The following is a 54,120-nucleotide window of genomic DNA, read 5'->3' on the forward strand; positions in this document are numbered from 1 at the left end:
GCCTGGCCCGGCGCGGCTGGCCCCTGGTGCTGCGCCAGACCGGGGGCGATCTCACGGTGCAGAGCCCGCACCTGCTCAACGTGGCCATGGTGTTCACCCTCACCCCGGCCCCCGGGGCCATCGGCCAGGCCTACCGGCGCTTCTGCCGGCCGCTGCTCGCGGCCCTGGCGGAGATGGGCATCGACGCCTACTGTGGCGCCGTGCCCGGGGCCTTCTGCGATGGCGATTACAACCTGGTGGTGGACGGCCGCAAGCTCGCCGGCACCGCCCAGCGGTGGCGCAAGGCGCAGGGGCGGGAGACCCAGGCGGTGCTGGCCCATGCCGCCATCCTCTGCGACGAGGACGAGGGCGAGCTGTGCCGGCTGACCAACGACTTTTACCGCTACTGCCGGCAACCCCAGCGGGTGCGGGAAGACCGGCACGTGACCGTCTCCCGCCTGCTGGGGCTGGGGCCCGGTCACAGCGCCATGGCGCTGCTGGGGCGCACCCTGCAGCAGCATCTTTCACGGAGGAATGAAGATGAAGGACAAGCATGAACGGATACCGGTAGCCGAGGTGGAGGCCACCCCTGGCTTAAGCCGGCGGCGCTTTCTGGCCGCGGGCAGCATGGTGGCCCTGGGGGTGGGCGCCCTGTCGGCCACCGGCCTCGAGGCCTCGGCCCGGGAAGCCCTGACCCGGGAGTTCACCCTGCTGGGCGCCGAGGCCGGCAACACCCTGCTGGTGCTGGCTCGGGACATCTTTCCCCACGACCACATCGAGGACCGCTACTACCGGCAGGCCCTGGCGCCGCTCGAGGCCCAGGCCGCCGACGACGCCGAGCTCAGGCAACTGCTGGCCGAGGGCACGGCCGCCCTGGACGAGCTGGCCAGGGCGCGCTTCCTGCGGCCCTACGCCGCCATCGAGCGGGAGAGCGATCGCCTGGTACTGCTCTACCTGATCGAGCACGGCGCCTTCTTCCTGCGGCTGAAGGGCCACCTGGTCACCGGTTTTTACGACAACAAGGAAGTCTGGCCCCTGTTCGGCTACGAGGGCTCGTCCTGGGAGCAGGGCGGCTACCTCAACCGGGGCTTCAACGACATCGACTGGCTGGAGCAGGACGCCTGAGCGGCGGCCCCGGCCAACAACCATCCCAAGGAGAGCATTATGAGCGCGACCTTCTCACTGGACGACGACAGCGTCGTGGTGATCATCGGCTCCGGCGCCGGTGGCGGCACCCTGGCCGACGAACTGACCCAAAAAGGCGTCAAGGTGGTGATCCTCGAAGCGGGCAGGCACTACACCCAGGCCGACTTCGAGAACGACGAATGGGCCATGTTCCACAAGATTTCCTGGCTGGACAAGCGCATTTCCGCCGGCGGCTGGCACCACGCCGAAACCTACCCCAACCTGCCGGCCTGGATAGTGAAGGGGGTGGGGGGCTCGACCATGCACTTCTCCGGCCTGGCCCTGCGCTTTTTGCCCCACGACTTCGAGACCCGCAGCGTCTACGGCGAGGTCAAGGGCGCCAATGTGCTGGACTGGCCCATCGGCTATGACGAGCTGGCTCCCTACTACGACATCGCCGAGCGCAAGATGGGGGTGGCGGGCACCAAGGCCAGCGGCCTGCCCGAGATGCCGCCCAACAACCACTACCAGGTGATCGCCGCCGGCGCCCGCAAGGTGGGCTACAAGGACATCAGCCGGCCGGTGGCCTCCAACACCCGGCCCAACGACGGTCGTCCCGCCTGCCAGCAGATCGGCTTTTGCATGCAGGGCTGCAAGATAGGCGCCAAGTGGTCGACCCTGTATGCGGAGATCCCCCGTGCACTGAAGACCGGGCTCGCCGAGCTGCGGCCCCAGAGCATGGTGCTGCGCATCGAGCACGACGCCCAGGGCAAGGCCAGCGGCGTGCTCTACGCCGACAAGGACGGCAAGCTGCAGCTGCAGAAGGCGCGGGTGGTGTGCGTGGCGGGCAATTCCATCGAATCGCCCCGGCTGCTGCTCAACTCCGCCTCCAGCCTGTTCCCCGACGGCCTGGCCAACTCCTCCGGCCAGGTGGGCCGCAACTACATGACCCACACCACGGCGGCGGCGGTGGCCATCCACAAGGGGCCGGTGCGCATGTACCGGGGCTTCGACATCGCCGCGGTGATCTCGGACGAGGCCGAGCTCAAGCCGGAGCGGGGCTTCCTCGGCGGCTACCACCTGGAAGGCCTGGCCCTGCACCTGCCCTTTACCGCCGCCTTTATGAAGCCGGGCGGCTGGGGCCGGGAAGTGACCTCGGCCCTGGAGCAGTACGACCACATGAGCTGCGTCTGGGTCTGTGGCGAGGACATGCCCCAGGAAGAAAACGGCATCAGCCTGCATGCCAGCGAGAAGGATCAGTACGGCCTGCCGGTGCCCGTGGTCACCAAGACCGATCACACCAACGACGCCATCATGCGCCGCCACGGCCTGGCCCAGTGGCGCAAGGTGTCGGAGGCGGTGGGGGCCACCCGGGTTGTCGACATGCCGCCCTATCCGGCCAGCCACAACATGGGCACCAACCGCATGAGCGCCAAGGCGCGGGACGGGGTGGTCAACAAGTGGGGCCAGAGCCACGACGTGGGCAACCTCTTTATCTCCGACGGCAGCCAGTTCACCTCCAGCTCCGCCGCCAACCCGACCCTGACCATAGTCGCGCTGGCGGTACGCCAGGCCGAATACATCGCCAACGCCATGAGCCGGCGGGAACTCTGATCCCGCCCTTGACCAAAAAGGAAGCAACAATGATCAAACAAGGACTGACCGGCAGCCTGATCGGGGCCGCCCTGGCCACCCACCTCCCGGCCGCCGCCGATCCCATGCCGGGCATGAAGGGCCTGCAGCACATCGGCATTACCGTGCCCCGACTGGAGGAGGCGGTCGACTTCTTCGAACGGGTGCTCGGCTGCGAGCCCTTCTTCACCTTCGGCGAGTTCAGCTTCGAGGACGACTGGATGGAACGCCACCTGAACGTGCACCCACGGGCCCGCATCCGCGACTTCCAGATGGTGCGCTGCGGCAACGGCACCAACCTGGAGGTGTTCGAGTACAGCGCCCCGGATCAGAACCGGCGCGGGCCGCGCAACAGCGATATCGGCGGCCATCACCTGGCCTTCTACGTGGATGACATGGCCGCCGCCGTGGCCTACCTGACAGAGCGGGGGATACGGGTGCTGGGTGAACCCAGCACCTTCACCGAGGGGCCGGCGGCGGGGCTGACCTGGGTCTACTTCCTGGCGCCCTGGGGCCTGCAGCTGGAGCTGGTGAGCGCCCCCGGCGGCATGGCCTATGAGCAGGGCCTGGAGCGCGGGCTCTGGGATCCGCGCACGCCGGAGAAATAGCACCGTAAGCACGCCATATAGTTAAAAACTTAGGCAGCAGGAGCAGCGCTGTCTCGGCGTAGCCGCTGTAGATGCCGCTTTAGCCGGCATGATCCGGCATGATCCGGCATGACCCGGCACAAAGCGGCGGCAAAGGGTGCCCCATTTCCGTCCGCGCTCCCCAGTGGCTGCGGGTTTGCGCCACGTAAACGGGCGCCTACAGGTGAGATATCGCGCTGCTCACGTTTTATGGTGAACCCTTATTCCAGGCTTTCATGCAAAAACGCCTGCAACTGCAGCCAGGAGTCCTTGTCGGCCTGGGCGTCGTAGCCGAGCGGCATATTGAACTCGGCGGCCACGCTGTCCGCCCTGGGGTTGGTGAAGGCGTGCAGGGCGCCCGGGTAGTCCACCAGCAGGTAGTCGGCGCCGGCGGCGTCCATTTCCTGGCGGAAGGCGGCCACCTGCTCCGCCGGTACCAGGGGATCGGCGGCGCCGTTGAACACGGCAATGCGCACCGGGCTGCCGGCGGGCAGGGGATCTGCCAGCGGCGCGAGCGAGCCGTGGAAGCTGGCCACCGCCTTCAGCTCGGCGCCAGCGCGGGCCATGTGCAGCACCACGCCGCCGCCGTAGCAGTAGCCGATGGCGGCGATCCGGCCGTCATCGACCCGCGGGTGGGCGGCCAGCCAGTCCCGGGCGGCGTTGAAGCGCCGCTCCGCCAGGGGCAGGGAAGCCAGGGACGCCTTGGCAAACTCGCCCGCCTCGGACGGGTGTTCGGTGTTCCGGCCGTCGCCGTACATGTCCAGGGCCAGGGCGGCATAGCCCAGCTCGGCCAGCATGTCGGCCCGTTGGCGCACATAGTCGTTGTGGCCCCACCACTCGTGCACCACCAGCACCCCGGGCAGGGGCGCGGGCAGGCTGTCGTCGTAGGCGAGGTAGCCCAGGTAGGACTGGCCGTCGAGCTGGTAGCGCACCTCTTCGGTAACCACGGCGGCCTGGGCGGAGGCGCCCAGCAGCAGCAGGGGAATGGCCATTGCCTTCATGATGTTGTCTCCCTTTGATGTCGCGTCACTCCCAGTGTAGACCCGCCGACTTGGGGGTATGGGCCAGAGGGTTAATACTTTAGAAGAGAGGTACAGCGGAGGAGGTAACCATCATGGAACTGTCAAGGCTGCACAGCGGCATGCTCTGTGCCACCCGAAAAGGCCCGGGTTGGATCATGTCGATCGATGCCGAACACCATAGCCTGCATATGAAGGCCCAGGGGGAAGAGCGGGAGTTCGACGTGGATCTGGATGATATTCTGGACGACCCCCAGGTGCACAACCCGGAAGATATCTACTACTGACCATCCGACCCGCTCCGGCGGGTCGTTTTTTATTCCCTTATTCCTCCTCCTGCTCTGTCGTTGCCAGCTGCTGGGCGATCCAGGCGCGGGCCGCCTGCCGGAGCCGCACCGCCGCCGCGAACACGTCCTCGTCCTCTTGCCGGGGCGGCAGGGGGGCGCCCACTTCCACCTCCAGGGCGCCGTGCCGGGGCCACCAGTGTTCGGCGGGCAGCACCCATCGGCTGCCGCGGATCACCACCGGCACTACCGGCACGGCCGCGCCGGCGGCAGCGAGAAAACCGCCCAGGTGGAAGGGCAGGAGCCCCGGGCGGGCGACGAAGGTCCCCTCCGGGAACACCAGCAGCGAGCCCCCGCCCCTGACCAGCCCGGCCAGGCGGTTGGCGTCCTCCACGCTGCGCCGCAGTTCGAAGCGCTCGACGAAGGCCACCCCCAGCTTCTTCAGGTAGCTACCCGCGACGAGCTGGTCGCGCAGTTCCTGTTTGGCGACGAAGGCGTAGGGCCGGGGCAGGGCCGCCACCAGCAAGAGGCCATCCAGGTAGCTGGCGTGGTTGCACACCAGCACGCAGGGGCCCGCCGGCAGCCGATCCACGCCTTCCACCCTGAAGGGGATGCCGGTCAGGCGCAGCAGCCAGCGGGCCGCCCGTCCGCCCAGGCGCCAGGCCGAGGCGGGCTCCCTGGTGGCGAGGGTCGCCAGCCAGACAGGGGGAGCCAGCAGTCCGAGCATCAGCATGGCATGCAGGGCGAAGGCGGCACGAACCAGTTTCCCGCCCAAGCGGCGCAACCAGAGCGCGGCGCTGCCTACCCCTAAGCGCAGCAGTTGTACCCGGGCCGTGGGCGCGACCTGGCCGACGTCTCCCTGCAGATAGCGGCTGCGGCAGGCGGCACGGCGCACCTTGCCGCTGGAGGTCTTGAGCACGGTGCGGGGCGGGGCCAGCACCACCTCGTCGGGCGGCTCGCCCAGCACCTTCAGCACGGCATCCACCACGGCCCCATGCAGGGCGGCGAGGGCGCTACCGGCCAGTCGGGTTTCGGCCAGCACCACCAGGCGCTCGGTGCCGGTGGCCGGATCCGGGCTGCCGAACACCGCCACCCCGCCCTTGCGCACCCCCTCCACGGCGACGACCGCCTCCTCGATTTCCTGGGGATAGAGGTTGCGGCCGCCGCGGATGATCATGTCCTTCACCCGCCCGGTGAGGTAGACCTCGCCGGCGGCGACATAGGCGCGATCGCCGGTGTCGAGCCAGCCATCGTGGAACAGCCCGGCGGTGGCCGCGGGATTGCGGAAGTAGCCCCGGGTGGCCGAAGGGCCCCTGAACTCCAGCCGGCCCTCGATGCGCTCGCCCACCTCCCGGCCGGCCTCGTCGACGATGCGGATGGCATGGCCGGGCAGGGGCGCCCCGCAGGACACGAAGCGCTGGGCGCTCTCGTCCCCCTCGGCGGCGGGCAGGGCACGGTGTTCCCGTGCCAGGGGTTCGCGCCGGACATTGTCGATCAGCGGGCCGCGCCCGAGCGGGGGGAACAGCAGGCCGACCGACGCCTCGGCCAGGCCGTACACGGGGGTGATGGCTTCTGGTTTAAGGCCATAGGGGGCGAACCGCTCGGCAAAGTGGCGCAGGGTGTCGGGGCTGACCGCCTCGGCGCCGTTGCAGGCCAGCCGCCAGCTGCCGAGATCCAGTCCCTCCAGCGCCGCCGGCTCGATGCGCTTGAGACAGAGTTCATAGGCGAAGTTGGGGGCCGCCGAGAGGGTGCCGCGATAGCGGTGGATGGCCCACAGCCAGCGCTCCGGCCTGGCCAGAAAGGTGAGGGGCGACATCACCACCAGCGGCAGACCCACATAGAGGCTGCCGAGAAAGGCGCCGATCAGCCCCATGTCGTGGTAGAGCGGCAGCCAGCTGACGAAGACGTCGCGCGGGCTGGCCGCCAGCACCCCCTGCATGGCGCGGATGTTGGCGAGCAGGTTGGCGTGGCTCAGCACCACCCCCTTGGGGTTGCCGGTGCTGCCCGAGGTGTACTGGATAAAGGCGGTGTCCTCGTCGCGAATGTCGACCGGGCGCAGGCCGTCCGCCGGCGCGACCAACTGCTCGGGGGTGGCCAGCCGGCGCAGGCTGCTCACCCGGGCCTGCAGCAGGCGGCCCACCACCATGGCCTCGGACACGGTGATCATCAGCACCACGGCGGCGTTGGCGAGGATGCCGGCATGGCGCAACACATGGTCTTCGAGCTGGGAGGCCCGCGCCGGCGGATAGATGGGCACCGGGATGGCGCCCATCCTCAGGATGCCGAAGTAGCAGTGGAAGTAGGCGAGGGAGGTGGGCAGCATGATGGCCACCCGCTGGCCCGGCTCGACCCCGGCCTGCTGCAGGGCGGCCGCCACCCCCCGGCTGCCGGCCGCCAGCTCGCCGTAACTGAGCCGTTGCTCGGATTCGTCGGTGACCAGGATGCTCTGTACCTGCTGCGGGTGGGCCCGCTCATGCCAGTCGAGCACCTCCGGCAGGGTGGTGGCGGACGAGCGGGAGAGGTCGCCCAGGGGGCGGCGCCGGCTGACCCGGGCCGCGTCTGCGCTTGGCGCCTGCTCGATGGCGAGCAGCAGATCCCGCACCGTGTCTGCCCGCTGCAGGGTGTCTTCCGGCAGGTCGACCGCGAAAGCCTGCTCGATACGCAGCAGCAGCTCCATCCGCGCCAGGCTGTCGAGGGCCAGATCCCGGTCCAGGGAACTGTCGAGCCGGGCGGGCGGCATCGCCGGGGCTTCCGGCTGCAGATCGCGCAGGGTCTGGTCGACCAGCGCGAGCAGTTGTTGCGCGCGGGCGCCGTCGGGTTGGGGGCTGTCGTCTTCGTCTTGCACCGGGTCGCCCTGGTTGCGGTGGATCACGCCGCCGGGCCGGATGCGGCGGCATCCGGGTCCAGCCTGTCTCTACCAACTATAGCCGCTGGCGGCCGCGGTGGTCTTTATCGGCCCCGGCGGCGGTCGCCACGCCGACGGCCGGATTTATGGGTATGTGGTAACCTTTTGTTTTGGTAAACTATTTCACTGTTGTTACACCACCCCAAGCCATCATGCCCGAGCTTCCTCCCGTTATTCCGCTGTTCGACGCCCCCCAGCACCTGGAAGAGGGCAACAGCCTGGTCAACCAGCATATCGCCGAGATCACCCTGAACCGGGTGGCGGACGCCGCCTTTCTTTACGAACACGCCATGGACTGGCTGCTGGAAAGCCGTTACAGCGAGAACAACTACAAGACCTACCGCAGCGAACTGACCACCTTTCTGCACTGGTGCTTCGACGTGGAGCAGCTGTCGCCGGTGGCCCTGAGCCGGCGCGGCATCCAGCGCTATGTGGACTACTGCCTGGCGCCGCCGCCGGCCCTGATCGCCTACCGCAACGTGGCCCAGTTCGTGCTGGACAAGGACTGGGGCGAACGCCGGCCCAATCCCCTGTGGCGGCCCTTTCTCGGCAAGAAGACGGATGGCGTGCCACAGCCGTACCGGCTGAGCGACAAGGCGCTCAGGACCAAGCTGGCGGTGCTGTCGTCCTTTTACGCCTACCTCATCAACGAGGAGGTGACCGAGCGCAACCCGGCGGTGATGTGGATGCGCCACAGCCGGTTCGGCACCGGCCCGACACCGGCCGGCCCCGTGGGCGAAGAAGAGGAGATCCGGGTATTCAGCGATCTGCAGTGGTCCTACGTGATGGGCACCGCCGAGCGCCTGGCCGGGGAACAGCCGGAGCGGCACGAACGCACCCTGTTCCTGGTGTCGCTGATGTACGGCTGCTACCTGCGCATTTCGGAAGTGGCGGCCAGGCCCGGCTTTTCGCCGGTGATGAGCCAGTTCCGCCGCGACGGCAAAACCGGGATCTGGAGCTTCCACATCCCGGTGAGCAAGGGCGGCAAGCGGCGCACGGTGGCGGTGTCCCGGGAACTGCTGGCGGCGCTGCAACGCTACCGGACTTATCTCAAGCTGCCGCCCTTGCCGGCGCCCAACGACAACAAGCCGCTGTTCGTGCGCCACCGGGCCGCGGGGCGGGGGCGGGAGCAGGGCCTGCTCAACGCCAACCTCGGCATCCGCCAGCTGCGCGAGCTGCTCGACGAACTGATGGCCGCCGCCGCCGAGGCCGCCGGGGCGGACGGCTTCGACCAGGACGCCGCCGAGATGCGCAGCCTGACGGTGCACAGCATCCGCCACACCGGCATCACCCACGACATCAACGACAACGGCCGGCCGCTGTCCCATGTGCAGGCCGACGCCGGCCACGACAGCATCGACACCACCTCCCAGTACCTGCACACCGGCAGGGTAGAGCGCCATGAAAGCGCCGCTAACAAGCGGCTGGATCGGCTGAAGCCCTGAACAACGGAGCCCGGCAGGGCAAGAAAAAGGCAGGGGAGACGGCGCCTGCTGGCGGTGGCACACCATCTGACATTTGACGGATGCTTCGCCGATATGCGGGATCTGTGTGACTTCTGACGCTGCCTGAGGGGGACTGTGATGACCGAGTGGGGTTGTGCCGATGCCGTGGCCACCAGGGCGGCAGGGCCTTGGGTTTGATAAGGCGCCGGGATAACAGCGGCGTGCGGTTTGATATCTCGATATCCGGCTCATCGTTGCAACTGTAAATCACCCCGGAGGCGGTGTTTCCCGGCCAACGTAGTGACGGAGGCGAAAGCCCGCCATACCGCACTGGATAATACGCAGCTCTTATTGCCGATAATGCAGTTTATCGGCATTTTCTTTTGCGGGGCTGAGCGCCCCCCCCAAGTGTCAATAAACAGGGGATATTGATGACCGTTCGCCGCGTGGCCGACCAGGAGATAGCCGAACTGCGCGAGGAAATGCGGGCAGCCAGCTTCTGGGCCAAGGCGCAACTTCGCCAACGGCGTGGCCAATCGTCGACGCCCGCCGTATCTGAACACCTGGAACCGCCAAGCAGGATCAGGTGTGATAATACCGGGTGATGCCATCCGCACCAGGGCGGTTATTGACACTTGAGGGGCGGCTTGCCGAGATGCTTTTCCTTTGGCGTTCCATCGAGACGCGGAGCGCCTGACTAACGCCCGCAGCGGGAACCGCAAGGCGTTGCTCTGGTGAGCCGTGTCTACCAAGCGCATGCCGTTTTCACGCCGGGCCGGATGCGCGCGGTAGCAGGCACCGATTTCGGCCTAGAGTCCACTGTCTTTAATAGTGGACTCTTGTCTCATTTTGGGACGTGATATCGCTGTGCTAAAATGGTTTTTTTGTTTTCTGGGGATTCTATGGAATTGATCTTTGGTCTTCTGGTTATTGGTGTTCTGATTTGGCTGATAACGAGGAAAAGCAGCTCAGACAAGTTGACACTCCTTTCTTTTGAAAATTGGATGGAGATTTATGATAAAGCAAGTGATGCGGAAAAAAATAGGATGGCTACAGCCTTCATTGTGCAGTCTTTGAACATAGCTAAAGAGACACATGGCGTGAACATAAGACAATTCATGATGGAGAAAACTAAGAACAAATTTACTTCCCAACAGGTTTTCGACTACTGGATGCACTCTTGGTTTCAAAGTGAAGACCATGAGAGTTACGGTCGAGACCTTCTCAAGATGGAGGCTCGTCGGGCAGGTGCCGTTTTGTACCTAATAGCTAGTGCATGATGTTTAGGGAATAAATGCTATGTTTTCCTACAAAGTTAAAGCAATCCTTCGTACCGCAGGAAACGTAGAAGAGCTTGAATTTTCTATGATTTTACATCATGAGATCAGCTTGGCTGATGTCTACGAGCACTGTAAGCAACTGCTACCGACCGATCCTAGGCTGACTGTATCTGGTTTCCAAGTACTTGAGATGAAGGCTGAAGGCGCTTAATTCTCAACTACTCGCCACTTCGCATAATGTATATTATGTTAAATAAGAAATTATAAGGTTCAGGACACCCTGGTTCTGCCGCCCGGTTTTAAAGATTTATCGGTACCGTTACTTGGCCCGCTGTGTCCAGTACCCAGCTCGGTTTCGTCATTTCCGGCGATCCTCAGCAAGGCATTTCGCCAGTGTTCGATGGCATCGATGCCCTGATCATCGCCGTCAGCACACGGAAGCTGTAGTCATAGATCCCCGGCTGACCACTTTCCCTCGGGCCCGCCACGTTCAGTACCGCAATCCGCTGGGCCCGGATAAACGCCAGCACTGCCGTGCAGGCCTGCTCAACCGACACCAGCTCCATGTCGATAAGCCGGAACGGCTTTTACTCGCGGAGGCACAGCGCCAGGGTCAGCGCCGTGCCTCCGGTTGGCATGCCGTGGTAAAAAATAACGGTGCCATCGGCCTCCTGCAGGTTTCTGCGGGTCCGTTGCCGGTAGCCGCCGGCCAGTTCGATCAAGGGATAAACCGCGTCTATGGGCCCGTCTTCCGCCCGCCGTCCGGACGGACAATACCCCCCGGCCGGAAATCCCGCCGCCATCGCCGCGTCCAGGGCCGCCCGGTCGGCGCCGGTCTGACCGCCGCTGATGATTTTTTGCAGTATGCTCATTTACTGTTCCATTGCTTACGGCACCAATTTTGTATTTACCATAAATTTATTGGTCACCGTCTCTTGCCCCAAGGAAAAACCTTACCTTCATGTGCCGGGCTCTCACGGCTTTAAGCCCAGGCCTTCGATGTTTATCAGTTCCCTGCTTTTAGTTCAGCCACCGCCCTGCCCTGTTCAGATCAGTACTCCCATTCTTCATAGGACAAAGGCCCGCTGTTCAACAGCGTTCGCCGTTCCTGCCAGTTTGGCAGATAACGATCCATGTATTGCCGAAAACGCTCGTTATGGTGTCGCTCCAGCAGATGGATCAATTCGTGCACCAGTATGTATTCCAGGCATTCCGGGGGCTTTTTGGCCAGCTCCAGATTAAGCCAGATGCGTTTGCTCTGGACGTTGCAGCTGCCCCACTTCGTTTTCATCTTCTTCAGGCCCCAACCGGCGGCCTCCACGCCCAGTAACGGCTGCCAGTGGTCCAACAGCTCGCTGGTGCGTTCTTTCATCTCGGTTCGATAAAAGTCATCCAATACCCTGGCCTTGTTATCCCGGCTGGTGCCGGGGTTCACCTTGAGATGCAACTTGCTGTTGCCCTGCCGGGTTATTTCATGGCGACCGGCACGCTCGGTAAGCGCCAGCCGATAGCGTCTGCCCCATACATAGTGAGACTCGCCACTCACCATCTCCCGTTGTGACTGACGCGGTTGTTCGATAAAGCTCTGCTGTTGTTTTTTGATCCAGGGAATGCGGCTGACCACCGCCATGCGAATGGCCGTGTCGGTCATTTTCTCAGGCGCTGACACCCGTACCCGACCATCGGGCGGCAACACGCTGATATGCAGGTGCTTGATGGCCTTGCGATTCAGTTGCACCGAAAGACTGCCAATGTGCATCAGCGGCATCAGTGATAATCCTTTTGGGCTTTGGCCAGCTCCATCACCGCCTTGAGATCCAGCTCATAGCCCTGAGTCTCTTCCCGAATGGCATTGGCAACTTCCCGCTCCTTGAAGCGGTCGCCAACCCAATCCGCTTTTTTGGTATAGCGAATGGCGCTGTCAATTTTGGTGGTCAGCACTTCATCCCGGCCCAGGTTGTCGTAAAGAGCGCGTTTGGCTTGGGTGTCCATGGTGGCGGGATAACTGTTGCCACTTTGCTCAGGCTTGGTCACCTTGCTGGCCAGTGCCCGGATTTGCTCCAGGTATTCCTGATAAGACAGGGCCTGCTGGCGGCGCTGTTCGATCAGTTCGTCCAGCAGCACCGACATGCGCTCGTAATATTTGGGGTTGATCGGGTTCTCATCGACGATGGTCTTACGCACGTTGTTTTCAATGGCCTCGGCCATGGCCTCGGGATCTTTACTCAGCCCTTCCGGCAGTGCCTTGATCAGATCGTCGCCCTGTTTTTGCACCACCAGCTCGATCAGGCCCAGCTCTTCAAAGTCCATCAACACTTCGCTGTCGTCGGCGCGAATATACATATCCAGCAAATACCGCATGGCGGGCTCGAACCGCTTCATGTCCAGCGCATCGCCACTGCCCTGCTTGACCTCGTCGCGCACCTTTTCATAGTGAGCCACTTCGGCACGGATCTTGTCGATATCACCCGGCGCGTAACCGGCGGCGGGCATTTCGTTGGCGATGTTGGCAAAGGCACGCAGCAGCTTGGCCACGCTCTGGTAGAGGGTCAGACGCAGGGCTTCCTTCTCGGTCAGTTCGTCCTGATTCTGGCCCGACACGCCGCAAAAATAATGCAGATAATCGGCGGTGCCACGGGGTGAGCGCACCGGCTCGCACAGGGCGCGAACCATTTCCAGCGCGGCTTCCAGATCCTGGCTGGCCTGCACCAGTCGGTCTTTCAGCAGGCCGGCCACATCGTCCTTGTCGTAGCCGTCAAAGGCACCGGCGGTATAGTCGGTAATGGCTTTGTCCAGCGACTTGAACAAGTCCTTGTAGTCGATGATGTAGCCGTACTCCTTGTCGTCACCATCCAGGCGGTTGACCCGACAGATGGCCTGAAACAGGTTGTGATCGGCCATTTGCTTGTCGATATATAAATAAGTGGCCGACGGCGCATCAAAACCGGTGAGCAACTTGTCCACCACTATCAGCAGGCGCATCTGACCCGGCTCGTCGATAAAGCGCTTCTTCACCTGCTGTTCAAACAGCTCGGCCTTGCTCATCGCCTCCTGTTCGGTAGTGCCAAAGTGCTCTGCCAGCATTTTGCGGTAAATGTCGTACTTGAACAGCTTTTCGGTCAGCCCCTCGCCGCTCTCCTCCCCCTTGATGCTGGCGGCCACAGGCTGATAACTGGTGACAATGGCCACCTTGCCGGCCAGATCGGTCTGGCTGAACAGCTCATAGGCCTTGCAGGCCTGATACACGCTGTCACACACCAGCATGGCATTGCCCCGTCCGTCTGCCAGACGAGGCCGCTTTTTCATATCCAGCCAGATGTCCGCCACTATTTTTTCCAGCCGCGACTTGCTGGACAGCACCTTTTGCATGGTGCCCCACTTCTGCTTGAGCTGGGTTCTGGCCAGGTTGGACAGCCCCTGGGTATTGATGTCAAACCACTCATCCACCCGCTTGGGCGAGGTCAGCTGCTGATCGATATCCCGTGCCTCGTAGCGCAGATCCAGCACCACGCCATCACTCACGGCTTCGTCAAACTTGTAGGTATGAATAAAGGGGCCAAACACTTCCACCGACTTTTTCTTGTCCTTTTTCATCAGCGGCGTGCCGGTAAAACCGATAAACATGGCCTCGGGCAGTATGAACTTCATGGCTTCGTGCAGCTTGCCCGACTGGGTACGGTGGCACTCATCCACAAATACGAACAGCTCACCCCTGGCCCTAAAATCGCCGGCCATGGCCTGTTGCAGCTCCTTGATGAAATCCTCGGTGGCGGCTTCATCCCCTTCGTCATTTTGCTCTTCCTGCTGGCGGCCAAACTTGTGTACTAGCGAGCACAGCAGCCAGGGCGTGGCCTGGTTCAGGGTGGTCAGCAGATCGGCACCGCTTTTGGTGCGATAGATCTCTTCCTCCACACCGCTGAACACCTTTTCAATCTGTTCATCCAGCTCGGTACGGTCGGTTACGATCAGCACCCGGGCGTCTTTTACGTTTTCCCGAATCCACTTGGCCAGCCACACCATGGTCAGGCTTTTGCCCGACCCCTGAGTGTGCCAGATGATGCCGCCTTCCTTGCGGTCAATGTGCGCCTTGGCGGCCTGAATGCCAAAAAACTGATTGTGGCGGCAGGTCTTTTTTACCCCCGCATCAAACACCATGAAGTGATGAATGATCTCCAGAAAACGCGCCTTGTCACACAGCCGGGCCAGGTGCCAGTCCAGCGGATTGCTATAAGGGTTGGGCGCGTCTTCCTTCCATTCCAGGTAGTAGCGTTCCGGCGTTTCTATGGTGCCGTAGCGCAGGCCCTGGGTGTCGTTGCCGGCCATCACCAGCTGCATGGTGGTGAAGAAGTTGCGGATAAAGTCCTTTTTCTGGTTATCCAGGTTTTGGCGAATGCCTTCACTTACCGACACCGACGAGCGCTTGAGTTCCAGCACCCCCAGGGCGATGCCGTTGACATAGAGCACGATATCCGGGCGCTTCTTGTTCTCGCCCTTGATGGACACCTCTTCGGCAATGGCAAAGTGGTTGGCCTGCGGGTTCTGCCAGTCGATCAGCCACACCGTCTGCTTTTGCTCACCGGCGCTTTCCTTGTCTTTTACGCCGTAGCGCAGCAGCCGGTACACCTCCTTGTTGGCGTAATAGAGCTGCCTGCCCTCGCCCAGCGCCGCCGCCGCATCCAGTTGCCGCAGCGCCCGGTTAATCAACGCCGGGCTCACGCCCCGCTGTTGCAGCCAGGCCACCAGCACTTCGGCCTCGATATTGTGGTTGCCTTCCCTGTCCTGCCAGTTGCCCAGGTAGTGATAACCCAGCTCATTCTGAAAAAACCGGACTACCCGGTTTTGAGTCTCACGCTCGCGCTGGCCGACATTACTCATGACTCTATTTCCATAATAAAGCGAGATTTTCGCTGAAACTTTGTATCTCCCCAAGGCATCATTCTTTGTTTCGGATAGGAGACATAGAGCCATCGCTTGGCTCTTGTGACAGCGACAAAAGCGTTATTCCTCTCCTCATCAAGCTCCTTTACGGCATTTGCTCTATAGTCTGGAAAAACACCTTCACACATGCCAATTAAAAACACGATATCCTTTTCGAGCCCCTTCATAGTATGAACAGTGCTCAACGTTAAGCCATCATCAAGGACATTGTCAGAAAGTTGACCGAGGGCTAATGCATTACGAAATGCAACCAAAGAATCCCCCAGCCCCTTTCGCTTGAATCGCGTCCAAGTGCGATTGAATTCATCGAGTTCTTCTAAGCTCAGCTTTACGTCTTCTATTCTGCCGTCGGAAGCATCATTATGATTTTCAACCAATGAGGTAAGACGGGCATTAAAATCCCTAACTAACCTGGGAATTTTAGGGCTATCAAGATCCAAGTTATCAATCGCATAAAGTAGCTCTTGGAATATCTCGGAGTACTCATCAGCTGATGATGAGGTTTTCGCTGCTAAATCTTGCAATACATTTGCTGTCCAATTGTCTGGCTCAGAAATGCCCAGCACCTGACATAATTTCTTCCCATCCACCCAGTCTTTAGAGTTCAGCTTCACTCGTATGGCATAGTCCAAAATTTTCCCAAATCGAGTAGATGGCTCAAGCTGTCTTTCACCCTTTCTCAATGAGTAAGGTATTGAATTATCCTCAAGACATTTTTCAAGTTTGGAAAAAACGAATCGATTGCGGCCAATTACCACCATATTGCCAAGCGATATTTCGCCTTCAATCTCATCGTGAACTTTCAAATCCAAAAGATTTCTTATGGTAGCAACAACCGCCGCAGCTTCATCTTCTTCCGAATCAAACTCTGAAACCTTTACGCAACCTTCTAATGCGTAATCCATTTCTGCTTGTGAGCCTGGCCGCAACTTGTTTGCCACACGAATCACGGCCTTAGTGCTGCGATAGTTTTCCTTCAACTCAAATTTTTGAGGTGTAAAGTCATCAACAAAACGTGAACAAAGATAGTCTTTTGATGACCCATTAAACCCATAAATCATTTGATTAGGGTCTCCTACCATCAAAACACTTTTTATTACATCACCGCAAAGTACCTTGACAAATTCATACTGTGCTTTATTCAGGTCTTGGGCTTCGTCAACGCAGATATGCTTATAGTGTGAGCGGTATATTTTTGCGATCCAATCATGATCTAGCAGTATTTTATGCGCATACACTAAAATGTCGTCATAATCGATCCCACCACTATTAAGCAGTGCCGCCTGATAATCCTTATAAATTTTCCAGATATTGTTATTTGGATATAACTCAGAGACTTCGAGTTCTGTAAGTAGCTCCCTTTTAACCTTCGAGAAAAAATCCATATAGGATTGCAGGTTTCTTTCCCTGTTTTTTAATTCTTTTGAATCGGAAATGTTTAGATAGTCATCTATATCAATGCCATCTTCACGCAAAGACTGCATAAAGACTTCCATACGGTCTTTATCTCTATCATATATGTGCAACTCCGACGGTAAGCCAACGGTATGACCATATTTCTCTAAAATCCGCTGTGCGACCGAGTGAATCGTCGCAATCCAGGCCCTGTCCTCCACCTGCTCTAAGTCAGCTAAGCGCGCACTCATCTCTTCGGCCGCTTTATTGGTGAAGGTAAGAGCGATAACACCCTCTTTCTTGGTTTCCCCCAGAATATGCCGGACACGCTCTGTCAGTACTCGTGTCTTACCTGATCCAGCTGAAGCAAGAACTTGAATAGCCGTATCTAAAGGAGCTTCAACTATCTGGCGCTGGGCATTGGATAAATTCATATCAGACTCCGGACTCAATTTTTTTGAATAATTCAACAACCTTCACCGGAAGCTTTTCTTTTGGCAACTTAGTCAGATTATCGGTAATTGCCTTTGCATAAAGCGGCTTACTTGAATCCAGAATATCAAGGATAGCTCGAACTCGCCCATCATCACCGGAGTAATCTCTGTGCACATCTTCAAAAATAGGTTGCCTGCAAGTTTCACAGCTTGGCTTATCAGTTCTAATCCGTTTTAAGAACGTACCATCTCGTTTTTCAATCCACTTATTCAGTGCATCACTTCCAGCAACCTCCTGAATAGTTTCTTCAATAAGATCTTTATAACCCTCGCTTAACAGATAACCTTCAAAGTCAGTCCCTTCAAGTATGGTGATATTGGGTGCGTTCTCGATGTCAGTAGGCCCAAAAATTTTTTCATAATTTTTTCTGAGGTCTTCAACCGTTTTAACTTCACCATCACTAAATATGAACACGGGGATATTGAGGTCTTTCGCCAAAATAAGGAACGGACGATATTTCGCTCCTGAGCCATTAACACCCAAAAAATTTATACCGAGCGAAAAGGGGCTTTTTCCAGTGTAGGACTCAAACAGTTCAGGTAGGGCTTGCTCTTCAGTCTCCCCTTCTGATAAGACTATCGCTTTAGAGAACAAAATCTCACCACGGGAGTGAACGACCTCTCTTTTCAATTTCCTTAGATCATCATTTTCAAACTCGGCTCTAAGCTGATATACCTGAACTGAATTATCCTGCTTGCTTAGGTACTTAATTTCATGCAGCTCAGCCAAGCCCGCAATATATGGCGAGTGGGTGCTAATAATGACCTGCCCAGGCACATCGATGAGCTGCCTGTACAATGTCCTCTGTGCATTCGGGTGCAGGTGTGCTTCAGGCTCCTCGGCAGCCATAATTGGGAAAAACGGCTCAGCTTCCTCTTCGTGATTCTTGGCCAAGAGTTCAGTGAAGGCTTTAACGGTCAACATGGACGCCCAACTACGCGTACCCATACCGTGATATTCCATCGAGAATGAGCTCCTATCTGATTCGCCAAAATTCACACTAAATCGCTTTGAAAGATCACGAATCTTCTTGGGAAATGGGGTAAGCTCTGTTTGGCCAGCCCCTTCAAATGATTGAGTTAGATTGTCCAGATGGGTTTTCAATCGCTTGAGTGGTTCGCTCTTCTCGATAGCCTCTTTATTGACTTCAGCCACCATCCGCTCCAGCTCAGCAACGTCTTTATCGTCGTACTCAACGCTTGATAGCACACGCCCAACAAATGAAGATTTCTCTTTCAATTCATTATGTATATCTCGTTGAGCATCAATAGAAATGAAAGGCACAGACTCCAGCCGTTTTCCAAGCTTTTTTCTATAGCTAACTTCTTCCCATCCGGCATTCTCTGGCCACGATTCCATTTCGTAACGATCAATAATGTATCCACCTTTTACTCTATCCGGTTTCGCGGTCGTTCTAATTGCCACATACTGTTTTCCGCCAGCCTCTGCCTGAATTTTAGCGCCAAACTCCTGCTGCCAACTCTCTGAAAATTCGCTGGCTCTAGCACCACCTTCGACGGGTATCAATCTAATGTCTATTGTGATCGTATCTTGGCGCTTACCATCTTCACCGATGTGAAAATCTTCATCGGACAAATAGCGCGAGTAGTCTCCGATTGCTAATTGCAATGCTTTTATAACTGATGTTTTACCGGCATTGTTTTGCCCTAGCAATACAGTAACTCTCGGTAAGGTCATCTCGATATTGGATATACCCCGAAAGCCGCATATACGAATAATATCTATTTGGATACTCATATAGCTTCACTCCATTGACTCAAGCGCGTCTTACCCGTCAGCAAATCTTGCATCATGCCTTGTTTGATTTGACGGTTTTTACCAAGATATTGTTCCAGCGCCTGAGTTTCCTCGTCCATATCGGACAGTATGGTGGCGATGGCGCTTTGTTCTTCTAAACATGGAAAGGTAGCCATTACACCTTCAATCGTACTTGCGTTAAGGCTTGGCACACCTGAAGCTTCGTTATATTGCATCCAATCAATCATGCAAAATTTATAGAAAATAAACTTTGCACTGGCACTACTAGATATCTCCGAGTAAAAAAGAGTGTCTACCGTCCAGAACGGTTTCTCTATATATCTGGGTTTATTGATAGTGCCTTTGCGGCCAATTAAAACTGAAGGTTTATCATACAAAAAATCTGTTGCTGCACCCATTTGTCCGCCGGTGCCATAAATAGGATACTGACCACTAGATGATTCTACATTTGTTTGGTTTTTTCCATGGCGAATAGATAGTAAGCAGCCAAAGGGAACAACCTCCCAATCCTCCGGTATCTCCCCCAGCTCGCTGGTTTTATAGCCTTTGGGACTGCCATCGGGCCAAGTGGCGAACTGCGGCAGGCGAGTACGGCCGGTCAGCAGTTGCTGCATGGTGGCGGTTTTAATGGCCTGCTTCTTGGCGACCAGGGCTTCCAGGCTGCCGAGCAGCGCATCCATATCGGACAACGCATTGGCAATGGCGGTTTGTTCTTCTTTAGGTGGGAAAGGAATCTTAATGCTCTTAACAATCCCACCACTCAAATTTTCTTGTCCACCAGAATTACTGAGCTCTCTAATGCTCTCATACATAGAATTAAGCACATGCAAAACATACGTATTTGTGTTTAAATCCTTTAATTCAATTGAAGCACACGCTTGGTTTATTGTTGCATCAAAACCAAGCAATGCTACTTTCCCTCGAGTTTTACCTTGCCCATACATGGCCATTAATATGGAGCCAGCCTTGCACCGCTTAACAGAGGATCTTTCAACACCTTTTGGGGTTATGAACTCATTGGCATTATTGATCACTTGGCCATCTATGAGTGTCGTTGTAACCCATGGAATATCACCGCCCCAATACTCAGCCACTTTACGGTTTGGCGTTCCTCCAGAAAAAACTGTTGCTAACTCACCAATGGTTTTATATTCCCAATCCTCCGGAATCACACCTACTTCGGTCTGCTTATACCCTGCCGGCACCACCTGCTCCGCTGTTGCCAGTTCTTTTTCGCTCACTTGCGCCACCTGATTATTCATTGCTGTCTTCCTGCTCAAATGATTGCGACAATTGCGCCATGGCCCTGGCCCGCTCGCGCTCCAGCTCCCGCTTCAGCTCTTCTTCGCTGGGCAAATAGGGCAGGTATTTGGCGGCAAACAGCTGTTTTTTGTCTGCCAGCACGGAATATTTCACCACGGCTTCGCTCTTTTCGCTGCACAGCACCAGACCAATGGTGGGGTTGTCGTCGTCGCCCTTGCGCTGCTCGTCATACAGGCGTACATAGGTGTCCATCTGGCCAATGTCCTGATGCCTGAGTTTGCCCAGCTTCAGATCCACCAGCAGAAAGCACTTGAGCTTGAAGTTGTAAAACACCAAATCGATATAGAAGTCTTCGTCGTCAAAGCGAATGCGCTGCTGGCGCTCCACAAAGGCAAAGCCCTTGCCCAGCTCCAGCAAAAACTGCTGCAGGGCGGTTTCGGCCAGAGGCTGGGTCAGCTGGTCGGCCTCCTGCTGCACCAGTGCCTTGTTCTGGCTGGCCAGCAGACGCTCATAATAAAGCGTGCCAATCTGCCGCTCCAGGGCGCGGGCGCTCCAGCTCTGGTTAATGGCTTCCTGCGTATACCAGCTTCGCGCAGCGGGGTTTTCTAGCCGCAGCAGGGTGCGGTAGTGGGTCCAGCTCAATTCGGGACGCAGTGCGTCTCGAATTGGAAACGCCTGATAAAACCGGCGCATATGCCTTAAATTGGTGACATCAAAACCCTTGCCCAGCCGGCTGGTCAGCTGTTGCGACAGGCTTTGCAGCTGCTGCCGGCCATATTCCGCGCGGCTTTGCCCCTGCTGCTCGTGCTCCACAATCAGCCGCCCCACTTCCCAGTAGCCTTGCACCATGGCGCTGTTTACCGCCTGCTGCACCCGGCCACGAGCCTGCTCTATCTGCTCGGCAATGGCTTGCGCCAGCCCGTCCAGGGCTTGCTCCCGTGGCCGGCTCACAGGCTGAGCCCCATGGCTTTCAGGTGGCCGGCGACTTTCTCACTTAAATCTTGCACTGCCTGGGTCAGCTCGGGCAGCGGCTGGCTGTAGCGTTCTTCCAGCTGCTTGACCCGGTTGGCCAGCTGCTGGGTGACCCGTTCCACCTCGGCAGTAATGGCGCTCTTTAAATGGGCCAGCCATTTGTCCTGCACCATCAGGGTTTTAATGGCGTCGTCATCGAGCTTGCCGTATTGCCTGAATACCGCTTCGTCCAAGGCGTCCTGGGCATCCTTCAGTGCCTTTTTGGCACTGGCCTCGGCATCGAACAGCTTTTTGGCCTGCCTGAGGGCGGCTTTTTCTTCCGCATCACGAGCCTGCTTCAGGCGAGCGGTGACGCTTACCTTGGTGACCTTGTCCTTGTCGTTGAGGGCGTCGCTAAGCAGGCCGTCGTCACTGCTGTTTTCCTCGATAAAGCTTTCCAGCGCCTGGGTGGCGCCGTCCAGTTCCGCTTGCAGTTCATTTAGTGTGTTCTGTTCGTCCTTGAAATAACGGGCAACAATGAGCGCGGGCGAAATAAGCTCGGCCTTGTACTTCACCTTGTTGATGACGAGATCCGGGGTTTCCTTCAGCTTTTCACCCCTGGCGGCCACCAGCTTGCGCAGTACCTTGCCAGCCGGCCAGCCGTCCTGCACCAGCACATATACATCGTCCTGCATATCCTCGGCCCAGTAGTCCATCAGCAGCTGATATACATCGTATTTGCTGAGCAGGGGCATGTTGGCATAGCGGCTTAACAGGTCTTCCGACAGATCAAAAATCAGCTCCTTGGGGCTGTCGCCCTTGGCGATTTCATCAAGCTTTGCGTCCTCGGCCCATTGGGTAAAGGGCACCAGGCTGCGCCCGGCAAAACTCTTGAACTCGTCGTGGGCCAGAATGGTGCTTTTCACCTCGGCGGCACTCACCAGTGCCCGGCTGTACCCTTTCCGCGCCGACGCGAACAGGGTGGCACGCAGGCTGGGGAACACTTGCCAGTAATCGGCCAGGGCGTCGATATCCCGGTTGGGTATGCCCCCTTGCAGATGGGCGGACAGGTCGTGCAGGTCTTCCGGGTCGCTTGAGTCAATGTAACGGGGAATGTTGAGGTTATAGTCGTTGGCCACGATTTCTCTCAGGGGCACATGGCGGCTGAAGCGTGGCAGCTCAATGCCTTTGGTGAACACATCCACGATTTTATGAATGTCCTGGCTGCGCAGCCGGTTCTTGTTGCCGTCCTTTATAAAGCCCTTGCTGGCATCCACCATAAAGATGCCCTGCCCGGCCTCGCCTGCCCGGCTGCGGGCTCGGGATTTGTCCAGCACGATAATGCAGGCGGGAATGCCGGTGCCATAAAACAGGTTGGCGGGCAGGCCGATAATGCCCTTGATGTAGCCCTGCCTGATCAGGTTTTCACGAATGCGGGCCTCGGCGTTGCCGCGAAACAGCACACCGTGGGGCAAAATCACCGCCCCCTTGCCATTGCTGTTCAGGCTTTTGAGAATATGCAGCAAAAAGGCGTAGTCGCCGTTTTTCTCCGGCGGTATGCCCCATTCAAAGCGGCCAAATTCATCTTCTGCCGGGTTCAGGCCGCTGGTCCAGTTTTTGTTGGAAAACGGCGGGTTGGCCACGGCAAAGTCGAAGGTCTTGAGCTGGCCGTTGTCGTCCTTCCACTGGGGCGCACTCAGGGTGTTGCCCTTCCAGATCTTGGCGGTGGCGTTGTCGTGCAAAATCATGTTCATGCGGGCCAGGGCGCTGGTGGCGTTATCCATTTCCTGGCCATAGATGGACAGGCCCCTGGGCGCCTCGTCACTGGCCTTGAGCAGCAGGGAGCCGGAGCCACAGGTGGGGTCGTAAACGGTGGCTTCCTGGGAAGTGTCTTTGTTAATGCCCACCACCTTGGCCAGAATGCGCGACACTTCCGACGGGGTATAAAACTGGCCCTTGCTCTTGCCGGACTCGGTGGCGAAGTGGCGCATCAGGTATTCGTAGGCATCCCCCAGCAGGTCGTCGCCCTCGGCCCGGTTGGCCGAGAGATCAATGCCCTCAAAAATGCCGATAAGGTTCGACAGCCGGTCGATCATGTCCTTGCCACGGCCCAGCTTGTCTTCGTCGTTGAAGTCGGCCACATCGATCACGCCCTTGAGATCGTTCTCTTGTGCCAGGGCGCTGATGATCTTGTTGATCTTGTCACCAATTTCCTTGTCGCCCTTCAGCGCCACCATGTCGTCAAAGCTCGCCCCCGGCGGCACTTCAATCATGGAGTAAGGATTGTCCCTGGCCTTGTCGGACACGTATTTCATGAACAACAGGGTAAGCACATAGTCCTTGTACTGGGAGGCATCCATGCCGCCACGCAGCTGATCGCAGCTGGCCCAGAGGGAGGAATAAAGTGCGGTTTTTTTAATGGCCATGGAGATCCTTGAAAGCACGATAAGAAATGACGAAAAAGTCGCCAAATCAGGCAAATAAAGAGATAAGGCAAAGTATGCCTAAGCTGCTTCAGGCTGACCAGCCTTCGTTAAAGAGTCCATAGACCCGCCCGGTCAAGCGGTGGAAGCGGTAAAGCTGGTGCTCCTGCCCTCATTACTGACAGCACCCTGGCGCAGGAACAATGGCACTGGCCAACGCAAATTCCCCATCTGGCCCTTGCGGCCTGAGCGCGCTTTGGCTCGAATGGCGAAGTGTTTCACTCAGGATCCATTCTAACCAGGGAGCTGTTATGTACGTACTGATGGATATCATGGTCTCGCCCGGCGGCGTTGGCGTGTCGGTGTCGCCTTATGTGGCCATGTGCCAGCAAATTTTTGAGGATGCCGGCCTGGTGCACACCATGCACGGCTACGGCACCAATGTGGAAGGCGAATGGGATGAGGTGATGGCGGCGGTCAAGCGCTGCCACGAGGTGCTGCACGATGCCGGCGCCGTGCGCATTACCAGCCATATCAAGCTGGGCACCCGCAACGACCGGGCGCAGACCATGGCCGACAAGGTCGCCAGCGTGCAACAAAAGCTGGGCGGCTAGAGTGCCATATGGTTTAAAAATCAAGCGGTCAGGCGTGTGTTATCCCTGCCACTCTTCTCGTCGGCGGCAAACGATGTTTGCAGATTGGCACCTTGGCTGGTGGAGCGCAGGCGGGCCTACCACACCCAGCTTTAAAGAGGCTGAGGCAGAACAGGCATCGCGGGCTGGGCTGTGCCTTCGCCCACCTCGGCGCCACTCTCATGCGGGCGGGCCGCCCGCGCCCCAAGCATCATCTCAGCGTCAGGCTGCCGTCCGGCTGGAGGCGGAATGCCGTGCCGGTATGTGTTCCTTCCCGGTTCAATCGCTGCGCCAGCCAGGCCGCGTCTTCGGGCCGGGCCCGGCACAGCCGGAACCGGCTCAGCTGCAACGGCACCAGCCGCAGCGACTGCAAGCGGCCGCTGTCCCGCTCAAGCACCGGAAAGAACATCAGCACCAGATCGGGCCGGTATTGCTCGTAACCGTGGATGCCCTCGTAGTCGTTGATAAAATCGCCGCAGCCATAAAGGATCAGTCGCTCCCGGTACAGCTCCAGCCCCAGCACATGGTGGGATGAATGGCCGTGCACCAGGTCGACCCCGGCCTCGTCGATCAGGGCCCGGGCGAAATCGCGGTGAGCGGCCGGTATGGCGTAACCCCAGTTAGGGCCCCAGTGGATCGACACCAGCACCCGGTCCCCTGGCCGTTGCCAGCGCCGGATCAGGGCCTTGAGCTCGTCGAGTGCTGGCGCCGTCAGCGCCGGCAAAAAGAATACCCCAGGTCGGTTGACGCCGGCCGCCCAGCTTTCCGGCACGCCGCTGGAGGCCAGGGCCAGGGCGAAGATCAGCAGGCGCCCGCCCTCCCCGGGTCCGAGTTCGATCCTGGCCGGCGCCCTGGCCTCGGCGAGATCCCTGCCGGCACCGGCGGTGCGGATGCCCTGTCGTTCCAGCCCGGCCAGGGTGTCGAGCAGCCCCCGCCGGCCCCAGTCCAGCACATGGTTGTTGGCCAGGACACAGACATCGATGCCGGCGGCGCCGAGGACGGGCAGGTTGGCCGGATGCATGCGGTAGTTGATGCCCTTGGGCTGCCAGTCTTCGCTGGTGGTGATGCTGGTTTCCAGGTTGATCACCCGCACCGCAGGCCCGACCCGCGCCAGCTCGGCCAGGGCGTCGCCCCAGACATAGGCAAAGCCGACCCGTCGCGGGATCCGCCCTCGCCGCTGCTCGGCCAGCCTGACATAGCCGCTCGCCCGGGTCATATAGGCTTCGTGCAGCTCGTCCGGGCAGGAACGGGGCAGGATCTGGTCGATCCCCCTGCCCGTCATCACATCGCCGCACAGGAACAGGCTCAAGGTTCGCCGGGACATAGGGCTCCTTCCGGGAAAAGACGTGCCTTACATCTCCAGTCTGGCAAAAAATACGCAGAAGCCGCCAATTATTTAACATAACGCCGACGGCTACGCATTATGGCTGCCTTATCCGATAGCGGGGGCCGCGGCCTCCGCCCGGCAGTTTCTCCAGGCAGCCCTTAGCCGAGCAGATCGGTCAGGTGCCGGGTGGCGGTGGGTTTGCTGACCCTGGCCACCTTCTGATACTGGGCCGCGCTGATCCCCTGCTCGCGTTTCCTATTCGTCGGCTCACCCGTTTTGCCGCTGCCCTGGTGCCGCCGGTCCCGACCCGCTACCATGGCGGCATGATCGGCGGAATAACAAGGAAAACCCATGGAGATCCTCATCGCGGCCAGCAATGCCCTGGCCAAATGGCTGCGGCTGGAGCTGCCCCGCCTGCCCAGCCCGGACGGCAAGCGCATTGGCACCCAGCCGCTGACCACGGGTTTCGGCCGGGTGTCCTGGCAATGCCATCTGGTGGAGCATGGCCGCCCTGGCGGTCTGCGTCATTACACGGTGATCGCGGTCGAGGCCCACAGCCGCTACGCCCTGCTGCTGCCTTTTTTCGAGCCGCCCACGCAGGCGGAGCTGGAGTCGATGCTGCTGGAGCGCTGGGGCAACGAGGCGCTGCACCTGGCCCTGGAGAGCGGCGCCGTCAACGACGACGAGCTGCCGCTGATGGTGGCGCGTTTCTTCGCCGAAGACCGGCGGATCACCTGGGTCAACAACAGCGATCCCAGCATCAACGGTCATATCACCGATACCGGCGAGTGGCTGAAAAGCACCCTGGCCCATGAAGAGCTGGACTATCTGGACGACAACCACTGCTACGGCCTGGGCCTGCATATCAACCAGCAGTACAAACGGGTCGGTGGCAACCGCAGCCAGCCCTTCCGGCCGGTGATCCGCCTGCTGGACGATGCCCTGTTCCGCTTCGGCCAGGGGCTGGCGGTGGACTGCTATCCCGACACCCCGGTGGGGGATTTCCCCTGCCCCTACCCGGACCGGCCGGTGCGCGACAACGTGGTGCGGCTGGCCGACTTCCGCCGCCGCGGTTAATTCCCGGGCAGGGTGCAGTAAGAAGGAAAGCGCACCTGCCGCCAGAGACCCTCGCACAGGGAGGCGGGACCCCGCCGGTCGCCGGCCAGCAGCCAGTCCACCAGTTGCTCCGCCACCTCCGGATAGTGCACCGGCTCGGCGGGAGGCCGGGCCAGCCAGGCGGCCACGGCGCTGCTGTCCAGCCGCGCCATCACGCTGCCCAGGTTCAGCCGCGCCAGGGCCAGGGCATTGGACAGTTGCTCGAACTGGCCCCCGAGCGGCTTGACCAGCAGTTTCTTGCCCAGGCTCAACGCCTCCGAGGACAACTCGAAGCCGCTGTTGGCGATAACACCGGCGGACTCCGCCAGATCCCGCAGAAATCCCTGACGCGATGGCGTGCGCCAGTGCAGGTGTCCCTGCTCCCGCGGCGCGGCCCCGGGGTGATAGCAGTAGAACCGGACATGGGGAAAGCCCCCGAGCAGGGCCGCGATATCCCCCGGCGCCTCGAACGGCAGGTATACCAGTACCTTGTCGGGCACGGTGGCGGCGACGGCCGGCGCCGGCGCTATCAGCGGTGGCAGCAATGGTTGCCCGAAATGGTGCCAGTGCAGGCCCAACTGGCCGTCGGCCGGCGCAAAATGGCGGATAAGCCGGCGGTTCAGCCAGCCCTCCCCCTGCCGGGGAATATCGCTCAGAAAGGCGGCCTGGTGGCTGATACCGACACAGGGCACCCCCGCCCGCCGGGCGGCCCAGGCGGTGACCGGCTCGAAGTCGTTCAGCACCAGATCGTAGTCCCGCACCGGCAGGGCATGGATATCCTTCAGCAGTTGCCCCGGACGGCAGCGGCCCAGGGTGGCCAGGGTATCGACCCGCCCCCGCCGGGTGACGAAGGTGAGCCCGCTGCGGCTCTGGTAGTCGCCGAATTCCGCCATGTCGAAATAGTCTTCCGGCCGCCGGCCGCTGAACAGGAAATCCACCGCCAGCCCGCGCCGGCGCAGCGCCGCGGCCATGACCCTGGCCCGGGTGATGTGGCCGTTGCCGGTACCCTGTACTCCGTAAAGAATGCGCATCGGACTCCTCCCTTAAAAAACCAACAGGGCGACCATGCCGCCCAGCAGCAGCCCGGCGAGGATATCGGAGGGAAAATGCACCCCCAGCCAGACCCGGGACCAGCCCACCAGCAACGCCCAGGGCAGCACCGGCCAGGCGGCGGCGCCGAAATGCAGCAGGCTCAGGCTGGCCACCAGCATGGCGGCGGCGGTGTGACCCGACGGCAGGCTGAAGCGGTCGGAAGGGGCGATATAGGCCCGGGCGTCCGGCAGGGCCAGTGCCGGCCGGCGCCGCCGGCAACCATTTTTCAGGCTGAGGTAGAGCGGCAGCTCCAGGGCGAAGGCCAGCAACAGATCCAGCACATAGGCCTGCAGCGGCGCCTCCCGGCTCAGCCAGAAGAAGAGCCCCAGCAGCACATAGGGCGGGCCGTCGCCGGTGCGGGAAATCCAGCGGGCCAGCCAGGCCCGCTGCTGCCAGTGGCGGCTGGCCTGGGTTCGGCGAAACAGCCGGTGATCGAGGCGGGGCAATGCATCCAGTACCATGGGCTCTCCTCCCTGCTCGGCTCCCATGGTCGCGGGCCGGGATGACAGGGCGGTGACCGGCGCATGACGATTGCGCGACAAGCCGGCACAGATTTTTACACAGAGGCTCGACCTGCCGGCCGGCTCAAGTATACTGGCTGCAATTTACCTAAGTTGATGAGTTTTCGAGTGCAACCACTGAGTCCTGCCGAACTGAATCCTGCTTTTTCCCTGCCCGATCTCGCCAGCCTGAACGATGTCACTCCCCTGCCGTTCAGCGCGCTGCAGGCCCGGGCCGATTCCGCCTTCGCCACCCTGGCGGGGCTGAACGCCGCCAATCCGGTGCTGCTGCTGAACGGTTTCCCGGGGGTGGATTACGAGGAGCTGGTGCAGGATCTGGTGCAAAAGCACGCCAACCACGCGGATCTGTTCGATCTCTGCTACGCGGAAAACCTGCATCATCCGCAAAAGCCGATCTGGCTCAGGCTCAAGGCCGGTACCGGCATCGAGTTCTGCGAGCTGGTCGGCCAGTTGCTGGAGCTGTCCTCCCGCCACCTGGAGGCCGAGCACATCGTCCAGCGGATCCTGAAGAAACAGGGCAACGACGAGAAGATTGCCGACTACCTGTCGTTGCTGTCCCAGCACGTGGCCGCCGGCGGCGGCTTCAGCCACCCCATCCTTATCAACCTGATGGTGCACCGCCACGACAGCACCATTCCCATCGTCTACGCCCGCCAGTTCAGCGCCGAGCAGCTGTTCGGCGCCATCCACTTCCAGACCGAGCAGGGCTCGGTGTTCAGCCACCATCACCTGCTGGAGCCGGGGCTTATCCACCAGGCCAACGGCGGTTACCTGATAGTGCCGATCGAAGAGCTGCTGGATCAGCCCAATCTCTGGTTCCGGCTGAAAAACGCCCTGGTCACCCGCCGGGTGGAGTGGAGCCGGCCGGCGGAAATGGCGGCCTTCTACTTCCAGCCCGAGCCGCCGCCCCTGGATATCCACCTGATCCTGGTGGGCGATCGCATGTCGGTGGCCGAGCTCTATATCCTGGACCGGGAGCTGGATACCCTCGCCTTTTTGCGCGCCGACATCATCCCCGAGTGGGATGCCCAGGCGGATCTGCCGACCTACCTCGGCTTCCTGGCCCACCTGCGCCGCAAGCACGAACTGCTGGACATGGACAGGGGCGCCATGCTGCGCCTGTGCCGCTACGGCAGCCGGCTCACCGAGCACCAGCACCGGCTCTCCCTGGTGGAAGCCCAGCTGCTCGCCCTGATGCAGTTGGCCGACGTCATCGCCAAGCGCGAGCAGGGCGAACTCATCACCGAGGCCCAGGTGGTGCTGGCCCAGCAGGAGCAGGACTACCGGCTGAGCTTTTTGGTGGAGCACTCGGATCTGGGGGTGCGCGACGGCCAGATCCTGCTGCAGACCCGGGGCCGGGAAGTGGGCCAGATCAACGGCCTCTCGGTGATCCAGATCGTGGGCCACCCCTACGACTTCGGCGAGCCGGTGCGGCTCACCGCCACCGTGCACCTGGGCGACGGCGACATCGCCGACATCGAGCGCAAGGCGGAGCTGGCCGGCCATATCCATGCCAAGGCCATGATGATCATCCACGGCTACCTGGCCAACCTGTTCGGCGCCGAGCATCCCTCGCCGCTGTCCGCCAACCTGGTGTTCGAGCAGTCCTACCACGAGATCGACGGCGACAGCGCCTCCCTCGCCGGCCTGTGCGCCCTGCTCTCGGCCCTGGCCCGGGAGCCGATTTACCAGCACTTCGCCATTACCGGTGCCGTGGATCAGTTCGGCAAGGTGCAGCCGGTGGGCGGCGTCAACGAGAAGATAGAAGGCTTTTTCCGGCTGTGCCGGCTGCAGGGCCTGACCGGCGAGCAGGGGGTGCTGATCCCGGCCAGCAACCGGCTGCAGCTCAACCTGTCCGACGAGGTCTGTGCCGCCGTGGCCGAGGGTCGCTTCCATATCTACCCGGTGGCCCATGTGGAAGAGGCCATCGAGCTGCTCAGCGGCTGCCCGGCGGGCGACGTGGACAGGCCCGAGACCCTGTTCGGGCGCATCCGCGAGCGGCTGGACGACCTCAACGGCCACACCATGGAAAGCGGCTTTTTACGGCGTTTATTCCGCCGGAATTAGAGATCGGACTTGTCTGGCGCACAGCTGTTCGCTAAAGTGACGCCAATTTTGTCACCAGGCCATTGTGGTCTGCTCGAATCAGGAAGAGTGAAATGCCTTCACAGAAAGAACTGGGCAAACACGCCTTTACCAAAGACGAACTGCTGGCCTGTAGCCGTGGTGAACTGTTCGGCCCGGGCAACAGCCAGCTGCCCGCCCCCAACATGCTGATGATGGACCGCATCGTGCACATCAGCGACGAAGGCGGCGAGCACGGCAAGGGCGAGATCCTGGCCGAGCTGGATATCAACCCCGAGCTGTGGTTCTTCGACTGCCACTTCCCCGGCGATCCCGTCATGCCCGGCTGCCTGGGCCTGGACGCCATGTGGCAGCTGGTGGGCTTCTTCCTGGGCTGGAAGGGCGGCCCCGGCAAGGGTCGCGCCCTGGGCGTTGGCGAGGTGAAATTCACCGGCCAGATCCTGCCCACCGCCAAGAAAGTGACCTACAAAATCACCATGAAGCGGGTGATCTGGCGCAAGCTGATCATGGGCATCGCCGACGGCATCGTGGAAGTGGACGGCCGCGTGATCTACGAGGCCAAGGATCTGAAGGTCGGTCTCTTCACCGATACCTCCAGCTTCTGAGCAGGCAACGGATACGTTAAGGCCCCGATGTTCGGGGCCTTTTTTGTTGAAGGAGAAAAATGTTTACTTCATGAAGAGGCCAGAGCCTTTGTCTTCCATTGCGTCTCGCCAGCCCCCTAACCAATGGCCTTTGGCATCGAAATCGTTGTAGGGGCACTGCTCTTTAGAACGACCACTGACTCCAGCTTGGTAACCGCGGGTACGCGCTCTTTCCAAACGGTCACGTTTTTGTCTCTTCATAGGTATAACCCTCATTTAATCAACAAAAAGTGCACGGCCAATCCAACGGCCGCACCCTATGAATAGTTGAGTTGATGAGTGAGATCAAGGCCAATTTCTGAGCATAGCTCAGCTTCCCGGATTAGCGACTGATATTTATGAAGTTTTGATGAAAGAGCAAAAGCCGGAATTGTGAGCCGGCTCACTCAGCCGGCCGCCAGCTCCTCCAGCTCCTCCCAGCGGGCAAAGGCCTGCTCCAGCTCGGCTTCCACCGCCGCCAGGGCCTGCAACCGGGACTGGGTCACCGCCTCCGGCTGGGCGAAGAAGTCGGGCGCGTTGATCTCCTCCTGCAGGGCGGCGATCTGCTGCTCCAGCTGTTCCAGGCGGGCGGGCAAACCGTCCAGCTCCTGCTGCAGCTTGTACGACAGCTTCTTGCCGGACTTGGCCGCCGGCTTCTCCACCCGGGGCGCGGGCTTCTCTTCCTTCTCCCTGGTTGGCGTCGCCTCGGTCTGGTGCGCGCGCTGGAACAGCATGTCCTGATAGCCGCCCACGTACTCGCTCACCCTGCCCTCGCCTTCGAACAGCCAGCAGTGGGTCACGGTATTGTCGATAAAGTCCCGGTCGTGGCTGACCAGCAGCAGGGTGCCCTGGTAGTCGGCGAGCAACTCTTCGAGCAGCTCCAGGGTTTCCACGTCCAGATCGTTGGTGGGCTCGTCCAGCACCAGCAGGTTGCAGGGCTTGAGGAACAACCGGGCCAGCAGCAGCCGGTTCTTCTCGCCGCCGGACAGCGCCTTCACCGGGGTCCGGGCGCGCTTGGGCTCGAACAGGAAATCCTGCAGGTAGCCCAGCACGTGGCGGCTCTTGCCGCCCACCTCCACTTCCTGCTTGCCGTCGGCCAGGTTGTCCATCACGGTGCGTTCGGGATCGAGCTGCTCCCGGTACTGATCGAAATAGGCCACCTCCAGCTTGGTGCCGCCCTTGAGGGTGCCACTCTGGGCCTCGAGCTGGCCCAGCAGCAGCTTGATCAGGGTACTCTTGCCGCAGCCGTTGGGGCCGACCAGGGCAATCTTGTCACCCCGCTGCACCAGGGCGGAAAAGTCCTTGAGGATGGGCTTGCCTTCGTAGCTGAAACCCAGCTTTTCCGCCTCGAACACGATTTTGCCCGAGCGGCGCACTTCGTCCAGGGTGACGTTGACCTTGCCCAGGCTCTCCCGCCGCTGGCTGCGCTCATTGCGCAGCGCCTTCAGCGCCCGCACCCGGCCTTCGTTGCGGGTACGACGCGCCTTGATGCCCTGGCGGATCCAGGCTTCCTCCTGGGCCAGGCGCTTGTCGAACAGGGCGTTCTGCTCCGCCTCCACCCGCAGCGCCTCTTCCTTGTTGACCAGGTAGTCGTCGTAGTTGCCGGGCCAGCTGGAGAGCTTGCCCCGGTCCAGATCCAGGATGCGGGTGGCCATCTTGCGGATAAAGGCCCGATCGTGGCTGATAAAGACGATGGCGCCGCGAAAATCGACCAGGAAGCCCTCCAGCCAGGCGATGGCGTCGATGTCCAGGTGGTTGGTGGGTTCGTCCAGCAGCAGGATGTCGGGATCGTTGGCCAGGGCGCGGGCCAGGGCCACCTTGCGCAGCCAGCCGCCGGACAGATCCTGGAGCCGGGTGTCGCCGTTCAGGCCGAGCAGGGTCAGGCTCTGGTTGATGCGGGTGTCGAACTGCCAGCCGTCGGCGTGCTCCACCTGCTCCTGCAGCCGCATCAGCTCCTTCATCGCCTTGTCGGAGCTGTCGTGGCTCACTTTCTCCAGCTGGTGATGGTAGGCGGCCAGCAGCTCGCCCAGCTCCGCCAGGCCGCCGGCCACGTAGTCGAACACCGTCTGATCGTCGTCGACCTGGGGCGGGTCCTGCTCCAGCCGGGCGATTTTCACCCCCTGCTGCAGCTGGCGGCGGCCGTCGTCGAGCTGGATGTCGCCGGCGATCACCTTCATCAGGGTCGATTTGCCGGCGCCGTTGCGGCCGACGATGCACAGCCGTTCACCGGCCTGAATATTCAATTCCACCCCGTCCAGCAGCGGGGCATCTCCGAACGCCAGCTGGGCGTTCTGCAGGGTCAGCAAACTCATGATGTTACTCGGCTAAAGTCGATAAGGTCGGCGGCGGTAAAGGGCCAGTCCAGCTCGGCGCCGTCGGCGCGGCGCAGCACCGGGATGCGCACCGCGTAGGCGGCAAGCCAGCGCTCGTCGTCGATGATGTCCTTGATGTCGGTGTCGGCGGCCAGCCCGGTCTGCTCCAACAGCCGCCAGGCCTGCTCGCACAGGTGGCAGCCGTCGGTGGAAAACAGCGTCATCCGGTCACTCATGGGGTTGGCTCCAGCGGATTTCCCAGCAGTTGTGGATCTGCGGGTTGCGGGCGAAATCCTTGGGCAGGCTGGCCTTGGTGATGTCTTTCGCCGCCAGTCCCAGCTCGGCCAGGGCCCCGTGATCCAGCTTGAAGTGGCGCTTGTTGTTGGAAAAGATCAACAGCCCGTCCGGGCGCAGCCGCTTGCTCAGCAGGTGCAGCAGCTCCACATGATCCCGCTGTACATCGAAGCTGTCCTCCATCCGCTTGGAATTGGAGAAGGTCGGCGGATCGACGAAGATAAGATCGTAATCGGCGCCGGACTGGCTCAGCCAGCCCAGGCAGTCCGCCTGGATAAACTGGTGGCGCCGGCCGGTCAGGCCGTTGAGCTGCATGTTGCGCTCGGCCCAGGCCAGGTAGGTGCGGGACATGTCCACCGTGGTGGTGGATTTGGCGCCGCCCAGGCCGGCGTGCACGGTGGCGGTGCCGGTGTAGGCAAACAGGTTGAGGAAGTCCTTGCCCCGGGCCAGCTCCCCCAGCCGCTTGCGGATGGGCCGGTGATCCAGGAACAGGCCGGTGTCCAGGTAGTCGTACAGGTTGACCAGCAGGCGGGCGTTGTGCTCCTGCACCTCCATCCACTGTTCGCGCCGGTCCAGCTTTTCATACTGCTCGGTGCCCTTCTGCCGGGCGCGCACCTTGAGCACCACCTTGTCGCCGGGCACCCCGGTCACCGCCATGGTGGCCTGCACCAGATCGAAGAAGCGGGCCCGGGCCTTGTGTTCGGGGATGCTCTTGGGCGCCGCGTATTCCTGGATCACCAGGTGATCCCGGTAGCGGTCGATGGCGGCGTTGTACTCGGGCAGATCCGCGTCGTACAGCCGGTAGCAGTCGATCTGCTCGGCCCTGGCCCACTTTTCCAGCGCCTTGAGGTTCTTGGCCAGGCGGTTGGCGAAATCCTCCGCCAGCGGGCGGGCGGCCCTGGCATCCTCGGCGATGCGGTAGTTGCGCAGCTCGCAGGCCAGGGCGCCGTTGAACAGCTTGTAGCTTTTCTCGGGCCGCAGCCGCAGGCAGCTGAGCAGCTCCGGGGAGCTGGAGATCAGGCTCACATGCCAGCCCTTGAACTGATCCCGCAGCTTGTCGCCCAGGGCCTGGTGCAGACCGAGCAGGGAAGGAAACTCGCTCAGGCGCTCGCCGTAGGGCGGGTTGGAAATCAGCCAGCCGGGCTGTTCGGCGGGATTGGTGAGGGCATCGACGCTGCCCTGCTCGAAACGCACCAGCGCCGCGACCCCGGCCGCCTCGGCGTTGTCCCGGGCGAAGCCCAGCACCCGCTTGTCCTGATCGAAACCGAACAGCACCGGCTCGGCCTGCTTGAGGCCGCGGGTGGCACGCACCGTGGCTTCGGCCTTGACCTGCTGCCACAGGGCATCATCGTGACCGGACCAGGCCATAAAGCCGAACCGTGGGCGCAGCAGGCCGGGGGCCTGATCGGCGGCCATCAGCGCCGCTTCTATTAATAGTGTGCCCGAGCCGCACATGGGATCGACCAGGGGGGCGCGTTTGTCCCAGCCGCTGCGCAGCAGTATGGCGGCGGCCAGGTTTTCCTTGAGCGGCGCCTCCCCCGCCTGCTGGCGGTAGCCGCGCTGGTGCAGGGCCGGGCCGGACAGATCCAGGGTGATGCTGAGCTGGTTGCGCTTGAGGTGAGCGAGGATGCGGATGTCGGGCGCCCGCTTGTCCACGCTCGGCCGCTCGCCCCGGCGCTTGCTCAGACGGTCGACGATGGCGTCCTTGATCTTGAGGGCGCCGTACTGGGTGTTGGTGATGGCGTTGTTGCCGCCGGAAAAGTCCACCGCGAAGGTCTGGCCCTCCTGGATATGCCGCTCCCACTCGATGTTGGCCGCCCCCAGGTAGAGATCCATGTCGTCGCGCATGGTGAAGTCGGCCAGCTGCAGCATGATGCGCGAGGCCAGCCGCGACCACAGGCAGGCGCGGTAGGCGGTTTCCAGGCTGCCCCGGAAGGCCACGCCGGCCACGGTCTCCTGGAGCTCGCTGGCACCCAGCTGTTGCAGTTCATCGGTGAGTAGGGATTCCAGCCCCTTGGGGCAGGTAGCAAAAAACGGCAGCATAGTCAGGCTTGTCTGATAAAAGAAGGCGGTATTATACCTGAAACGGCCCGGGGGCTGTAAAAATTGCCGCCGCCCTGCGCGGAAGATAGGCATATAGCGGTATTATTGCGCAACCGGAATAAACTTCTGGCAAAGTCCTTGCGTTCAGTGATGGGGATCACTAGTATACGCAGCCTGAGGACGCGGGATGGAGCAGCCTGGTAGCTCGTCGGGCTCATAACCCGAAGGTCGTCGGTTCAAATCCGGCTCCCGCAACCAGTTCTCGGAAAGGCAATACAAGGTTTACCTTATCAAGGTTCAGGCGCGGGATGGAGCAGCCTGGTAGCTCGTCGGGCTCATAACCCGAAGGTCGTCGGTTCAAATCCGGCTCCCGCAACCAACCTGATAACAGACAACCTGACAAGCACGCTGTAAGACGTTAAGTACCGGACGCGGGATGGAGCAGCCTGGTAGCTCGTCGGGCTCATAACCCGAAGGTCGTCGGTTCAAATCCGGCTCCCGCAACCAACTTGACGCACAACAGCCTGAAAGCACACTGCAAGACGTTAAATACCGGACGCGGGATGGAGCAGCCTGGTAGCTCGTCGGGCTCATAACCCGAAGGTCGTCGGTTCAAATCCGGCTCCCGCAACCAATTTTTCCGGTTTTCCCCTACCCTACCCTGCGAAGTTCTTCTTCCTGCTCGATTTCCTCGAGGCTTATCAACCTGTCGTTCATTACCTTGATGGCGCCGAAGGTCGGCAACTGCTTGCTGTCGTTCAGGGCGGTCGGCACCGACAGGGAGACACAGACCGACGCCGAGGCCGAGGTTTCCACCACCATCAGGGTCAGCCGTTCACCCGCCACAGCCAGGCCGATCAGCTCGCCCAGCTCGGGCTGGTGATAATCCGCCTGTTGCGTGAAAAACCAGCTCTGGGGCATCAATGGCTTGTAGAAACGGGCCACCGCCACGGCATTGAGGGCCGCCTGCACCCGCTGCGCCGGCGCATGGATACCGCCCAGCTTGTCGAGAAAGGTATAATAAAGGCCGGTGTCTTCCACCGAAAAGCACTGGCTCATGCCCTCGGCACAGACCAGCTGTTTATGCAGGTAAGGAGTGGCGAACAGCATCTCCTCCCCTAAATCCAGCATCAGGCGCCGCTCATCTCCGAGAAACCAGCGCCAGCTGTCGTTTGGTTTTAGCAGCATCCGGATCACACCTTGTGAATAAAAGAAAAGTCTCGTCCCCAACACCTTAATATATATTGTATTTCATGGTAGGGAGCAAACTTTCATCGATATGACGCATTTGCACCCATTTTTATCCGGGAGCCGGCAAGCCTTCCCTGGCCGCCGTCCATTTCCGTCCGTGCTTTAAAGATGCCTGGCCAGGGTCTGGATCAAGCCCGGGCCGTGATAAATAAAACCGGAATAAATCTGCACCAGGCTGGCGCCGGCGGCCATTTTTTCGCGGGCCGCGGTGAGGGAGTCGATTCCCCCTACCCCGATAATGGGCAGACGGCCGTCGAGGCGGCGGGCCAGCTCGGCGATCACCTCGGTGCTCTTGCCCTGTACCGGCCGGCCGCTCAGGCCGCCGGCCTCGTAGGCGTGGGGAAGATCGAAGATCAAGGAACGATCCAGGGTGGTATTGGTGGCGATGACGCCGTCTATTTCAAAGCGCACCAGGCTGTCGGCGATCTGCTCAATTTCCTCGCTGGTCAAATCCGGCGCTATTTTCACCACCAGGGGCACGTATTTGCCATGGCGCTCGGCCAATTCCTTCTGCTTTTGCTTGAGGGCAGACAATAAATCGTCGAGTGCCTCGCCATATTGCAGGGAGCGCAGATCCGGGGTATTGGGCGAGGAAATATTGACGGTGATATAGCCCGCATGGGGATAGGATTTTTCCATGCAGATCAGGTAATCGTCCTTGCCGTGCTCGATGGGGGTGTCCTTGTTCTTGCCGATATTGATGCCGAGCACGCCCTGATAACGGGAGCGCTTCACGTTTTCAATCAGATAATCGATACCCTGGTTGTTGAACCCCATGCGATTGATGATGCCCTCCGCCGGCTTCACCCGGAACAGCCGCGGCTTCTCGTTGCCCTCCTGGGGGCGCGGAGTCACGGTGCCCACCTCGATAAAGCCGAAGCCCATGGCGGCGAAGGCGTCGATGCAGTCCCCGTTCTTGTCGAGCCCGGCCGCCAGTCCCACCGGGTTGGTGAAGGTCAGCCCCATCAGTTGCACCGGGTTCTGGATCAGCGGCCGGCGGTACAGGGCCGCCAGGGGGCTGTGCTGGGTCTTGGCCAGACCCTTGATGGTCAGCTCGTGGGCGTGCTCGGGGTCACATTGAAAAAGCAGGGATTTAGCCAGTGAATACACGTTGTTTTCCTCATAAAAAAGCCCCGGTCATGGCCGGGGCTTTTGCGTTTTACACCGTCAGACGGCGTTCATGCAGTTGAGATGGAGCAGGTTCAGCTCGCGCAGGGCGACCGAGAACTTGGCGAATTCGTGAGCGCCGGAGGTCTTGAAGTCGGCCAGCAGGTGTCGCCAGCGATTGAGCAACTGCTCATGCTCATTAAGCCACTGGTCGAGCATACTAGCGCATTCGCCCTGGGCTTTACAGTTTTTCAGCACCACCGAGGTGAGGCTGCGCTGCTGGTAGTCCAGATCCTCGCGGAAGGCGGCCCGGGCCAGAGCCTGCCAGTGGTTGCCCACCGCCTGCTGGTTGATCTGATCCAGGAACCAGTGCAGCTCCAGCTCGGCGCCGAGGTGGAAATACAGCTCGGCCACCACCCGGATGTCCCGTTCCTGTTCGGCCGCTACCTGGGCCAGATCCAGGGCGGAGAACAGGCTGCTCATGTGGGAGACCCGCCGCGCCACCGAGGGGGGAACCCCCTGTGCTTCCAGGCGGGCCACGGCGGCCTGGTGCTCGGTCACTTCCGCGTCCACCATCACCTCGTAGAGGTGCTCGGCCAGGGTGTCGTAGGCCGGTTTGAACTGGGCGATGGTTTCCTCGATGCCCAGGTTGCGGTTGCGGCTGCGCAGGAACCAGCGGGTGGCCCGGCGGACCATGCGCCGTACCTGGTAGAACATCTCGAGCTGGGTCTCGGCCGCCACCTGGTTGTCGAGGGCCTCGATGTCGCGCAGCAGGGCATTCATGCCGAACACTTCCCGGGCGATCAGGAAGCTGACGGCGATGTCGCTCATGCTGGCGCCGGTCTCGTCCTGCATGCGGTTGGCGAAGTTGAAGCCCATGTCGTTGACCATGATGTTGGCCAGGCGGGTGGCGATGATCTCGCCCCGCAGCGGGTGCTCCATCAGCGCCTCGCCGAAGCGTTCCACCAGCTGGGCCGGCATGCTGGCGGGCAGCAGGCGGGCGACATAGGCGTTGTCGGTCAGCTCGGGCACGTTGAGCAGCTCTTTCAGCACCATTTTGCCGTAGGCCACCAGTATCGCCAGCTCGGGCCGGGTCAGGCCACGCCCCGCGGCCATGCGCTCGGCCAGCTCTTCGTCGCTCGGCAGGTACTCGAGATTGCGATCGAGTTTGCCTTCCCGCTCCAGCCATTGCATAAAGCGCTGGTGCTCCTTGAGCGGACTCGCACCGCGGTGCTGGGTGATGGAAATGGTCTGGGACTGGCGATAGGCGTTGGTCAGCACGATCTCGGCCACGTCCTGGGTCATGTCGTACAACATCTGATCCCGGTGCTTCTTGGTCAGTTCACCCTTGTCGACCAGGGCGTTGAGCAGGATCTTGATGTTGACCTCGTTGTCGGAGCAGTCCACCCCGCCCACGTTGTCGGTGAAATCGGTGTTGATGCGGCCGCCATGGCCGGCGTATTCGACCCGGCCCAGCTGGGTGCAGCCCAGGTTGCCGCCCTCGCCCACTATCCTGGCGCGCACATCCTCGCCATTGACCCGCACCGCGTCGTTGGCGCGATCGCCCACGTCGGCGTCGGTCTCCCGGCGGGACTTGATGTAGGTGCCGATGCCGCCGTTCCACAGCAGATCCACCTCGGCCATCAGCAAATGACGGATCACCTCGGTCGGGGTCAGGCTGGCCTTCTGGGTACCCAGCAGCTTCTTCATCTGGGGACTGAGCTTGATGGACTTGGCCGAGCGCAGGAAGATGCCGCCGCCCTCGGAGATCAGGCTGCGATCGTAGTCATCCCAGCTTGAGCCGGGCAGCTGGAACAGCCGCTCCCGCTCCTTGAAGGTCGCCGCCGCCTCCGGCTCGGGATCGATAAAGATGTGCATATGGTTGAAGGCGCCCACCAGGCGGGTATGGGGCGACAGCAGCATGCCGTTGCCGAACACGTCCCCGGCCATGTCGCCGACCCCGACACAGGTGAAGTCGGTCTGCTGGCAGTCGATGCCGAGCTCGCGGAAGTGGCGCTTGACCGATTCCCAGGCGCCGCGGGCGGTGATGCCCATCTTCTTGTGGTCGTAACCGACCGAGCCGCCGGAAGCGAAGGCATCGCCCAGCCAGTGGCCGTACTCGGCACTGATTTCGTTGGCGATGTCGGAGAAGGTGGCGGTGCCCTTGTCGGCGGCCACTACCAGGTAGTAGTCGTCCTCGTCGTGACGCACCACGTTTTTGGGCGGGATCACCTCACCCTGGACGATGTTGTCGGTCACGTCGAGCAGGCCGCGGATAAACAGGCGGTAGCAGTTCTGGCCTTCCTTGAGGAAGGCGGCGCGATCGCCCACCGGCAGCTGCTTGCACACGAAGCCGCCCTTGGCGCCCACCGGTACGATAACGGTGTTCTTCACCTGCTGGGCCTTGACCAGGCCGAGCACCTCGGTACGGAAGTCTTCCCGGCGATCGGACCAGCGCAGGCCGCCCCGGGCGACCTTGCCCCAGCGCAGGTGCACCCCTTCCACCCGCGGCGAGTACACGAAGATCTCGAACTTGGGCAGTGGCAGCGGCATCTCGCTGATCAGCTCCGGCGCCATCTTGAAGGAGATGTAGGGCTTGTCGCGGCCGTCGGCGGCCGGCTGGTAGAAGTTGGTGCGCAGGGTGGCTTCGATCATCTCCATGTAACGGCGGATGATGCGGTCGTCGTCCAGGTTGGCGACCTTGTCCAGCTCGTCGATCAGCTGCTGGTGCAGCTTCTGGATCTGCTTGGGATCCTGCTTGAGCCTGGGCGACAGCCGGCGCTGGAACAGGGTGAACAGCAGCCCGGCCAGTTCCGGATAGCGGGACAGGGTCTCCTCGATATAGCTCTGGCTGAAGCTGACGCCGGTCTGGCGCATGTACTTGGCATAGGCGCGCAGCACGCTGACTTCCCGGCCGGACAGGCCGGCGGCCAGCACCAGGCGGTTGAAGCCGTCGCTTTCCAGCTCGTTGGCCCAAACCTGGGCGAAGGCTTTCTGGAAGCGCTCCTGGCTGGCATCCAGATCGAGCGGGGCGCCGGTGTAGAACATGGAGAAATCGAGGATCCAGAAGGTCTCGCCGGCACAGTCGATTTCATAGGGGGTTTCGCCGATGACCCGCAGCCCCATGTTTTCCAGCATGGGCAGTACGTCGGACAGGTGGATGGGCTCGGCCCTGTGGTAGAGCTTGAGCCGAACCCGGTTGGAATCGCGTTCTTCTTCCTGGGCCCGGTAGAACAGCATGCCGAGCTTGTCATCGTCGCTCAGCGCTTCCAGTTTCTCGATGTCGGCCACCGCCGAGCCCGGCAGCACCTCTTCGGTATAGGCGCGGGGGAAAGCGTTGCGATACTTGTTCTTCAGCCGGTTGCCCTCGGCTTCACCGAAACTGGTGGACAGGGACTGCTCCAGTTTGTCTTCCCAACTGCGGGCCGCTTCAATCAGGTTTGCCTGGATCTCGTTCACATCAATGTCCATAGAGTTGTTCTGCACCCGGATCAGGTAGTGGGTGCGGGCCAGTACGCCTTCGGAGAAATAGGTGGTGAATTCCACCTCCTCGGTGGAACCGAAATAGCGCTGGAAGATACGCTGGGTCTTTTCCCGCAGGGCGGTGTTGTAACGCTCCTTGGTGACGTACACCATGCAGGAGAAGAAGCGGCCGAACAGATCCCGGCGCACGAACAGCCGGGTCATGTCCCGCTCCTGCATGCCGAGCACGCCCATGCCGATGTCGAGCAGTTCCTTCTCGGTGGCCTGGATCAGCTCGTCGCGGGGATAGGTTTCCAGGATGTTGAGCAGCGCCTTGTAGGCATGGGAGCCGCGCTCCAGGCCGGAGGCGTCGATGATGCGCTTGAGCTTGGCGCCGATCAGCGGGATCTGCATGGCACTGGTGTTGTAGATGCTGGAGGCGTAGAGGCCGATAAAGCGATCCTCGCCGACGACATTGCCCTTGGCATCGAAGCGCTTGACGCCGATATAGTCGATATAGGCGGGCCGGTGCACCCGGGACTTGTGGTTGGTCTTGGTCAGGACCAGAATGTCCTTGCTGAGCGCGGCTTCGCGGGCGGTCGCGGTCAGGCTGCTGAGCTTGAGGCCGTCGCTGTGCAGGGCCTTGCGCATCAGCCCCAGGCCGGACTCGGGCTCGGGGAGCAGCTCGTAGTCACCCTCGATGGCGGACACGTTGTAGCGGCGATAGCCCATCAGGGTGAAGTTGTGATCCGCCACCCAGTTCAGGAAAGCCAGGGTCTCCTTGAGGTCATCCGGATCCGTGCCCTTGGCCTGCTTGGGCAGCGCCTTGATGATGTCGTTGAGCCGGTCGACCATGGGTTGCCAGTCTCCCACCGCCAATGCCACTTCCTCCACCACCGACAACAGCTCGTCGCGCAGCCGCTCCCGGGCCTCGGCCTCGGGCTGGCGATCGATCTCGATCAGGAAGGCGGTTTCCACCCGGTTCTGCTGATCCTGCTCCCGGCGGCCGAGGATCCGCTGCAACTTGCCCTGCTCGTCGCGGACAAGGTGCATCGGCTGGTGCAGCATCAGGTGCGAGGTGATGCCGAGGCGGGTCAGCGCCATGCGGATGGAGTCCACCAGGAAAGGCGCGTCCTTGATGATCAGTTCGACGATGGTGTGAGGAGACTGCCAGCCATGGCGGGAAAGTTCGGGGTTGTATACCCGCACATAGGGTGCCTGGTCGGCACGGGTTTCGAAGGCGTTCCACAGGCTGATGGCCGCACCGTAGAGATCGCTGTCGTTGCGATGGTTGAGATCATCGTGAGTCATGCCGCTGTAAAGCTTGCTGACAAAGGTGTTCACCAGGGGCGCGGTGTGATCGGAAAATTTGTCTTCTACCAATTGATTGACGTTTTCGAGCAAAACGGATGTTGCTGCGTCTTTGAATGTCATGGCGTAGTGTTCCTCGGGTACAGGCAATAACCATGGGGAGAGTAGCCCCAACGGGACCCGCCCAGTGTAAGCCCGGCCCAGGCCGAATGCGAGAAATGCAGTGAATTAAGGCCGAAAAATATCGACCAGGTCACTTGTGAGCGGAATATATACAATGGATGAAAATACTTTCACGAAAGAATATGCTGAAAGTAAATGAATTGTTTTATTCCGATTTTGAATAATTAAGCGGGCCGCCCGTTAATAAACGAAAACGCCCGATTAAATAAGGAAAAAAGCCCGAGAAACGGGCTTTTTCTATGCACTTGCGGTGATGATTATGACAACCGGTTCAACTGCTGCAGTTTATTCTGCCCGTCCAGCTCGATTTCGAAATAACCGTTCAGGCCGTTGTGGCCGACGAAGCCGCGAAAATGGTGCAGGGGCACCTGCAGCCGCAGCCCCTGTTCGGTATTCACCGACAGGGCCGCGACCCGCCCCTGGTAATAACGCAGCAACTGCGCCTGGGAAATGGCCAGGCGAAAGCGCAGCCTCTGCATCAGGCCAGGGCCTTGCTGATCTTCTCGAACAGATCCCGGGACAGATCCGGCAGGGCCATCAGCCGTTCCAGCCGGACCCGGATCAGGTGCCGGCGTCCCTCGTCCAGCCGGGCGGACTGGATGAGCGGCGTGACCAGCCGTGAGGCCACCTGGGGATTGCTGTGGTTGAGCTGCTCCAGCACCTCCACCAGCAGATCGTAGCCGGCGCCGTCGGCGCGGTGGAACTGCACCGGATTGCCGGCACTGAAGGCCCCGATCAACGCCCTGACCCGGTTCGGGTTGCCCAGGCTGAAGGTGGGATGCCGCATCAGTTCCCGTACCCGGGCCAGGGTCTCGGCCCCCGGCGCCGTGGCCTGCAGCCGGAACCAGTTGTCCAGCACCAGGCCGTCGTGGCGCCATTTGGCCTCGAAGTCGGCGAGCATCGCCTCGCGTTCGGCCAGATCGGCACGCACCGCCGCCTTCATCGCCGCCAGGGTGTCGGTCATATTGTCGGCGGCGGCATATTGCCGCTCTACCCGCTCCGCCTCCCCGGCCAGGGCCAGGTAGCCGAGGGCCACGTTCTTCAGGGCCCGGCGCGCCATGTCCTGATGCTCGATGCGATACTCGGGCGTCAGGTTGTCCTCGTAGGCTTGCCGCCACAGCGGGCGCAGGGCCACGGCCAGGCCTTGCTGCAACCCCTGGTGCACCCGATCCAGCAGCTCGATGTCGACCTGCTCGAACAGCTCCAGCAGGCTGCCCAGATCCGGCAGGGTCAGCATCTCCGCCTTGAGCGCCCGATCCAGGGTGGCATCCTCCAGGGTAGCGCGGAACACGTCCACCAGCACCCGGGGCAACGCCGGCTGCTGCTGGCGTTGCAACTGCGCCACCTGCTCCAGCACCGTCTTGTTGACCAGCATCTGCACCGCATCCCAGCGCACGAACTCGTCCAGGCAGCACTTGGCGAGCAGGGCCAGCTGCTCGTCGCCGTAGTCGTAGTGCAGTTTGACCGGTGCGGAAAAGCCCTGCAGCAGGGCCGGTGTCGGCCGGGAAGGCACCTGTTCGAACAGGAAGCTTTGTTCGGCTTCCAGCACGTCCAGCACCGGACCTATGCCGCGGCCGCCGCTCATCAGCGGCACCGGCTCGCCCTGCTCGGTATAGAGCGCCAGGCTGAGCGGGATATGCAGCGGCAGTTTCTCCTGCTGATCCCGGGTCGGCGGGGTGTGCTGGCGCACGGTCAGGCGATAGTGGCCGGCCTCGGCATCGTAGTGGTCGGTCACCGTCAATACCGGGGTACCGGACTGGCCATACCAGCGCTTGAAGCGGCTCAGATCCCGGCCGCTGGCCTCGCTCATGGCGGCGACAAAGTCGTCGCAGGTGGCGGCTTGGCCGTCGTGACGCTGCAGATAGAGGGCCAGGCCCCGCTGGAAGGCCTGCTCGCCCAGCAGGGTGTGCAGCATGCGGATCACCTCCGACCCCTTTTCGTACACGGTGAGGGTGTAGAAGTTGTTCATCTCGATCACCGCGTCCGGGCGGATCGGGTGCGCCATGGGACCGGCGTCCTCGGCGAACTGGGGACCGCGGATGATGCGCACGTTGCGGATGCGGTTGACGGTGCGCGACCCCAGATCGGAGGAGAATTCCTGGTCGCGGAACACCGTCAGTCCTTCCTTCAGGGACAGCTGGAACCAGTCGCGGCAGGTGACCCTGTTGCCGGTCCAGTTGTGGAAGTACTCGTGCCCGATCACCCGCTCGATGTCCAGGTAGTCGTTGTCGGTGGCGGTGCTGGCGTCGGCCAGCACGAACTTGGCGTTGAAGACGTTGAGGCCCTTGTTTTCCATGGCCCCCATGTTGAAGAAATCCACCGCCACTATCATGTAGATGTCGAGGTCGTACTCCAGGTGGCAGCGTTGCTCGTCCCAGGCCATGGAAGCCTTGAGGCTGTCCATGGCGTGCCCCGCCCGGTGCAGGTTGCCCTTGTCCACATAGATCTCGAGCGCCACCTCGCGTCCGCTGTGGGTGGTGAAGCGGTCGCGCAGCACGTCGAAGTCCCCCGCCACCAGGGCGAACAGGTAGGCCGGCTTGGGGAAGGGATCCTGCCACTGCACCCAGTGGCGGCCGTCGTCGAGCACCCCCTGCCCCACCCGGTTGCCGTTGGACAACAGGTAGGGATAGAGGCCGGCGTCGGCGGTGATGCGGGTGCTGAACCGGGCCAGCACGTCAGGCCGGTCGAGGTAGTAGGTGATGCGCCGAAAGCCCTGCGCCTCGCACTGGGTGCAGAAGGCCGAGCCCGACTTGTAGAGCCCTTCCAGGGCGGTATTGGCTGCCGGATTGATGCGGGTCTTGATGGTGAGCACGAATTCCGGGGGCAGTTGAGACAGGATCAGGCTGTTCCCGGTTTGTTGATACTGCCGGGTCTCCACCCCGTTTACGGCCACCTGCAGCAGTTCGAGCTGCTCGCCGTCCAGCACCAGATCCTCGCTGTGCTCGCCATTGCGCCGGATGCGGCTGATGGCCACCACCTCGGTGGCACTGTCGTGCAGCTGGATGTCCAGGTCCAGGGTGTCTATCCAGTAATGGGGCGCTTGATAATCTTCGCGATATTGAACTTGGGGTTTGCTTTGGGTCATGGCGGAGATCTCGTTAAAGTCGTCACGGGCTTTAATAAGAAGTCCCGGATCCGGCCACGCCGGATCCGGGTTGAGGGTCAGCCAAGCAGTTTGGCCAGATCGGCGGTGATGCGCGCCGCTTCCTGCAGATAGCTGTCATCAGGCTCGAAATCGCTGGGCGCCTGCTCGAGGGAATCGACCGGATCCAGGCCGGCACGGCGCAGGCGATCGTTCAGCCGGGCCAGGGACTTGGCATCCTGCTCGTTCAGCTCCGCCTTGCGCTCGGCCAGGTTGAGGGAAACCGAGTCCTTGTCCTTGAGTCGGCGATACTCCCGGATGTCCTCGAAGATGTAGGTAAACTCGGGATCCTGCTCGATGCGCGCCTGGTGCCACTGGCGCAGCTTGGGCAGGTAGGGATCGAGATCCTGGATGCGCCCGAAATCGAGGCTGGAAATCTGGTCCCAGGGCAAGGCGTTTTTCTCCATGCTCTCACCGGTTTCCTCCGCCTCGATGGCGGTGGGGAACGGGATATCCGGCTTGACCCCCCGGTTCTGGGTGCTGCCGCCATTGATACGGTAGAACTTGGCGATGGTGAACTGCACGAAGCCCATGGGGTTTTCATAGAGATCGTAGATGCGCGACAGGCTGCGGTGCTGCTGCACCGTGCCCTTGCCGAAGGTGTTCTCGCCCAGGATGACGGCGCGGCCGTAATCCTTCATGGCGGCGGCGAAGATCTCCGAGGCCGAGGCCGAGTATCTGTCCACCAGCACCGCCATGGGGCCGCCGTACACCTGCTGGTTGTCTTCATCGCCGTTGACCGAGATACGGCCCAGGCCGTCGCGGATCTGCACCACGGGGCCGCTGTCGATAAAAAGACCGGTAAGGGCCGACGCCTCGGTCAGGGCACCGCCGCCGTTGGTGCGCAGATCGATCACCAGGCCGCGGATCCCTTGCTGCTTGAGCTTTTCAATCTCCTTGGTCACGTCCACGCTCAGGTTGACGTAGAAACTGGGGATCTCGACCACGCCGATGTTGTCGCCGTTTACCTTGATGACCTTGCCGCTGGCGGCCCTGTCTTCCAGGCGTACCGTGTCGCGGATCAGCTCTACGATGCGAGGCGTGGTGGCCACTGCCTGGCCGCGCTGGATCTGCAGCCAGACCCTGGTGCCCTTGGGCCCCTTGATCAGATCCACCACCTCGTCGAGCCGCCAGCCGATCACGTCGACGATCTGCTCGGGGCTCTGTCCCACCCCGATGATGCGATCCTCGGGTTGCAGCTCGCTGGACTTGGCCGCCGGGCCGCCGGGCACCAGGGAGCGGATCACGGTGTAATCGTCCTCGGCCTGCAGCACGGCGCCTATGCCCTCGAGGGAGAGGTTCATCTCGGTCTCGAAGCGTTCGGCATTGCGCGGGCTCAGGTAGCTGGTGTGGGGCTCGATGGCGCGGGCAAAGGCGTTGGCGAAACTCTGGAAGGCATCCTCGCTCTCGCTCTGCACCAGGCGCTTGATGGCGTTGTTGTAACGCTTGGCCAGGGTGTCCTTGATCTCGTCCCAGTCCTTGTCGGCCAGGGCCAGGCTCAGGGCATCGTACTTGACCCGCTGCCGCCAGAGTTCGTCGAGCTCACGATTGTCCCTGGGCCAGTCGGCCTTGCTGCGATCGAACTGGTACTGCTCGTCGCCGTCGAAACTCATGGGCTTGTCGAGCAGCGACAGGGCGTAGACCAGGCGCTCGTAACGCCGTTGCAGGCTCTCGTTGTACATCTCGAAGGCGGTTTCGAGCCGACCGGCCTTCAGCAGATCATCGAAGCTGTGCTTGTACCGGCTGAAGCGGGCGATATCGTCCCGGGTGAAGATGTTCTTGCCGAAATCCAGGCTCTCGACGTAGCGATTGAAGATTTCTTCCGAGAAGGCGTCATCCAGCTGGAACTGCTGGTAATGAGAGCGGGTGAACAGGGCGGTAATCCGCTTGCTGGCGGCCGCATGCTGACTTTCCGGCGCCAAAACGGGAATGGCCGACGCCTCGATGGCCGGCGGTACCGCCCAGGCCATCGACGCCGCCAGCAGCCCGGCGGCTACCACAGACAAACGAATTCCGTGACTGGTCAAACCCTACTCCTTAGAGAATAAGATGGTCAAACTTGACGCGGACCGACATACCGGTCTTGAGCTCCACCTGGACATCATCCCGGGTCACTTCCTTAATGGTAGCGGGAACCGGTGACTTGCCCAGCAATACTTTGACATTCTGCTCCACGGACAAGTTCGCAGGATCGACCTTGCGCGCCTTGGGACGCGGCTTTTTGGCCGCCGGCTTGTCCTTGCGGGCACCGAACACCTTTTCCTTGCTCTCCTTGAGCGCACCCTTGGCATGGTCGATATGCTCCTGGGTCAGCTCGCCAGCGGGGTTGCCGTCCAGATCGACCCGCTGCATGCCGGCCTTGAGGCCATGCAGGTAACGCCAGCTGGATGTGTACTGACGCAAGGCGGTACGCAGCAGGGTCTTGGATACCTTGGGATCTTCCGCCAGGCGCTCCGCCAGATCCTGGAAGATGCCGATCTTCAGCGGCTTGGCCTCGCCGGTGGCGACGAAACACTGGGGGAAGCGCTCCGCCAGGTAGGCGATGACTTCTTTGCTGTTCTTGAGTTTTTCCGAGTTTTCCATGAAATACCTTGGGTTGGGACCTAAGGGCGTACCGCCCATTGAAACATGCTCATTATAAAGGGCGCACCGACAAAAGCGACCCCGCCGTTACAGCAGGGGCAGCACGGCGCTCACCAGTTGCGCCAGGCCCGCTTCATCCTCGTCGTCGAAGCGGTCGAAGCGGGGGCTGTCGATGTCCAGCACCGCCCAGATGTCCTCCCCCTCCCCCAGGGGCAGCACGATTTCCGAATTGCTGGCGCCGTCGCAGGCGATATGGCCGGCAAATTCATGTACATTGGCGACACGCTGGACCCGGCCACTGGCCACGGCAGTACCGCATACCCCCTTGCCCACCGGGATGCGCACGCAGGCGGGCTTGCCCTGGAAGGGCCCCAGCACCAGGACGTCCTGCTCGCGCAGGTAGAAGCCGACCCAGTTGATGTCGTCCAGGGCCAGGTTGAGCAGGGCGGAGAGGTTGGCGAGCTTGGCGATGCGATTGGGTTCGCCTTCGCACAGGGCCAGTGCCTGGGCGGTGAGGCTTTGATAAAATGCGGATTTTTCGGACATAAAAAGAAAGCGTCGTTTATTTTGGCCTAACTTACCTGCCCTTTCTCCAAATGAAAACCCGATGATGGTGATTGATGGATAAAAAAAGTGTCAGCTCTCCGGTTTTGCAGTGGCCGGATATCGTCCGCATGATGAAACGCCATCGCACCCTGCTGCTCTACGCCCACCTTTTCGCCCTGATCGGCACCCTGCTGGCGGTGCCGGTACCCTTGCTGATGCCGCTGCTGGTGGACGAAGTGCTGCTGGATACCCCGGGGATCCTGCTGGCCTGGCTGGATCGGGTACTGCCCACCGCCTGGCAGGCCGGGGTCGGCTACATACTGGCGATACTGGCGGTCACCCTGCTGCTGCGCGCTTTGGCGCTGGTGTTCAACATCATCCAGGGCCGGCAGTTCGCCCGGGTGGCCAAGCACCTGACCTTTCAGATCCGGCGCCGTCTGGCACGGCAACTGATGAAGACGCCCCTGCGTTCCTTCGAGGCCATCGGCGCGGGCAGCGTCAGCTCCCACTATGTCACCGACGTGGAAACCCTCGACAAGTTCCTCGGTGACACCCTGAGCCGGCTGCTGATCAGCCTGCTGAGCGTGGTGGGCACGGCGGTGGTGCTGCTGCTGATCAACTGGCAGCTGGGGCTCTTCATCCTGCTGCTCAATCCGGTGGTGGTGTACTTCTCCAGCCGCCTGGGGGCCAAGGTCAAGCACCTCAAGCGCAACGAAAACAGTGCCTTCGAGCTGTTCCAGCAGGCCTTGGTGGAAACCCTGGACGGCATCCACGAGATCCGGGCCGCCAACCGGGAGCGGCATTACCTGCTGCGGGTGATCGACCGGGCCCGCGGGGTGCGCGACACCGCCATCGACTACGCCTGGAAGAGCGAGGCCGCCGGGCGGGCCAGCTTTCTGCTGTTCCTGTCCGGGGTGGAGCTGTTCCGGGCGGTGGGCATGATCATGGTGCTCTACACCGATCTGACCGTGGGCCAGATCTTCGCGGTGTTCAGCTACCTCTGGTTCATGATGGGGCCGGTGCAGGATCTGCTCAACATGCAGTATTCCTTCTACGCCGCCAGCGCCGCCCTCAAACGCATCAACCGGCTGCTCTCCCTTGGCGGCGAGCCCGAGCCCTCGGGCGGCATCAATCCCTTTGCCGGCGAGACCACGCTGCCGATAGAAGTCCGCGGCCTGAGCTTTTCCTACAATGGCGAGCGCAAGGTGCTGGACGATGTAAACCTGCAGATCCGGGCCGGGGAAAAAGTGGCCCTGGTGGGGGCCAGCGGCGGCGGCAAATCCACCTTTATCCAGCTGTTGCTGGGGCTTTATCCGGCCGACGAGGGCGAGATCCGCTTCGGCGGGATCCGCAGCCAGGACATCGGTTTCGCCACCATCCGCGAACACGTGGCGACCGTGCTGCAACAGCCGGTGCTGTTCAACGATACGGTCAGATCCAACCTCTGCCTGGGGGACGAACATCAGGACGCGGCCCTCTGGCGGGCACTCGAGGTCGCCCAACTGGATGAGGTGGTGGCCGCCATGGAGCAGGGGCTGGACACGGAAATCGGCCGTCGCGGGGTGCGGCTGTCCGGCGGTCAGCAACAGCGCCTGGCCATCGCCCGCATGGTGCTGAAGAACCCGGCCATCGTCATCCTGGACGAAGCCACCTCGGCACTGGACACGGAAACCGAGCAGAAACTGCACCAGGCGCTGGCGGCATTCCTGAGCGGCAGGACCACCCTGATAGTGGCGCACCGGCTGAGCTCGGTACGCCAGGCGGACCGGGTGCTGGTGTTCGAGGACGGCAAGATCAGCCAGTCCGGCACTCACCACGAACTGCTGGAGCAGCCGGGCCTCTACCGCACCCTCTACTATTGAGGGCTCAGGCCACCGCCTTGATGTCGGCCGCCTTGTCCGCCTTTGCCTTTGGGGCGGACTTTTTCTTCGGACCCGACAACTGATCCTGGTGCTGGGCCAGATAGAGGGCCAGCGCCTCCCTCTCCTCCTCGCCCAGCGCCACCGGCGCCGCCGCCAGCAGTTCGTCCAGGTGCTCGGCCAGATCGAGCAGGCGATCGTAGGCGTCCGCGTCTTTCTTGTTGGTAAAGCTCATTTTTTCGATTCCGTTTCTGACTACCAGGTATTGTATCGTGACTGCCATAATCGACTCCTTATCTGTATACATATACAGTACATTTATCCGGGAGCACTGGCAAGCCCCCATGGCTCCCGGCATAAGCACGCAATAAACGTCGATGACCGGTCAACTTTTTTCCCCTCTGGCTGGCATGCTGGGGGATTCTGACCAATAGTTTAGGGTGAAGTGCACCTTTGGTGCCTTCTCACTAGCGCACGGCTCAGCATATGAGCCATTCCCCTAGGCCAGGTACACGGATTTTGTACCTGGCTTTTTTTGCGCCGAGACGGCGGCAATGGCGGACGGGCACCCGCCGCCATCTCACCGCCGATACACTTCGCACCCGAACATGTTATGTGAAATGAAGAGCGAAGAAGACGGGAAGCCCATGGCTTCCCGGAGAGAGTCGTTATTTCGAGGTGCCCTTCAGCAACGCCTCTATGCTGCCAACGGCGCCGAGTACGCTGCTGGCCTCGTAGGGCAGGAACACCCGGTCGCCCTGCTTGCCGATTTCCGGCAGGGTTTTCAGGTACTCCAGGCCCAGCAGATAGCCCACCACCAGTTGCGGATCCAGTTTCTCGTTGCCGGCGGAGAGGACCTTGTCGATGGCCTGGCGCTGGCCGTCGGCCATCAGGATGGCGGCTTCCCGCTCCCCTTCCGCCACCAGGATGTTGGAGCGCTTCTCCCCCTCGGCCCGGGCGATGGCGGCTTCCCGCTCCCCGCTGGCCTGCAGTACCAGGGCCCGGCGTTCCCGCTCGGCCGCCATCTGCTTGCGCATGGCGTCTTCCACCTCGACCGGAATGTTGATGTCCTGGATCTCGACCCGGGTCACCTTGACCCCCCACTTGTTGCCTGCCTCGTCCATCACGATTTGCAGCTTGTCGTTGATCTCCTGGCGTGACTCGAACAGTTTGTCCAGCTCCATCCGTCCCACTTCGGACCGCAGGGAGGTCTTGGCCAGGATCTCGATGGCCTGGATCAGGTTCTCGGTCTGGTACACCGCCCGTTCCGGATCGATCACCTGAAAATAGAGGGCGCCGTTGACGGTCACGCTGACGTTGTCGGCGGTGATCACCGACTGGGCGGGAAAGTCGAGCACGGTTTCACGCCGGTCGATGCGGGTTTCTTCCTGCACCACGGCCACGTTCTCGCCGCCGATGGCCTGGTAGCGACGCACCTTGATGGAACGGGGCTTGTCCACGAAGGGAATGATCCAGTTGACACCGGGGGTCAGGGTCTTCTGATAGCTGCCGAGCCGTTCTATCACGACCGCTTCCGATTGCTGCACTATCATCAGCCCCTTGATCAGCAGCACCACGACCAGCAGGGCAAACACGAGCATTATCACTAACATGGCATCCATGGACGCATCCTCTTCGGTTAATCAATGATGGCGGTGATACCGTCGAAACGGCGCACCCTGACCCACTGCCCGGCGGTCAGGGGGGCGCCCGATTCGCTGCGCACCAGAAAGAGATCCCCTTCAAGCTTCAGCCGGAACTCACCCGAGGGCAATAACACCAGCTCGCCCTGCTGCTTGCGGCTTTCGCCGGCCAGAAAGCTGGTGCGCCGGGAGGGAGCCAACAGGCGGAACAGCCGTTTCAGCAGCGGAGCCAGCACGGCGGCGGCGATGGCGAAGGTAAACCACTGCCAGATGGCGGCGGCATCGAGCAGGGCCGCCACCATGGCCACCAGGGCCGCCAGCCCCATGGCGAAGGCGAAAAAGCCGGTACCCAGCAATTCCCCCAGAAACAACAACAAGGCGGCGATCAGCCAGAGATGCCAGGCAAGCAAGGGTGATTTCCTCCACAAGAGACAAACGGGACAGTCTTACTATAGAGGAGCTGGAGTCGGATGGGAATGAATGAGCGTGAGGCGTGAGGGAGCGCAACGGCCCGGCCGGCGGTGACCAGGCCGCTCCCCCAGGTTTTCGGCACGGCCGTCAGGTGCTCGGGGGCACCGGCCTGGCCAGCTTGAACAGCTCGAAGAAGTTGGTGGTGGTCTGCCGTGCCACCCGCTCCAGGCTCTCGCCCTTGAGCCCGGCCACAAACTCGGCCACGGTACGGGTATAGGCCGGTTCGTTCTCCTCGCCCCTGAACGGCACCGGGGCCAGCCAGGGGGAATCGGTTTCCAGCAGCAGCCGCTCCAGGGGCAGTGCCTTCACCACCTCGCGCAGGGCATCGGCGCTGCGGAAGGTGACGATGCCCGAAATGGAAATATAAAAGCCGAGTTCCATGGCCGCCTCGGCCATTTCCAGCGACTCGGTAAAGCAGTGCAGCACGCCCCCGACCTTGTCCGCCCCCCCCTGCCGCAGGATGTCGAGGGTATCCTGCTGGGCACTGCGGGTGTGGATCACCAGCGGTTTGCCGAGATCCACCGCCACCTCGACATGCTGCTCGAAAGCCTGCCGCTGCAGCGCGGCGGTCTCGGGAGCATAGAAATAGTCGAGTCCGGTTTCCCCCACCGCCACCACCGCCGGATGGGCAGCCAGCCGGCGCAGCAGGGCCGGATCGTTCTGCTCGTCCTGCTGGTGCAGGGGATGCACGCCACAGGAGGCGAACACCTGGGGAAAGGGCGCTATGGCCTCGAGCATGGCGGGAAAGGAAGACAGGCCGACCCCGATGCACAGCATGTGGTCGACGCCGCGCCGGGCGGCCTTGTCGATGGCCTCGGCCATGTTCGCATGCTTGTTGCCGTAATCGAGCTTGTCCAGATGGCAGTGTGAATCAACCAGCAAAACCGTCTCCTGAATGGGTTGTTTGATGATAAGCGACGGCCGGCCGGGTCCAGCGGCCGAGCCAGAGCCCGAGCTGCAGGCCGGCGTTGAGCGGGCGACCGGCGGCGGGCTGCAGGG

At 61.2% G+C, this 54,120-nt stretch carries 42 protein-coding genes, 4 tRNA genes and 1 pseudogene; 17 read left to right on the forward strand and 30 right to left on the reverse strand.

The window, feature by feature from the left end; genetic code table 11:
* The 4 genes from CGX12_RS05005 to CGX12_RS05020 all read left to right on the forward strand — a co-directional run.
* Positions 1–536: lipoate--protein ligase family protein (locus CGX12_RS05005; protein ID WP_142995574.1), on the forward strand; the 536-nt coding region annotated here is incomplete at its 5' end.
* Positions 520–1,104, forward strand: coding sequence for a gluconate 2-dehydrogenase subunit 3 family protein (locus CGX12_RS05010; protein WP_094038801.1), 585 nt, complete (start codon positions 520–522; stop codon positions 1,102–1,104). The genes CGX12_RS05005 and CGX12_RS05010, both read left to right, overlap by 17 nt.
* Before the next feature lie 39 nt (positions 1,105–1,143).
* Positions 1,144–2,718, forward strand: a complete 1,575-nt coding sequence (locus CGX12_RS05015) for a GMC family oxidoreductase (RefSeq protein ID WP_094038802.1) — start codon at positions 1,144–1,146, stop codon at positions 2,716–2,718.
* Between the two features lie 29 nt (positions 2,719–2,747).
* Positions 2,748–3,344 carry a VOC family protein gene (locus CGX12_RS05020; protein WP_094038803.1) on the forward strand — a complete coding sequence of 199 codons (597 nt, stop codon included), beginning with the start codon at positions 2,748–2,750 and terminating at the stop codon, positions 3,342–3,344.
* A 239-nt stretch (positions 3,345–3,583) separates the two neighbouring features.
* On the opposite strand, the gene CGX12_RS05025 is transcribed toward CGX12_RS05020, so the two are convergent.
* Entirely contained in the window at positions 3,584–4,363 is a 780-nt protein-coding gene (locus tag CGX12_RS05025) for a dienelactone hydrolase family protein (RefSeq protein WP_094038804.1), read from the reverse strand.
* A 113-nt stretch (positions 4,364–4,476) separates the two neighbouring features.
* Between CGX12_RS05025 and CGX12_RS05030 the strand changes: the two genes are divergently transcribed.
* Positions 4,477–4,668, forward strand: a complete 192-nt coding sequence (locus CGX12_RS05030) for a hypothetical protein (RefSeq protein WP_094038805.1) — start codon at positions 4,477–4,479, stop codon at positions 4,666–4,668.
* 37 nt (positions 4,669–4,705) lie between these two features.
* Here CGX12_RS05030 and CGX12_RS05035 read toward each other — a convergent pair whose 3' ends face one another.
* Complete coding sequence (locus CGX12_RS05035) at positions 4,706–7,537, reverse strand: AMP-binding protein (protein WP_217898120.1); 2,832 nt, start codon at positions 7,535–7,537, stop codon at positions 4,706–4,708.
* 185 nt (positions 7,538–7,722) lie between these two features.
* Between CGX12_RS05035 and CGX12_RS05040 the strand changes: the two genes are divergently transcribed.
* The 3 genes from CGX12_RS05040 to CGX12_RS05050 all read left to right on the forward strand — a co-directional run bounded on the left by CGX12_RS05040 (position 7,723) and on the right by CGX12_RS05050 (position 10,506).
* A complete protein-coding gene (locus CGX12_RS05040; protein WP_094038806.1) occupies positions 7,723–9,015 on the forward strand; it encodes a tyrosine-type recombinase/integrase in 1,293 nt (430 codons plus the stop codon).
* A gap of 902 nt (positions 9,016–9,917) precedes the next feature.
* Positions 9,918–10,295: a hypothetical protein gene (locus CGX12_RS05045; protein ID WP_094038807.1), complete on the forward strand. Its 378-nt coding sequence runs from the start codon at positions 9,918–9,920 to the stop codon at positions 10,293–10,295.
* 19 nt (positions 10,296–10,314) lie between these two features.
* Positions 10,315–10,506 (forward strand): hypothetical protein, encoded by a 192-nt coding sequence (locus tag CGX12_RS05050; RefSeq protein ID WP_094038808.1) that lies wholly within the window; start codon positions 10,315–10,317, stop codon positions 10,504–10,506.
* Between the two features lie 163 nt (positions 10,507–10,669).
* On the opposite strand, the pseudogene CGX12_RS20185 reads toward CGX12_RS05050, so the two are convergent.
* From CGX12_RS20185 to CGX12_RS05090, 8 genes and pseudogenes are all read right to left on the reverse strand, one after another.
* Positions 10,670–11,167, reverse strand: a pseudogene (locus CGX12_RS20185) (putative molybdenum carrier protein).
* A gap of 179 nt (positions 11,168–11,346) precedes the next feature.
* The gene (locus CGX12_RS05060) at positions 11,347–12,063 is read right to left on the reverse strand and encodes a M48 family metallopeptidase (protein ID WP_094038809.1); all 717 of its coding nucleotides are present in this window, start codon (positions 12,061–12,063) and stop codon (positions 11,347–11,349) included.
* Positions 12,063–15,170 carry a type I restriction endonuclease subunit R gene (locus tag CGX12_RS05065; RefSeq protein WP_094038810.1) on the reverse strand — a complete coding sequence of 1,036 codons (3,108 nt, stop codon included), beginning with the start codon at positions 15,168–15,170 and terminating at the stop codon, positions 12,063–12,065. The genes CGX12_RS05060 and CGX12_RS05065 overlap by 1 nt, the downstream gene beginning before the upstream one ends.
* On the reverse strand, positions 15,167–17,062 hold the full coding sequence (locus CGX12_RS05070) for an ATP-dependent helicase (RefSeq protein ID WP_094038811.1): 1,896 nt from the start codon (positions 17,060–17,062) through the stop codon (positions 15,167–15,169). The genes CGX12_RS05065 and CGX12_RS05070 overlap by 4 nt, the downstream gene beginning before the upstream one ends.
* 1 nt (position 17,063) lies before the next feature.
* Positions 17,064–18,881, reverse strand: a complete 1,818-nt coding sequence (locus CGX12_RS05075) for an ATP-dependent nuclease (protein WP_094038812.1) — start codon at positions 18,879–18,881, stop codon at positions 17,064–17,066.
* Positions 18,878–20,164, reverse strand: coding sequence for a restriction endonuclease subunit S (locus CGX12_RS20070; RefSeq protein WP_094038813.1), 1,287 nt, complete (start codon positions 20,162–20,164; stop codon positions 18,878–18,880). The genes CGX12_RS05075 and CGX12_RS20070 overlap by 4 nt, the downstream gene beginning before the upstream one ends.
* Complete coding sequence (locus CGX12_RS05085) at positions 20,157–21,116, reverse strand: PDDEXK nuclease domain-containing protein (RefSeq protein WP_094038814.1); 960 nt, start codon at positions 21,114–21,116, stop codon at positions 20,157–20,159. The genes CGX12_RS20070 and CGX12_RS05085 overlap by 8 nt, the downstream gene beginning before the upstream one ends.
* The gene (locus CGX12_RS05090; protein WP_094038815.1) at positions 21,113–23,542 is read right to left on the reverse strand and encodes a type I restriction-modification system subunit M; all 2,430 of its coding nucleotides are present in this window, start codon (positions 23,540–23,542) and stop codon (positions 21,113–21,115) included. The genes CGX12_RS05085 and CGX12_RS05090 overlap by 4 nt, the downstream gene beginning before the upstream one ends.
* Before the next feature lie 308 nt (positions 23,543–23,850).
* On the opposite strand from CGX12_RS05090, the gene CGX12_RS05095 reads away from it, so the two are divergent.
* Complete coding sequence (locus CGX12_RS05095; protein WP_094038816.1) at positions 23,851–24,153, forward strand: MTH1187 family thiamine-binding protein; 303 nt, start codon at positions 23,851–23,853, stop codon at positions 24,151–24,153.
* 229 nt (positions 24,154–24,382) lie between these two features.
* On the opposite strand, the gene CGX12_RS05100 is transcribed toward CGX12_RS05095, so the two are convergent.
* Positions 24,383–25,495 (reverse strand): CapA family protein, encoded by a 1,113-nt coding sequence (locus CGX12_RS05100; protein ID WP_094038817.1) that lies wholly within the window; start codon positions 25,493–25,495, stop codon positions 24,383–24,385.
* A 161-nt stretch (positions 25,496–25,656) separates the two neighbouring features.
* Positions 25,657–25,851: a hypothetical protein gene (locus tag CGX12_RS20190; protein WP_254918215.1), complete on the reverse strand. Its 195-nt coding sequence runs from the start codon at positions 25,849–25,851 to the stop codon at positions 25,657–25,659.
* Between CGX12_RS20190 and CGX12_RS05105 the strand changes: the two genes are divergently transcribed.
* Positions 25,850–26,575 carry a hypothetical protein gene (locus CGX12_RS05105; protein ID WP_094038818.1) on the forward strand — a complete coding sequence of 242 codons (726 nt, stop codon included), beginning with the start codon at positions 25,850–25,852 and terminating at the stop codon, positions 26,573–26,575. The two genes, CGX12_RS20190 and CGX12_RS05105, sit on opposite strands and share 2 nt — an antisense overlap.
* Here the strand turns inward: CGX12_RS05105 and CGX12_RS05110 are convergent.
* Together CGX12_RS05110 and CGX12_RS05115 are read right to left on the reverse strand one after the other, a co-directional pair.
* Entirely contained in the window at positions 26,572–27,624 is a 1,053-nt protein-coding gene (locus tag CGX12_RS05110) for an MJ1255/VC2487 family glycosyltransferase (protein ID WP_094038819.1), read from the reverse strand. The two genes, CGX12_RS05105 and CGX12_RS05110, sit on opposite strands and share 4 nt — an antisense overlap.
* A 12-nt stretch (positions 27,625–27,636) precedes the next feature.
* Positions 27,637–28,146 carry a phosphatase PAP2 family protein gene (locus CGX12_RS05115; protein ID WP_094038820.1) on the reverse strand — a complete coding sequence of 170 codons (510 nt, stop codon included), beginning with the start codon at positions 28,144–28,146 and terminating at the stop codon, positions 27,637–27,639.
* Positions 28,147–28,314: 168 nt separating this feature from the next.
* Between CGX12_RS05115 and CGX12_RS05120 the strand changes: the two genes are divergently transcribed.
* Together CGX12_RS05120 and fabA are read left to right on the forward strand one after the other, a co-directional pair.
* On the forward strand, positions 28,315–30,273 hold the full coding sequence (locus CGX12_RS05120; protein ID WP_094038821.1) for a Lon protease family protein: 1,959 nt from the start codon (positions 28,315–28,317) through the stop codon (positions 30,271–30,273).
* A gap of 92 nt (positions 30,274–30,365) precedes the next feature.
* Positions 30,366–30,896: a 3-hydroxyacyl-[acyl-carrier-protein] dehydratase FabA gene (gene fabA, locus CGX12_RS05125; protein ID WP_094038822.1), complete on the forward strand. Its 531-nt coding sequence runs from the start codon at positions 30,366–30,368 to the stop codon at positions 30,894–30,896.
* A 63-nt stretch (positions 30,897–30,959) separates the two neighbouring features.
* On the opposite strand, the gene rmf is transcribed toward fabA, so the two are convergent.
* From rmf to rlmKL, 4 genes are all read right to left on the reverse strand, one after another.
* Positions 30,960–31,136, reverse strand: coding sequence for a ribosome modulation factor (rmf, locus tag CGX12_RS05130; RefSeq protein WP_094038823.1), 177 nt, complete (start codon positions 31,134–31,136; stop codon positions 30,960–30,962).
* A 185-nt stretch (positions 31,137–31,321) separates the two neighbouring features.
* Complete coding sequence (gene uup, locus CGX12_RS05135; RefSeq protein WP_094038824.1) at positions 31,322–33,226, reverse strand: ATP-binding cassette ATPase Uup; 1,905 nt, start codon at positions 33,224–33,226, stop codon at positions 31,322–31,324.
* Complete coding sequence (locus tag CGX12_RS05140; RefSeq protein WP_176442002.1) at positions 33,223–33,450, reverse strand: glutaredoxin family protein; 228 nt, start codon at positions 33,448–33,450, stop codon at positions 33,223–33,225. The genes uup and CGX12_RS05140 overlap by 4 nt, the downstream gene beginning before the upstream one ends.
* A 4-nt stretch (positions 33,451–33,454) precedes the next feature.
* A complete protein-coding gene (rlmKL, locus tag CGX12_RS05145; RefSeq protein WP_094038826.1) occupies positions 33,455–35,563 on the reverse strand; it encodes a bifunctional 23S rRNA (guanine(2069)-N(7))-methyltransferase RlmK/23S rRNA (guanine(2445)-N(2))-methyltransferase RlmL in 2,109 nt (702 codons plus the stop codon).
* 181 nt (positions 35,564–35,744) lie between these two features.
* Between rlmKL and CGX12_RS05150 the strand changes: the two genes are divergently transcribed.
* From CGX12_RS05150 to CGX12_RS05165, 4 genes are all read left to right on the forward strand, one after another.
* Positions 35,745–35,821 (forward strand) — tRNA-Met (locus CGX12_RS05150).
* Positions 35,822–35,865: 44 nt separating this feature from the next.
* Positions 35,866–35,942 (forward strand) — tRNA-Met (locus CGX12_RS05155).
* A 51-nt stretch (positions 35,943–35,993) separates the two neighbouring features.
* Positions 35,994–36,070, forward strand: a tRNA-Met gene (locus tag CGX12_RS05160).
* A gap of 50 nt (positions 36,071–36,120) precedes the next feature.
* Positions 36,121–36,197: transfer RNA gene (locus tag CGX12_RS05165), tRNA-Met, on the forward strand.
* A gap of 17 nt (positions 36,198–36,214) precedes the next feature.
* Here CGX12_RS05165 and CGX12_RS05170 read toward each other — a convergent pair.
* From CGX12_RS05170 to CGX12_RS05205, 8 genes are all read right to left on the reverse strand, one after another.
* Positions 36,215–36,751, reverse strand: coding sequence for a cell division protein ZapC (locus tag CGX12_RS05170; protein WP_094038827.1), 537 nt, complete (start codon positions 36,749–36,751; stop codon positions 36,215–36,217).
* Positions 36,752–36,916: 165 nt separating this feature from the next.
* Positions 36,917–37,924 (reverse strand): quinone-dependent dihydroorotate dehydrogenase, encoded by a 1,008-nt coding sequence (gene pyrD, locus CGX12_RS05175; protein WP_094038828.1) that lies wholly within the window; start codon positions 37,922–37,924, stop codon positions 36,917–36,919.
* A 57-nt stretch (positions 37,925–37,981) separates the two neighbouring features.
* Positions 37,982–42,817, reverse strand: a complete 4,836-nt coding sequence (locus CGX12_RS05180) for an NAD-glutamate dehydrogenase (protein WP_094038829.1) — start codon at positions 42,815–42,817, stop codon at positions 37,982–37,984.
* Positions 42,818–43,134: 317 nt separating this feature from the next.
* A complete protein-coding gene (locus tag CGX12_RS05185; RefSeq protein ID WP_094038830.1) occupies positions 43,135–43,356 on the reverse strand; it encodes a DUF2835 family protein in 222 nt (73 codons plus the stop codon).
* Positions 43,356–45,962 (reverse strand): aminopeptidase N, encoded by a 2,607-nt coding sequence (gene pepN, locus CGX12_RS05190; protein WP_094038831.1) that lies wholly within the window; start codon positions 45,960–45,962, stop codon positions 43,356–43,358. The genes CGX12_RS05185 and pepN overlap by 1 nt, the downstream gene beginning before the upstream one ends.
* Before the next feature lie 77 nt (positions 45,963–46,039).
* Positions 46,040–48,046, reverse strand: coding sequence for a carboxy terminal-processing peptidase (gene prc, locus CGX12_RS05195; RefSeq protein ID WP_094038832.1), 2,007 nt, complete (start codon positions 48,044–48,046; stop codon positions 46,040–46,042).
* A gap of 10 nt (positions 48,047–48,056) precedes the next feature.
* The gene (gene proQ, locus CGX12_RS05200) at positions 48,057–48,602 is read right to left on the reverse strand and encodes an RNA chaperone ProQ (protein WP_094038833.1); all 546 of its coding nucleotides are present in this window, start codon (positions 48,600–48,602) and stop codon (positions 48,057–48,059) included.
* Between the two features lie 87 nt (positions 48,603–48,689).
* Positions 48,690–49,148, reverse strand: a complete 459-nt coding sequence (locus CGX12_RS05205) for a GAF domain-containing protein (protein ID WP_094038834.1) — start codon at positions 49,146–49,148, stop codon at positions 48,690–48,692.
* 128 nt (positions 49,149–49,276) lie between these two features.
* On the opposite strand from CGX12_RS05205, the gene CGX12_RS05210 reads away from it, so the two are divergent.
* Entirely contained in the window at positions 49,277–51,010 is a 1,734-nt protein-coding gene (locus tag CGX12_RS05210) for an ABC transporter ATP-binding protein (RefSeq protein ID WP_254918217.1), read from the forward strand.
* A gap of 4 nt (positions 51,011–51,014) precedes the next feature.
* Here CGX12_RS05210 and CGX12_RS05215 read toward each other — a convergent pair whose 3' ends face one another.
* From CGX12_RS05215 to CGX12_RS05230, 4 genes are all read right to left on the reverse strand, one after another.
* Entirely contained in the window at positions 51,015–51,314 is a 300-nt protein-coding gene (locus CGX12_RS05215; RefSeq protein WP_368073548.1) for a YebG family protein, read from the reverse strand.
* A 361-nt stretch (positions 51,315–51,675) separates the two neighbouring features.
* Positions 51,676–52,629 carry an SPFH domain-containing protein gene (locus tag CGX12_RS05220; RefSeq protein WP_094038837.1) on the reverse strand — a complete coding sequence of 318 codons (954 nt, stop codon included), beginning with the start codon at positions 52,627–52,629 and terminating at the stop codon, positions 51,676–51,678.
* A gap of 17 nt (positions 52,630–52,646) precedes the next feature.
* Positions 52,647–53,060: an NfeD family protein gene (locus tag CGX12_RS05225; protein WP_094038838.1), complete on the reverse strand. Its 414-nt coding sequence runs from the start codon at positions 53,058–53,060 to the stop codon at positions 52,647–52,649.
* Between the two features lie 148 nt (positions 53,061–53,208).
* On the reverse strand, positions 53,209–54,003 hold the full coding sequence (locus tag CGX12_RS05230) for a TatD family hydrolase (protein WP_094038839.1): 795 nt from the start codon (positions 54,001–54,003) through the stop codon (positions 53,209–53,211).
* Positions 54,004–54,120: the final 117 nt, after the last annotated feature.

The organism is Zobellella denitrificans, assembly GCF_002237365.1.
Lineage (GTDB): Bacteria > Pseudomonadota > Gammaproteobacteria > Enterobacterales > Aeromonadaceae > Oceanimonas > Oceanimonas denitrificans.

Excerpts from the sequence above, each read along its gene's own strand:
- CGX12_RS05070 (WP_094038811.1), bottom strand. The coding sequence starts at position 17,062 with ATGAATTTATCCAATGCCCAGCGCCAGATAGTTGAAGCTCCTTTAGAT.
- CGX12_RS05060 (WP_094038809.1), bottom strand. The coding sequence starts at position 12,063 with ATGCCGCTGATGCACATTGGCAGTCTTTCGGTGCAACTGAATCGCAAG.
- CGX12_RS05100 (WP_094038817.1), bottom strand. The coding sequence starts at position 25,495 with ATGTCCCGGCGAACCTTGAGCCTGTTCCTGTGCGGCGATGTGATGACG.
- CGX12_RS05030 (WP_094038805.1), top strand. The coding sequence starts at position 4,477 with ATGGAACTGTCAAGGCTGCACAGCGGCATGCTCTGTGCCACCCGAAAA.
- CGX12_RS05090 (WP_094038815.1), bottom strand. The coding sequence starts at position 23,542 with ATGGCCATTAAAAAAACCGCACTTTATTCCTCCCTCTGGGCCAGCTGC.
- CGX12_RS05075 (WP_094038812.1), bottom strand. The coding sequence starts at position 18,881 with ATGAGTATCCAAATAGATATTATTCGTATATGCGGCTTTCGGGGTATA.
- CGX12_RS05020 (WP_094038803.1), top strand. The coding sequence starts at position 2,748 with ATGATCAAACAAGGACTGACCGGCAGCCTGATCGGGGCCGCCCTGGCC.
- CGX12_RS05105 (WP_094038818.1), top strand. The coding sequence starts at position 25,850 with ATGGAGATCCTCATCGCGGCCAGCAATGCCCTGGCCAAATGGCTGCGG.
- CGX12_RS05205 (WP_094038834.1), bottom strand. The coding sequence starts at position 49,148 with ATGTCCGAAAAATCCGCATTTTATCAAAGCCTCACCGCCCAGGCACTG.
- CGX12_RS05220 (WP_094038837.1), bottom strand. The coding sequence starts at position 52,629 with ATGGATGCCATGTTAGTGATAATGCTCGTGTTTGCCCTGCTGGTCGTG.
- CGX12_RS05210 (WP_254918217.1), top strand. The coding sequence starts at position 49,277 with ATGATGAAACGCCATCGCACCCTGCTGCTCTACGCCCACCTTTTCGCC.
- CGX12_RS05025 (WP_094038804.1), bottom strand. The coding sequence starts at position 4,363 with ATGAAGGCAATGGCCATTCCCCTGCTGCTGCTGGGCGCCTCCGCCCAG.
- CGX12_RS05110 (WP_094038819.1), bottom strand. The coding sequence starts at position 27,624 with ATGCGCATTCTTTACGGAGTACAGGGTACCGGCAACGGCCACATCACC.
- CGX12_RS05015 (WP_094038802.1), top strand. The coding sequence starts at position 1,144 with ATGAGCGCGACCTTCTCACTGGACGACGACAGCGTCGTGGTGATCATC.
- fabA (WP_094038822.1), top strand. The coding sequence starts at position 30,366 with ATGCCTTCACAGAAAGAACTGGGCAAACACGCCTTTACCAAAGACGAA.
- CGX12_RS05185 (WP_094038830.1), bottom strand. The coding sequence starts at position 43,356 with ATGCAGAGGCTGCGCTTTCGCCTGGCCATTTCCCAGGCGCAGTTGCTG.
- CGX12_RS05050 (WP_094038808.1), top strand. The coding sequence starts at position 10,315 with ATGTTTTCCTACAAAGTTAAAGCAATCCTTCGTACCGCAGGAAACGTA.
- CGX12_RS05065 (WP_094038810.1), bottom strand. The coding sequence starts at position 15,170 with ATGAGTAATGTCGGCCAGCGCGAGCGTGAGACTCAAAACCGGGTAGTC.
- uup (WP_094038824.1), bottom strand. The coding sequence starts at position 33,226 with ATGAGTTTGCTGACCCTGCAGAACGCCCAGCTGGCGTTCGGAGATGCC.
- CGX12_RS20070 (WP_094038813.1), bottom strand. The coding sequence starts at position 20,164 with ATGAATAATCAGGTGGCGCAAGTGAGCGAAAAAGAACTGGCAACAGCG.
- rlmKL (WP_094038826.1), bottom strand. The coding sequence starts at position 35,563 with ATGCTGCCGTTTTTTGCTACCTGCCCCAAGGGGCTGGAATCCCTACTC.
- rmf (WP_094038823.1), bottom strand. The coding sequence starts at position 31,136 with ATGAAGAGACAAAAACGTGACCGTTTGGAAAGAGCGCGTACCCGCGGT.
- CGX12_RS05180 (WP_094038829.1), bottom strand. The coding sequence starts at position 42,817 with ATGACATTCAAAGACGCAGCAACATCCGTTTTGCTCGAAAACGTCAAT.
- CGX12_RS05010 (WP_094038801.1), top strand. The coding sequence starts at position 520 with ATGAAGGACAAGCATGAACGGATACCGGTAGCCGAGGTGGAGGCCACC.
- CGX12_RS05095 (WP_094038816.1), top strand. The coding sequence starts at position 23,851 with ATGTACGTACTGATGGATATCATGGTCTCGCCCGGCGGCGTTGGCGTG.
- CGX12_RS20190 (WP_254918215.1), bottom strand. The coding sequence starts at position 25,851 with ATGGGTTTTCCTTGTTATTCCGCCGATCATGCCGCCATGGTAGCGGGT.
- CGX12_RS05140 (WP_176442002.1), bottom strand. The coding sequence starts at position 33,450 with ATGACGCTGTTTTCCACCGACGGCTGCCACCTGTGCGAGCAGGCCTGG.
- proQ (WP_094038833.1), bottom strand. The coding sequence starts at position 48,602 with ATGGAAAACTCGGAAAAACTCAAGAACAGCAAAGAAGTCATCGCCTAC.
- CGX12_RS05040 (WP_094038806.1), top strand. The coding sequence starts at position 7,723 with ATGCCCGAGCTTCCTCCCGTTATTCCGCTGTTCGACGCCCCCCAGCAC.
- CGX12_RS05115 (WP_094038820.1), bottom strand. The coding sequence starts at position 28,146 with ATGGTACTGGATGCATTGCCCCGCCTCGATCACCGGCTGTTTCGCCGA.
- CGX12_RS05215 (WP_368073548.1), bottom strand. The coding sequence starts at position 51,314 with ATGTATACAGATAAGGAGTCGATTATGGCAGTCACGATACAATACCTG.
- pepN (WP_094038831.1), bottom strand. The coding sequence starts at position 45,962 with ATGACCCAAAGCAAACCCCAAGTTCAATATCGCGAAGATTATCAAGCG.
- CGX12_RS05045 (WP_094038807.1), top strand. The coding sequence starts at position 9,918 with ATGGAATTGATCTTTGGTCTTCTGGTTATTGGTGTTCTGATTTGGCTG.
- CGX12_RS05170 (WP_094038827.1), bottom strand. The coding sequence starts at position 36,751 with ATGCTGCTAAAACCAAACGACAGCTGGCGCTGGTTTCTCGGAGATGAG.